The sequence below is a fragment of the Candidatus Brocadia sapporoensis genome (genome assembly GCF_001753675.2).
Taxonomy (GTDB): Bacteria; Planctomycetota; Brocadiia; order Brocadiales; family Brocadiaceae; genus Brocadia; species Brocadia sapporoensis.
In genome coordinates, this window is the sequence record NZ_MJUW02000086.1 from 1 (window position 1) to 57671 (window position 57671).

At 40.4% G+C, this 57671-nt stretch carries 44 protein-coding genes; 28 read left to right on the forward strand and 16 right to left on the reverse strand.

Annotated elements, in window-relative coordinates; genetic code table 11:
• The first annotated feature begins 326 nt into the window (after nt 1-326).
• Nucleotides 327-1397 carry an integron integrase gene (locus BIY37_RS07935; protein WP_201789413.1) on the forward strand — a complete coding sequence of 357 codons (1071 nt, stop codon included), beginning with the start codon at nt 327-329 and terminating at the stop codon, nt 1395-1397.
• 142 nt (nt 1398-1539) lie between these two features.
• A complete protein-coding gene (locus tag BIY37_RS07940) occupies nt 1540-2343 on the forward strand; it encodes an MBL fold metallo-hydrolase (protein ID WP_070067303.1) in 804 nt (267 codons plus the stop codon).
• A 145-nt stretch (nt 2344-2488) separates the two neighbouring features.
• Here BIY37_RS07940 and BIY37_RS07945 read toward each other — a convergent pair whose 3' ends face one another.
• Together BIY37_RS07945 and waaF are read right to left on the reverse strand one after the other, a co-directional pair.
• Nucleotides 2489-3460 carry a polyprenyl synthetase family protein gene (locus tag BIY37_RS07945; protein ID WP_080324948.1) on the reverse strand — a complete coding sequence of 324 codons (972 nt, stop codon included), beginning with the start codon at nt 3458-3460 and terminating at the stop codon, nt 2489-2491.
• A gap of 169 nt (nt 3461-3629) precedes the next feature.
• Nucleotides 3630-4724 (reverse strand): lipopolysaccharide heptosyltransferase II, encoded by a 1095-nt coding sequence (waaF, locus tag BIY37_RS07950; protein ID WP_143299216.1) that lies wholly within the window; start codon nt 4722-4724, stop codon nt 3630-3632.
• A gap of 276 nt (nt 4725-5000) precedes the next feature.
• Here waaF and BIY37_RS07955 point away from each other — a divergent pair, with 276 nt between their 5' ends.
• The gene (locus BIY37_RS07955) at nt 5001-5801 is read left to right on the forward strand and encodes a lipopolysaccharide kinase InaA family protein (RefSeq protein WP_080324957.1); all 801 of its coding nucleotides are present in this window, start codon (nt 5001-5003) and stop codon (nt 5799-5801) included.
• Nucleotides 5802-5820: 19 nt separating this feature from the next.
• Nucleotides 5821-6456, forward strand: a complete 636-nt coding sequence (plsY, locus tag BIY37_RS07960) for a glycerol-3-phosphate 1-O-acyltransferase PlsY (protein ID WP_070067307.1) — start codon at nt 5821-5823, stop codon at nt 6454-6456.
• A gap of 97 nt (nt 6457-6553) precedes the next feature.
• Here the strand turns inward: plsY and BIY37_RS07965 are convergent, their stop codons facing one another.
• The 5 genes from BIY37_RS07965 to BIY37_RS07985 are packed head-to-tail and all read right to left on the reverse strand — an operon-like array spanning nt 6554 to nt 10065.
• Nucleotides 6554-7378 carry an MlaA family lipoprotein gene (locus BIY37_RS07965; RefSeq protein ID WP_080324950.1) on the reverse strand — a complete coding sequence of 275 codons (825 nt, stop codon included), beginning with the start codon at nt 7376-7378 and terminating at the stop codon, nt 6554-6556.
• Nucleotides 7379-7429: 51 nt separating this feature from the next.
• Nucleotides 7430-8047 (reverse strand): MlaC/ttg2D family ABC transporter substrate-binding protein, encoded by a 618-nt coding sequence (locus BIY37_RS07970; RefSeq protein WP_070067309.1) that lies wholly within the window; start codon nt 8045-8047, stop codon nt 7430-7432.
• 4 nt (nt 8048-8051) lie between these two features.
• Nucleotides 8052-8498, reverse strand: a complete 447-nt coding sequence (gene mlaD / locus BIY37_RS07975; RefSeq protein WP_070067310.1) for an outer membrane lipid asymmetry maintenance protein MlaD — start codon at nt 8496-8498, stop codon at nt 8052-8054.
• A gap of 29 nt (nt 8499-8527) precedes the next feature.
• Nucleotides 8528-9274, reverse strand: coding sequence for an ABC transporter ATP-binding protein (locus tag BIY37_RS07980; protein ID WP_070067311.1), 747 nt, complete (start codon nt 9272-9274; stop codon nt 8528-8530).
• Nucleotides 9275-9276: 2 nt separating this feature from the next.
• A complete protein-coding gene (locus tag BIY37_RS07985) occupies nt 9277-10065 on the reverse strand; it encodes an MlaE family ABC transporter permease (RefSeq protein ID WP_070067312.1) in 789 nt (262 codons plus the stop codon).
• Between the two features lie 1772 nt (nt 10066-11837).
• On the opposite strand from BIY37_RS07985, the gene mazG reads away from it, so the two are divergent.
• The 3 genes from mazG to hflX all read left to right on the forward strand — a co-directional run bounded on the left by mazG (nt 11838) and on the right by hflX (nt 15557).
• On the forward strand, nt 11838-12641 hold the full coding sequence (gene mazG / locus BIY37_RS07995) for a nucleoside triphosphate pyrophosphohydrolase (protein ID WP_070067314.1): 804 nt from the start codon (nt 11838-11840) through the stop codon (nt 12639-12641).
• A gap of 492 nt (nt 12642-13133) precedes the next feature.
• Complete coding sequence (locus BIY37_RS08000; protein ID WP_070067357.1) at nt 13134-13847, forward strand: acetate--CoA ligase family protein; 714 nt, start codon at nt 13134-13136, stop codon at nt 13845-13847.
• A 411-nt stretch (nt 13848-14258) separates the two neighbouring features.
• On the forward strand, nt 14259-15557 hold the full coding sequence (hflX, locus tag BIY37_RS08005) for a GTPase HflX (protein ID WP_070067315.1): 1299 nt from the start codon (nt 14259-14261) through the stop codon (nt 15555-15557).
• A 186-nt stretch (nt 15558-15743) separates the two neighbouring features.
• On the opposite strand, the gene BIY37_RS08010 is transcribed toward hflX, so the two are convergent.
• The 6 genes from BIY37_RS08010 to BIY37_RS08035 all read right to left on the reverse strand — a co-directional run bounded on the left by BIY37_RS08010 (nt 15744) and on the right by BIY37_RS08035 (nt 23836).
• A complete protein-coding gene (locus BIY37_RS08010) occupies nt 15744-17357 on the reverse strand; it encodes a hypothetical protein (protein WP_143299218.1) in 1614 nt (537 codons plus the stop codon).
• Nucleotides 17358-17910: 553 nt separating this feature from the next.
• Nucleotides 17911-20631 carry a peptidase U32 family protein gene (locus tag BIY37_RS08015; protein ID WP_080324951.1) on the reverse strand — a complete coding sequence of 907 codons (2721 nt, stop codon included), beginning with the start codon at nt 20629-20631 and terminating at the stop codon, nt 17911-17913.
• A 339-nt stretch (nt 20632-20970) separates the two neighbouring features.
• Nucleotides 20971-21534, reverse strand: a complete 564-nt coding sequence (locus BIY37_RS08020) for a LemA family protein (RefSeq protein WP_070067318.1) — start codon at nt 21532-21534, stop codon at nt 20971-20973.
• Nucleotides 21535-21703: 169 nt separating this feature from the next.
• Nucleotides 21704-22375: a TPM domain-containing protein gene (locus tag BIY37_RS08025; RefSeq protein WP_179129339.1), complete on the reverse strand. Its 672-nt coding sequence runs from the start codon at nt 22373-22375 to the stop codon at nt 21704-21706.
• 94 nt (nt 22376-22469) lie between these two features.
• On the reverse strand, nt 22470-23225 hold the full coding sequence (locus BIY37_RS08030; RefSeq protein WP_070067320.1) for a hypothetical protein: 756 nt from the start codon (nt 23223-23225) through the stop codon (nt 22470-22472).
• 344 nt (nt 23226-23569) lie between these two features.
• Nucleotides 23570-23836 carry a hypothetical protein gene (locus BIY37_RS08035; protein WP_070067321.1) on the reverse strand — a complete coding sequence of 89 codons (267 nt, stop codon included), beginning with the start codon at nt 23834-23836 and terminating at the stop codon, nt 23570-23572.
• Between the two features lie 301 nt (nt 23837-24137).
• Here BIY37_RS08035 and BIY37_RS08040 point away from each other — a divergent pair, with 301 nt between their 5' ends.
• The 20 genes from BIY37_RS08040 to BIY37_RS08135 all read left to right on the forward strand — a co-directional run bounded on the left by BIY37_RS08040 (nt 24138) and on the right by BIY37_RS08135 (nt 50340).
• On the forward strand, nt 24138-25022 hold the full coding sequence (locus BIY37_RS08040) for a 4Fe-4S binding protein (protein ID WP_070067322.1): 885 nt from the start codon (nt 24138-24140) through the stop codon (nt 25020-25022).
• Nucleotides 25019-25486: a siroheme decarboxylase subunit alpha gene (gene ahbA, locus BIY37_RS08045; protein WP_070067323.1), complete on the forward strand. Its 468-nt coding sequence runs from the start codon at nt 25019-25021 to the stop codon at nt 25484-25486. Before BIY37_RS08040 ends, ahbA begins: the two co-directional genes overlap by 4 nt.
• A gap of 89 nt (nt 25487-25575) precedes the next feature.
• The gene (ahbB, locus tag BIY37_RS08050) at nt 25576-26046 is read left to right on the forward strand and encodes a siroheme decarboxylase subunit beta (RefSeq protein ID WP_070067324.1); all 471 of its coding nucleotides are present in this window, start codon (nt 25576-25578) and stop codon (nt 26044-26046) included.
• Nucleotides 26047-26084: 38 nt separating this feature from the next.
• Nucleotides 26085-27830, forward strand: coding sequence for an ABC transporter ATP-binding protein (locus BIY37_RS08055; protein WP_070067325.1), 1746 nt, complete (start codon nt 26085-26087; stop codon nt 27828-27830).
• Between the two features lie 756 nt (nt 27831-28586).
• Nucleotides 28587-31910, forward strand: a complete 3324-nt coding sequence (treS, locus tag BIY37_RS08060) for a maltose alpha-D-glucosyltransferase (RefSeq protein WP_070067326.1) — start codon at nt 28587-28589, stop codon at nt 31908-31910.
• A gap of 26 nt (nt 31911-31936) precedes the next feature.
• Nucleotides 31937-33850, forward strand: coding sequence for a 1,4-alpha-glucan branching protein GlgB (gene glgB / locus BIY37_RS08065; protein ID WP_070067327.1), 1914 nt, complete (start codon nt 31937-31939; stop codon nt 33848-33850).
• Nucleotides 33850-36291, forward strand: coding sequence for a DUF3536 domain-containing protein (locus tag BIY37_RS08070; RefSeq protein WP_070067328.1), 2442 nt, complete (start codon nt 33850-33852; stop codon nt 36289-36291). Before glgB ends, BIY37_RS08070 begins: the two co-directional genes overlap by 1 nt.
• A gap of 28 nt (nt 36292-36319) precedes the next feature.
• Nucleotides 36320-37816 (forward strand): 4-alpha-glucanotransferase, encoded by a 1497-nt coding sequence (gene malQ, locus BIY37_RS08075; RefSeq protein ID WP_070067329.1) that lies wholly within the window; start codon nt 36320-36322, stop codon nt 37814-37816.
• 448 nt (nt 37817-38264) lie between these two features.
• On the forward strand, nt 38265-38726 hold the full coding sequence (locus tag BIY37_RS08080; RefSeq protein WP_070067330.1) for a CBS domain-containing protein: 462 nt from the start codon (nt 38265-38267) through the stop codon (nt 38724-38726).
• Nucleotides 38727-38758: 32 nt separating this feature from the next.
• On the forward strand, nt 38759-40090 hold the full coding sequence (locus BIY37_RS08085) for an ArsB/NhaD family transporter (RefSeq protein ID WP_070067331.1): 1332 nt from the start codon (nt 38759-38761) through the stop codon (nt 40088-40090).
• Between the two features lie 233 nt (nt 40091-40323).
• Nucleotides 40324-41082 carry a hypothetical protein gene (locus BIY37_RS08090; RefSeq protein WP_179129341.1) on the forward strand — a complete coding sequence of 253 codons (759 nt, stop codon included), beginning with the start codon at nt 40324-40326 and terminating at the stop codon, nt 41080-41082.
• Between the two features lie 381 nt (nt 41083-41463).
• Complete coding sequence (locus BIY37_RS08095) at nt 41464-42195, forward strand: tetratricopeptide repeat protein (RefSeq protein WP_070067333.1); 732 nt, start codon at nt 41464-41466, stop codon at nt 42193-42195.
• Nucleotides 42196-42285: 90 nt separating this feature from the next.
• Nucleotides 42286-43710: an HDOD domain-containing protein gene (locus tag BIY37_RS08100; RefSeq protein WP_070067334.1), complete on the forward strand. Its 1425-nt coding sequence runs from the start codon at nt 42286-42288 to the stop codon at nt 43708-43710.
• Nucleotides 43711-44049: 339 nt separating this feature from the next.
• Entirely contained in the window at nt 44050-44313 is a 264-nt protein-coding gene (gene rpsO, locus BIY37_RS08105; RefSeq protein WP_070067358.1) for a 30S ribosomal protein S15, read from the forward strand.
• A 117-nt stretch (nt 44314-44430) separates the two neighbouring features.
• The gene (gene pnp, locus BIY37_RS08110; protein ID WP_070067335.1) at nt 44431-46518 is read left to right on the forward strand and encodes a polyribonucleotide nucleotidyltransferase; all 2088 of its coding nucleotides are present in this window, start codon (nt 44431-44433) and stop codon (nt 46516-46518) included.
• A 242-nt stretch (nt 46519-46760) separates the two neighbouring features.
• Complete coding sequence (locus BIY37_RS08115; RefSeq protein ID WP_070067336.1) at nt 46761-46967, forward strand: cold-shock protein; 207 nt, start codon at nt 46761-46763, stop codon at nt 46965-46967.
• A gap of 67 nt (nt 46968-47034) precedes the next feature.
• On the forward strand, nt 47035-47856 hold the full coding sequence (locus BIY37_RS08120) for a two-component system sensor histidine kinase NtrB (RefSeq protein ID WP_080324954.1): 822 nt from the start codon (nt 47035-47037) through the stop codon (nt 47854-47856).
• A gap of 9 nt (nt 47857-47865) precedes the next feature.
• Nucleotides 47866-49224: a sigma-54-dependent transcriptional regulator gene (locus BIY37_RS08125; protein ID WP_070067337.1), complete on the forward strand. Its 1359-nt coding sequence runs from the start codon at nt 47866-47868 to the stop codon at nt 49222-49224.
• 169 nt (nt 49225-49393) lie between these two features.
• Nucleotides 49394-49717, forward strand: coding sequence for a hypothetical protein (locus tag BIY37_RS08130; protein WP_070067338.1), 324 nt, complete (start codon nt 49394-49396; stop codon nt 49715-49717).
• Between the two features lie 101 nt (nt 49718-49818).
• Nucleotides 49819-50340, forward strand: a complete 522-nt coding sequence (locus tag BIY37_RS08135) for a peroxiredoxin (RefSeq protein ID WP_070067339.1) — start codon at nt 49819-49821, stop codon at nt 50338-50340.
• A gap of 258 nt (nt 50341-50598) precedes the next feature.
• On the opposite strand, the gene BIY37_RS08140 is transcribed toward BIY37_RS08135, so the two are convergent.
• Nucleotides 50599-52803: a sensor domain-containing diguanylate cyclase gene (locus tag BIY37_RS08140; RefSeq protein ID WP_080324955.1), complete on the reverse strand. Its 2205-nt coding sequence runs from the start codon at nt 52801-52803 to the stop codon at nt 50599-50601.
• Between the two features lie 545 nt (nt 52804-53348).
• Here BIY37_RS08140 and BIY37_RS08145 point away from each other — a divergent pair.
• Nucleotides 53349-54794 carry a B12-binding domain-containing radical SAM protein gene (locus BIY37_RS08145; RefSeq protein ID WP_230402471.1) on the forward strand — a complete coding sequence of 482 codons (1446 nt, stop codon included), beginning with the start codon at nt 53349-53351 and terminating at the stop codon, nt 54792-54794.
• 281 nt (nt 54795-55075) lie between these two features.
• On the opposite strand, the gene BIY37_RS08150 is transcribed toward BIY37_RS08145, so the two are convergent.
• Both BIY37_RS08150 and BIY37_RS08155 read right to left on the reverse strand, forming a co-directional pair.
• Entirely contained in the window at nt 55076-55798 is a 723-nt protein-coding gene (locus BIY37_RS08150; protein WP_070067342.1) for a phospholipase D family protein, read from the reverse strand.
• A gap of 147 nt (nt 55799-55945) precedes the next feature.
• Nucleotides 55946-56749 carry a restriction endonuclease gene (locus BIY37_RS08155; RefSeq protein ID WP_070067343.1) on the reverse strand — a complete coding sequence of 268 codons (804 nt, stop codon included), beginning with the start codon at nt 56747-56749 and terminating at the stop codon, nt 55946-55948.
• Nucleotides 56750-57671 lie beyond the last annotated feature (922 nt).

Sequence of the window (57671 nt, forward strand, 5' to 3'; positions counted from 1 at the left end):
TCATATCTGCTCCTCCTCTTTACTGGTTTAAGAGTTTATTTCACGATGCCTCTATAATACAACTTCGCATCGCTTTGTGAAGGAGCCTTCTATATGATTATCACATCTTGAATATTAAATCAAAGAGGGTTGTACTATTATTTAACTTTTAAGATGTGACCCTACTTGCCTCCTCTACTTGCCTCCATGGTCAAATTGCATGAGAAACATCAATCTCCTGTAAAGCAAGAGGAGGCAGCACGAGCAGTGTCCCTTTATTACGTGAGCTGCAATCTGCCCCTCACCTTCCCGTAAACCATTCAGGGGCAGGCGCTGCCTCGCTCCCTGTGAGGGGTGAGGGGAATGTTAAACCGGAGGACCGTTCCGATTCTATAACTTCTCCCGCCCCATTCTTCAGCAAAGAAGGGGTATCGAAATCGGGACCGTTGTCAGGGAAAGAGTGGATCAAGGTTTACTCAGACCTGTTTGCAGAGATTAAGGTAAGGCATTATTCCCCAAAGACATTGAGATCATATTCTACATGGGTGCGGAAGTTTCAAGCCTTTACAAAAACCAAGAAACCTTCTGAATTGAATCCATCCGATGTGAAGGATTTCATACGCTTTCTGGCTGTGCAATGCCGCGTCTCGGCTTCTTCCCAGAACCAGGCGTTTAATGCCCTTTTGTTTTTATACAGGCGAGTACTAAAAACCGATTTTGGAGACCAGAGCGATAATGTGAGGGCCAGGCGGACCAGATATATACCTGTTGTGCTGTCCCGGGAGGGAGTAGATTTGATAATAGGCAACCTTAATTATCCTTACGACCTTGTGGTTAGGCTTTTGTACGGTTGCGGCCTCCGGCTGTTTGAATGCATGAAGCTCAGGCTGCACAATTTCAATTTAGATGCAGGGATATTGACGGTGCATGACGGGAAGGGGAAGAAAGACAGGACAGTACCGCTTCCAAGATCTATCCTTCTGCAGATTAAAAACCATATTACCTATGTGACGGAACTGCATCAAAAAGACCTCGATGCCGGTTATGCAGGAGCATTTGTTGACGGACTTCTTGAAAAGAAGTATAAAAACATCGGAAAGGATCTGATCTGGCAGTGGTTCTTTCCGGCCAAGACATTGACGCTTGTCCCCGATGAGGGCAAATACAGAAGGTACCATCTCCATGAAACGCATGTGAATAAGGCGATACGGCGGGCTGTGAGAAAAGCAAAGATGTTTAAGAGGGTGTCGTCCCACACCTTTCGGCATAGTTTTGCCACCCATATCTTGCAGGCCAATTACGATATCCGCACTATTCAGGAGATGCTGGGACACAGCGCTGTAAAGACGACCATGATATACACTCATACGATCAAAAGGCAGACCGTCAAAGAGGTAAAAAGCCTGCTTGATTTCTGATGCGAAACAGGTTCGGGAATCAAAAGAGCCATTCTTTCGATTTTATCGAAAACGATGTAGTCTGCGTCAATCAGCAGCAACGACATGATTACTATTATTTTGTGTTCCTATTTCAAGTATAATTTTAGTATTATTGTCTAATATGGAAAATACTCCTGAAACCGATTATGTCAAATTTCTTGGCACGGCTGGCGCCAGGATTGTCGTGTCCAAACAGTTGCGCGCATCGGGTGGAATGTGGTATTCCCTTCAGGGTTTTAATGTATTGGTTGATCCCGGACCGGGATGTTTGGTGCGATGCATTTCAAGCAGACCCAAGATGGATCCCATGAAATTGGATGCTATTATTCTTACTCATCGACACCTTGACCATGCCGCTGACGTGAATGTCATGATTGAAGCGATGACTGAGGGTGGATTCAAGAAGCGCGGTACTCTTTATACGCCAGAAGATGCATTGACAGAAGATCCGATAGTTTTACAATATGTAAGAAGTTATATTCCTAAGATAGAAATTATCAGAGAAGGTGGCAGATACAAACTCTCCGATACGGTATCTTTTGAAACACCTCTAAAACACCATCATCCAAGCGAGACATACGGTATAAATTTTTTTACTCCGAACTATACTATTTCATTGATTGTAGACACCCGTTATTTCCCGGAATTATTGAAACATTATAAGGGAGAGATTTTGATTATCAATGTGGTTCGTTATACTGTGGATAAAGACATGAAAACGTGGCTTTACCATCTCAGCATTGCAGATGTGAAAGAAATTGTCACAACGCTGAAACCGAAAGTGACGATATTAACTCATTTTGGGATGACAATGATTAAGGCGCAACCCGGCAAGGTTGCTGAACGATTATCGCAAGAGACGGGATCAAAAATTATTGCTGCTGGTGATGGAATGAAATTTAGCTTCGCAGATATGGAAAAATGAAAAATAAAAATTTACCATAAATTTACAAAACTTTATTTATGGTTTTATGATATTCGTAAGCCTCTTGCCAGATGCCGCAAATACAAGGATGCCCATATTATTTGCTCTCAACTGCAGAGCAAGCTAATTATATATTCTGAGCTTTTTACGTCCTTCTTGTAACTATGTAATCTGCCAGGTCCATGAGCGTCGTTTTATATGGAGATTCAGGAAGTGGAGCAATTTCTTCCTGCGCTTGTTTCACCATATTTTTTGCTGTAGCAAAGGCATATTCGACAGCATCATGTTCGGTTAACAATTCCATAATGGCGTTTTTTGTTTCTTTTGCGTCATGTTGAAATATCAGTTCTCTGGCCGATTCGAGTTTATTCTTGGGGAGTTGGTTCACTAAACGAATGAGAGGTAAGGTGAGTTTGCCTTTTTGAATGTCCGTGTTTAATGACTTTCCAATTTCTTCTTCCGAGCCCATCACGTCGAGACAATCATCCACGATTTGAAATGCAATACCAATTTTTAAACCATATGTGGACAACATATCAGAAACTTTGTGATTGGATCCAGCAAACGCAGCACCTAAGCGGCAACTGGCGGCACATAAAGAAGCCGTTTTTCGTTCGATAATGTCAAAATAATCATTTTCGCTTAGTCCAATATCATACCGTCTTTGAAGCTGGATGAGCTCTCCTTCAGACATAATGTTAACCGTCTTGGAAAGCAAGAGGGTTGCAATCTGAGAATCAAGGGAGGAAAGGATAGTAAATCCTCTGGAAAATAGATAATCACCAAAAAGAATGGATATTTCTCTTCCCCATTTGGAATTAACACTTTCAACGTGCCTTCTCATTGATGCCTCATCGATAATATCGTCATGAACAAGTGTCGCAGTGTGAACCATTTCCACTACAACCGCAATGTCAATATGTTGAGGCCCAACATCTCCAACACATTTACCTGACAATAATACCAAGGCTGGCCGTAATCTTTTTCCTTTATATTTGCTAATGTGGATAATAAGATCCGTCAAGGAATTGTTGCTCGGTTTTAATTCTTTATGGAATCGTGTTTCAACCTCATCCATGAGGGTTTTAATAGAATCGAAAATACCCGCAGGTTCCACCGTTAACAAGCTCCTTTTTGAATTTTGCGAATAGTTAAAGAAAGGTAATAATATCAAGCAATATGAAAAAAGTCAAACTTCTTTTCTTCGTGTTCTTTCTCAATAAATATTTTTGATAATATCCATTTATTCCCTGGATTTTACCTTCAGAATAACAGCAGACACAGAGTCATTTCGCACCTGCTGTCATAGGTAATTTTGCCAGATCAAGAACTGCCTTAAAAACATCTTCCGGGGTAATGGAAAAAATACAGGTAACGTGGTCACATGTTCGTTTCTCACACGGGCTACAGGGGATATCTTTTTTTACCACTAGTGCGTTTCCATCGTAAGGGGCATAAATCGAAGGATCCTTAGGTCCAAAGATTGCTACGGTAGGAATTCCCATGCATGAAGCAAGATGAGTGGGTCCTGTGTCACCGCCAATATAAAGGTGTGCGCGTTGTAATAAAGCTATCAGTTGTTTTATCGATGTAGTCCTGCATGCCATCGTGGCATGATGCTGCATCAACGAGAGAATATGTTTTACAAGATCGTATTCCGGCATACTCCAGGTAAATATAACGGAGTAATTCATTTCTCTTATTAATCTATCAGCAAGAAAAGCGTAGTTTTCAGGAGGCCAGCGCTTGAATTTACCAAACATGCTTGTTCCCGGATGGAGTACCGCAATGGGCTTTTCATGAAGATGATTCCGGAAAATAAAATCATCAATATAAAGGCGGTCGTTGTCTGAAATCGAAAATACCGGTCTTTGGTAACATGTTCTTATCCCAATGCCCTGCAAAAGACTAAAATATTTGTCAATTCTGTGCATCCTCTTCTGTTGAGGTTTAATCCGAAAATTCGTAAAAATAAAATTAAATTCCTTGCAAACTCCTTTCGCAAAACCAACCCGTGTCTTTGCATTACTCAGAAAGGTCAATAAACCGCTTTTAAAATTACCATGAAAATCTAAAGCAACATCGTATTCCCTTTCCCTTAGCTTCCGTAAAAAAATACGCAATTCAGAAACTATTTTTAAATATTTATATGGATGCCTAAGGGCAGTTTGCCATTTTTTTCTGGGGAAGACAAGGACTTCGTCTATTTCCGGAAGTTCTTCAATCAGATCTTTTACTTTGTCTTCCACTAACCATACAATATAAGAAGTAGGGAACGCTCTTCTTAGGTTTTTTACAGCAGGTATAACATGAACAATATCCCCCATGGCACCCAACCGTATAACCAGAATATTCCTGAGATTATCAAATGGTTTTCTCATCTTTGAAATCACAATGTCTCTTTCATACCTGAATGACACATCCGGTTTTCAATAAGAATTCAATTTACGTTTGTATTCATTCTCGTGCTGATATATAATTAAATTCAAATGAATTTTTCAAAAAAAGCATGCTTAAGAATAATACGTTCCTAAATCATAACGTATATGTTACTGAAATCAATAATATTACACACTTTTTCTACTGTGAAGAAAGGAAATACGACTTTATTGGTAAAAGACCAATATAAAGAGACACTGTCCGCTGTGATTTTTAATATGAAAACTTTAGATGATAGAAGGACGGATACCGATGCCGTAAAAATTGGAAGAGGAACGTATCAGACCATTCCCGTAGCCGGAAACAACGGGGAAAGACTTGTTATCCGAAATTACCGGCACGGCGGTTTATTCGGAAAACTTTCTGGCGGTGTCTTTTACAATAAAAAGAGGCCGGTACATGAAGTGGCGGTCAACGAAATTGCCTTTAAAAATAATGTACCGTCCGCTGAAGTAGTTGCTATAATTAAAAGAAGGTTCTGTGGTTTGTTTTATAAGGCAGACTTTGTCACCAGGGAGATAACTGATGCTGTTGACCTTGTCCAATTGATAACAGAATCTTCCCTGATATTCATACAAAGATTTAAGAGACCCATAATCCGTGCGCTTGCAAAGCTTGTACGAAACATGCACGACGCAGGCATATTTCACGCAGATTTACACTTGAAAAATATACTTGTCAAACACGATGCAGACGGAGAGTTCCATTCCTATATCATTGACCTGGACAAATCGGTGGTTGCAGAAACTCTCAATATCAACCAAAGAATAAAAAATCTCCGGCGCCTTGATCGGTCAATCGAAAAACTCCGATGGGTGTCAAGTAAAACCAATACGTCTCTGTATCAAAAAATGAGTGTAATTTCTCAGGTTGACAAGATCCGGTTTTTTAGATTGTACATGCTCTGCGGTAATGCACTCGATAAAGATTGGAAAAGATACATCCTCAAGCGCCATTCCCGGCATGTTGCACACAAACTCTGGTGGCATATATTGCGTTATTTTCACGCAATCCCATAAAAACGAGAAAGGTTTTTCCGTGTTCGCGCAAGATATATTTGGTCCGATTATTTCATATTTCATTGGCAGCATTCCTTTTGGATTTCTCATTGTCAGGATGGTTAAGGGTATCGATATCCGGCAGGTTGGCAGTGGTAATCCGGGAGCAACAAACGTAACCAGGGTTATGGGCAAACCCTATGGTATATTGGTATTTATTTTAGACATGCTGAAAGGATTTTTTCCAGTGTTTATCTTTGATCACTATCTGGCAGGTCAAGAACACCCTCTCTCGTTGATATTATGCGGAGTTGGTGTGGTATGTGGCCACGCATATCCTGTTTTTCTTGGTTTTAAGGGAGGAAAGGCCGTAGCAACAGGCTTTGGTGTATTTTTGTGGTTGGCACCCTTACCACTCATGATTTCTAGCGCAGTATGGTTGTTAACTGTCGCTATTTCCCGTTACATATCTTTAGGTTCTATTCTAAGTCCTGTGGTATTGGTAATATGCTTGCTGGTACTTGGGAATGCCCCTTTTGGAAAAGGGCTTTATTTAACAATGTTTTCCGTATTTATTTCTGTACTGTTAATCATACGTCATAAATCCAACATTAAAAGAATTTTAAACGGCACAGAAAATAAAATTGGAAAAAAATCAAAGCCAACATTTCAATGAATTCCAATTTGTGGCCATATTTATATTTTAAAAAAAAATCCGAACTATCACGTAATAATGCATTTCTTATGTAACTGCAAAATATGGTATCTCAGTCTTACTCTTTAATCTTTTTTATCCGATTTTGCAAATAAGCATCCTGAAGTGCAATATAAGGGTCAATAGCTGGTTTTGTTACACTCTCATACGTATCTCCCTTATCTATTGAAAGGTTGTTGACAGATTCGTAGGTATAACTTCCTATGCTTTCAAAAGATTGGAGAAAAAGAAAGGAAACCCATGTTAATGGATCCAACGCAGCATCGCCCAAAAGCCCCAGGGTATCACGAGTATTTGATGGGCCAATAATAGGCCATACGATATAAGTGCCGGATTGCATATTGTATTTGCCAAGAGTCTGTCCAAAATCTCTCTCTTGTTTCTCAAAATGAAACTTCGATTTGGCAGGATCGAGAAATCCAGCCACTCCTACAGTGCTATTAATAACAAAACGCAACATTTCTGTACCTGCACCTTTAAAATTGGACTGAAAAAGACAATTGAAAAAGCGTACGGGCATCCTTATATTGGAGTAAAAATTTTTAACACTTACCCGTGCCTGTACCGGTATCATAGAATTATACCCGGTATATATTGGTTTAAAGAAATAATGAAAAACTTTATCATTGAAGACAAACATAGCTCTATTAAAAGGCCGAAGGGTATCTTTTACCGGCGGAATCTCCGCTTCCACCTCGGATTGCCCTGACTCAGATGACTCTCCATCATCGTCACTATTTCCAGAAACACGGTCTTCGCTTAACTTCCCACCAGATTGCTCTTCAGAAACAGAAATTGGTAAATCTTCCGCAGGCAATGCCTTCGCTGAAAAAAATGCTGTCAAAACGAAAATTAACATTACAACTATACATTTTTTCATCATTTGACCCCTCTTATAGAATAATAAACTTTATCCTCAACAATTTCATTTCATTTAGGTTTTTTCTTTATCGTTTTTCCCTTTTATTTTTTGAACAAGCTCTTCATACGATGATTTCATGAGGATGTTGTTAAACTGGCTACGGTAATTATTGACCAAACTTACTCCTTCAATAACTACATCATAAATCTTCCACTTCCCAGAATTACTTTGCATACGATATTCCACCAATACTACAGATCCGGTATTTGTGATAATCTTGGTTTGTACACTGGCATAGTCTTTCTCATCTTGCTTCTCCTTGACAAAGACAATCTTTTCGCCAGAATAAGTATCGGTTTTACCGATATAGGCATCCTTCAGAATGATGGTAAAGAGTTCCACGAATTCTTTTTTTTCTTCTGGAGAACGTTTTTTCCAGTACTGACCAAGTGCCCTTTTCGACATTTCTTCAAAATTAAAGATAGGAGAAATTTCTTCCCACAATTGTTGCCTGCGAGTATGCGCTTTCTCCGTTCCTTTCAGGGAAGGATCTTTCAGTACTGCTAAACCCCTGTCTATTGTTTCCATAACAAGGGTTCCCGGATCTTCCGCAGCCCACAGGAAAGGAGATATAAATATTAACAAAATTACGCCACAACAAATCGAAGATATCATTTTTCTCTTGTTCATTTCTTTATTCCTTCACTTTTCCAAAAACAAAATTTCCTATTAACTTTTCTAAATCAATTGGTGGCTCTGTTTCATGCAAGGTATCTCCAGGATGCAACAATTTTTCCGATCCACCGGGTGTTATTTCTACATACTTTTCCCCCAGCAGTCCTTTAGTACGTATAGAGGCGATAGAATCATCCTGGAGTTTTATATCATCCCGAATCCTTAAGTTAACAACGGCCTCGTAATTAACGAGTTTAATACTATCTACCGTACCCACGGCAACTCCTGATATTTCTACCTCGGTATTTTTCTTGAGTCCTTTGACGGTGCTAAAAACGGCCTTTATCGGATAATAATGCCCCCCGATCAGATCAATTTTCCCCAGATTTACCGAAATAAAAATCAGACAAAGCATCCCAATAAAAACAAAGATACCAACGACAATTTCCACATCAAATTTCTTCATTTAATCACCTTTTTGAATATTGGAACATGTTATTTTAAAGAGATAGGGCCTTCCAATTCTCCGTGAATGAATTGATGAACCACAGGATCCAAGGAGGTCTTTATTTCTTCCGGAGTTCCTGTAAAAATAATTTTTCCGTTGTACAGCATAGCAACATAATCCACAATAGAGAAAATAGCAGGAATCTCATGGGTTACAATAATTGCGGTAAATTTGAGGCTCTTCTGGCACTCCCTGATCAATCTATGGATAGCTTTACTTATCAAGGGATCAAGTCCGGTGGTTGGTTCATCAAAAAGAATTATCTCAGGATTCATAATAAGACAACGGGCAAGGGCTGTCCGTTTTTTCATACCACCACTGATTTCAGCCGGATATTTTTTCTTTGCGTCTGAGAGTCCTACCCGGGATAACTCCTGTAGCACTTTATCCCTGATTATCGAATCGTTCAGCCTGGTCTTTTCCCTAAGCGGAAAGGCAACATTATCAAAAACGGTAAGCGAATCGAAAAGGGCTCCCCCCTGAAAAACAATGCCAAATCGCTCTTTTAATTGCTTCAGCGGCCTTCCTCTAACTTTACCGATATCCTGATTGTCTATCAATACCCTGCCTTGATCGGGTCTGATGAGACCAATAATATGTTTTAATAATATCGATTTTCCTTGACCACTGCCGCCAATCAAAGCCATGGAACATCCTTCTTCGATTGTTAAGTTAACACCACGGAGCACCGCCTGATCTTTAAAACTTTTGTATAAGTCTACAACCTTAATCATCTCTAATTATTAAGTACCATCACAGAAGTCATAAAATAATCCCAAATCAAAATCATAACCGATGAAAGCACCACCGATCGAATGGTTGATTTACTCACACCTTCCGCCCCGTATCCTGTAAAATAACCCTTATAACAGCTTATCCATGTTATTAAAAATCCAAAGCTTATTGACTTGTACAAACCTTCAAGAATATCACGGGTTTTTATGAAATCTCTAATACCCTGGAAATAGGTCCCGCTGGATAAGTCCATGAGTCCTACGCTTATAGTATATCCCCCAAAAACACCCAGAACGACAAAGATAGCATTTAAAAGGGGAAGTGACAGGATACCTGCGATTATATTGGGAACGATCAAATACTTGTGAGGGTTTAAAGCCATGGCATCGAGGGCGTCTATTTGTTCAGTTATCCTCATGATACCAATTTCAGCCGTTAATGCAGAACCAGCGCATCCCGTAACCATTAAGGCCGAAATGACCGGCCCCAGCTCCCGTATTAAAGACAACGCTACCACCGGACCTACACTTGATTCAGCGCCAAACTTGGCTAAGGCGTAATACGTCTGTAATGCCAGAACCATTCCCGTAAATGAACCCGTCAGCACGATAACAGGAGTAGTTTTAACACCAATAAAATTGATTTGCTTAATAATTCGTTGTATCAAATATGGAGGGAACATCATCCAAAAAAAGGATGTGGCAATAAAACAAACCATTTTCCCTAATTCACGTATGAATCTATGAGTATAACTTCCGATTAATTTAAATGGGGTAAGTATCCAAATCATGAATGAATTTTTACAAAAAATGTCTCCTAAAACCTCTCTTAAAATCCGTGATCTCAAACAACATTTGAAATTAATGAAATACGTTGCTCAAAAAACCCAACAAAAATTACACCAATAGCCATGAATGGTTTACAAACTTTAATCTATGTTCTTAATTTTACATGGCTTATTGATTATTTATTTTTTGTGTAAAGGCTGACGTGAAAATACGATCAAAATATTTTTACGAAAAAATTGCATAAAACAAAAAAATAGACATTAAAAGGTTCGAAATAATTTCGTTTCAAGTCAGCGTTGGCCGGTTAGAAATTTGCGCGTCTTGTTTTATTGCTCTCGAGAGGTCATTCCCGCATGTTTTTAGCAGGAATCCAGGAGGTTCAGAGTTCACTGGATACTCGATAAAAGCGTTCGGGTATGACCAAACCGTACCTGCAAATTTTTAACCGGACAACGTTGGTTTCAAGTCATTCTTTTTTAAATGGTGTCAATTTTTTCTCAATTTTTGGCACATGTGTATTTTTTTGAAAATACCATGAGTAATTCTTTGCATAAATTTTTAAACGGCAACATCATACAACGTCATCAATTAATAATCAAGAATTATTCCAGTAAAAAAAGAAAAAAGATTATTTAACTTCATTCGAAATATTTTTTTAGTTGTCTTGGGCAACCGAACACTCACTAAGCACGCGGCGCAATACTATTTTCGGAGAAACTCCAATAACCTTTAATAAAATTATGAGTACTGCGCCGTTAGTATTCCATAAAAAAAATATGGGTCGAGTAGACGGCGGAATTACTCCTGCCATCCCTCACAGAACCGTGCATGCAGAATTACTGCACACGGCCCTTCAAACAGATTCACTGAGTAGAAGAGCATATCCAACTGTAACCTTTCACAATGCTGGGTTTTTTGGTAAGGGACGCCTTTTCAGCAGCACATGGAAATCATTTCAATTAAAAACCTTCCTTTGGCTGCGCCTATTCAGCCATTTGTACCATAAGCCTTCTGACGGCATAGCTAAATTTGGACAACGTCAGACTGTTTCTTGCAAAGCCGCAGCAGTTGTAATATCCCTTCAAGGCTAGACATAGGCGTTTATGCAATTCATAAAACGGTAGCATATTTCTTAGTTTTCTGAGCCTGTCGTTCAGTACGATGAGCGTTTATCGCATTCTCTTTTCTATCATTTCATCCTAACTTCGCTGCGCTCCTCCTTCTTTTCCCCATGCAGTGCGTAGTGCGCCTCTCCTGGTTAGCAATCATAACTCAAAAGGTAACTCTTGCGTTTGTTCTAATTCCCTCGTAATAACCTGTCTGTGCCTGCCGTTATTTGCTCTCCCTTAAATTGCGATATCACCTCCATTCCGTTTAACTCCTGACACTCTATTGCGTCTTTACACCTTGTTCTCATTTCTGTCCCTCCTCTTGTTGTGTATAATCTGTTATTTGCATACATCTTATGCCATAAAAATTGTGGAACAACTAACATATCGGTAAGAAATCCGGGTTAACCAAACAATGCTAATTTTGAGTAAGCGTGCAGGGAATTGCTTTGATAGGCAGCATTGGAACGGACAATTGTTATCATCTCCTCGTTTGACTTCAATAATGATAATTGCTAAAATTTATGGTGCTGGAATGTAAAAAGATTATCGTTGTCGGTTGAAGAATACAAGATAGAAACACAAATCAACACCTCACAATGTTCTGCACCGAACCGACAACTTTTACTTATTTTTAAATTACTTGTGAAATAAAGAAATTTCCAATGAACACACATGAAAATAAATCCATTTCATCATTTCAGGACTTGATAGAATTAATGCGAAAATTACGGAGCAAGGACGGGTGTCCCTGGGATAAGGAACAGAATCACGTTTCTTTGAAATCACATCTGATAGAGGAAACTTATGAGGTGATTGATGCTATAGACTCAGGAAACCCCGATAAATTAAAAGAAGAGCTGGCAGACCTTTTTTTTCATATCATATTTCACTGTCAGATTGCCCGGGAAATGGGAGAATTTGATATTGACTGCGTAATGGCGCTCTGTATTGATAAAATGACACGCCGTCATCCTCATGTCTTCGGTGATGCCACAGCAACCACCCCCGAAGAGGTAATTCACCAATGGGAGCAGATTAAAAAAACAGAAAAAGGGTTTGAGGAGAGAAAATTTATTGTGGATGGTCTCCCCAGGCATCTCCCAGCTCTTCAAAAGGCTCAAAAATTACAAAAAAAGGTTGCCAAGGTTGGTTTTGACTGGACGAACATACATGACGTAATTGCTAAGGTGGATGAAGAGTTGAGAGAGGTCAAAGAGGCAATCCGGGAAAAGAAACCGGAGCATATCGAAGAGGAGGTTGGAGATCTCTTGTTTTCCATTGTCAATCTCGCCCGATTTTTGAAGCTCGATACGGAAAATGTGCTTCACAAGACTATTTATAAGTTTGTCGATCGTTTTAAGAAGGTTGAGACAGAACTCACATCCATGGGGAAGGACATCGAGAAATGCACTTTAGAGGAAATGGATGCCGTTTGGAATAAGGTAAAGAGTAACATTTCAAAGTAAATTGTTTGTACTATAAGTAAACGTAACAAATAGGTATGCATGCAAGTGTCCTTGCGAGGGCGACAGCCCGAAGCAACCTCCAGTGCATGGATTGCCTCACTCGCAATAACAACGTTTTTTTGTGTTTGCTTATATCATTCTCGTGTGCAATCGACACGCTTTTCCTTCTGGATTTCCGTTTATACGAGAATGACAGTGTTGTTTGAATATATCTCCCTTGGACACTGCATATTGCCCGATATGATAGTCTGTAATTGAAAGTATTTGCGCTATAATTTGCTCAATCCTAAACCAAATGCTGCGGCATCTGTTTGGGGGGGTATAACAAGCATGAGATACTGTTTCCTACCGGTATGGCGTACAAAATTCCGGTGTCAATATGGTTTTTTAGTTTAACGGTTCGATTAAGGACGATTAGACCAGACTCGAAAGTTCGACAGTTTAATGTGTTTCGGGCAGGCTTGTATTGCTGCGCCAAATGTGGATGAATTAATGGCAAACCTTGAAAAGACGGTTTACAGTGTCATACAAAAAGCACTGCTTCAGAAACGATACGAATTACTTGAACCAGAAGCTAAGGATCTCGTTGAGGCATTTGGAATAAAAACCACTAAACACAGAATTGCTTCTTCCCATGCCGAAGCAATTCAAGTGGCGAGATCCCTTGGTTACCCTGTTGCCCTCAAGATCGTTTCACCTGATGTCAGCCATAAAACGGATGTGGGTGGTGTAAGGCTTGGAATCGGGGATGATAACGGTGTTAGGGATGCCTATGACGAGATTCTAAGAAACGTAATAAGGAGGGTGCCTGATGCACGGATTCATGGAGTCCTTGTTCAGGAAATGGCAACGCCTTCCACAGAAGTCATTGTAGGAGGGTTGAGAGACCCGCAATTTGGCCCGGCGGTGATGTTTGGACTGGGTGGTATCTTTGTTGAAGTATTTCAGGATGTTTCCTTCCGCATTGCTCCGGTAGAGGAATACGAGGCGCTTGACATGATTCAATGCCTGAAGGGAGTTCGTATTCTCAAGGGTTTTAGAAATAGAGAGGCTGCGGATATTACCGTACTGGCTCAGGCTATTGTAAAAGTATCGAACATTATGGTTACCGTAGAGGAAATTAGGGAAATAGATCTGAATCCCATCCTGGTTTATCCAAAAGGTGCGAAGGCTGTAGATGCGAGGGTCATTTTATGTCAACCTTAGCGCAGCAGGTCTGCAAACAAAAATATTCTGTAACAATTCAGGTTTTTTAAAAAATCCCAGCAACATTAGGGTTGCAGCCCTTTATAAAAGATAAGGCGTTTGTTCGTATCAAACACACCCCTAAATCCCCTCTTTCCAGAGGGGACTCTTGCTCTCCCCTCTAAAAAGAGGGGCCGGGGGGTGTGTTACAAGGCAGCAAATGTTTCGTCTCTTACAGTACACACAAAATACATTGGAAATTCCTTTCAAAAAAATAAACTGTTACAATATTCTGATCACGAGATACAGGAACTCTACCCCATCCTTCACCGTAAACGGAGAGGGTGATAGGTCCTTCCCCGTTTATTATAGGAAGGATAAAAACCTCCCATTCAAAAGGGTTTTAAAAGCTAATATTATAATGAGGTGTACGTGAAACTAAAAGACACTGCATTTACCGTAAAGGCTGAACGTGCCATTCTTTTTCGGGTTATGCTGACAGGAAATCATTGTGAGGATGAAGCACCACTGGAAGAACTTCAGCAATTGGCAAAAACTGCTGGTGCAAATGTTATCCATACGGTAGTTCAAAAAAGGCCACATATCGATCCTGTATATTATATTGGGAAAGGAAAAGCAGCCGAATTATCCCTGATTGCAAAGGATTTCAGCGCCGATGTGCTGATTTGCGACGATGATCTTACTCCGGCACAGGTCAGGAATCTTGAAAAAGTTATTGAAAAAAAAGTAATCGACAGGAGTGAATTAATCCTTGATATATTCGCTACCCGTGCAAAGACGTTTCAGGCAAAACTTCAGGTAGAACTAGCCCAATTGGAGTACACACGACCCAGGTTAAAGAGGATGTGGACTCATCTTTCCAGGATCGAGGGCGGCATTGGAACAAGAGGCCCTGGCGAAAAACAACTGGAAGTTGATAAACGCATTGTGTTAAGAAAGATCCACGACCTGAGAAAGAAATTACATGAAATTGAAAAGAGGCAGGAACGAATCGTTGCCTCACGGAAGGAATTTTTCACGGTATCTATTGTGGGATACACGAATGCAGGAAAATCGACTTTAATGAATGCCCTGACGACGATTGATACCTTCGTGGAAGACAAACTCTTTGCAACGCTTGATACAAAGACAAGTATCTGCAAATTAGAAAATGGAAAAAAGATATTAGTTAGTGACACCGTTGGTTTTATCCAAAAGCTGCCCCATCATCTTGTCTCATCGTTTAAAGCAACCCTTGAAGAGTCCCGTCACGCCGATCTCCTGCTCCATGTTGTGGATATTAGTTCTCCTCTGGCTTATAAACAGATCGAGTCCGTGGATACCGTATTGAAAGAGCTGGGATGCGATAAAAAACCAACAATCATGGTATTCAATAAAATAGACGCGATAAAGAACGAGTCAATGATCCCCCTGCTTCAGAATCGTTATAAGGATTGCATCCCGATCTCTGCAAAGACACATCAGGGAATAGGAAGACTGAAACGAGAGATTGAGGAAAAATTGGAAAAATATTATCTGGACGTGGAACTTACCTGCAGTACAGGCAATGGAAAATTAATTGCCTATCTTCACGAACATACGCACGTTTTAAGTAGCTGTTTTGACGAACAGCGAGTAACATTCCGGCTGCTCATGAAAGATAAACTCCTCCACAAACTGCGCATGATGGATAATACCATTCAAATAAGAGAAACGACCGGAGCAAATTAAACACCTTGCCGGCTTGATCATCTATCCTGCTGGCCTTGATGGTTCAATCTGCATGGATGAACCAACCAAAAAATACAAAAATACGGAAAATTTTAAATTGACAGCATTTATTGCATGCCTGTTATGTAAAATGAAATCCATTTCTCCTGTATTTCCCTATTTCTCCTCAACATTGATATCCAAATTCTATTGTGATGCTATTTGTGCGTGAGACTGCTTCCATATCGCCGTCTCCTTCCCTTTGGATGCCTTGACAATTAAGGCAAGTCCGCTATCCGGGTTCCAAGCCGTGATTGCAGGGGATGCAATCTTCACAACCCCGGGCGTGGATCTCACCACCTTTCCATCTTTTATGAGGCTCGCATCTCTTACATCGTACCATTTATAGGAATACGCGCCAGCAGGCAGTCTAATACGAACAGCATTCGCGGACTGGCTACCCCAGAAGTAGGCTACATACTCGGAACCAGGGTTTGCCAAGAGTTGATGTCCTGCACCCGTTGGTCCTTTTTTGATCAGGCGGTCGTACTCTACCCCTTTTTTATTCACCGGAGAGAGCTTCCAGAAACTCACCTTCTCGGCAATCTCGCGTAGCGCTTTGAGCCTTTGTGCGCCGTTAACCCACCCTTGGCTCCCGATCCGGCTTGAGTTGTCCTCATAAAACCCCACGTGCCCACCAGCCATGAATATGGCCCATGCAAACCGGGTATGTCTATCAAGGTCGTTGTGAAAGTCTTCTTTATTTTCCGGGAATCCAGGTGTTTCATTCACACTCAGGATCTTACCCTTTAGCTGGCTATAATGCAGGGCATCCGATACTTCCTGCGGCGACCCTCTTAAACGGAAGTTCATGATATCAACAAATTTGCTATCCCAGTAGTGTTTTGGTCTGAACGGTCCTTCTTTATCCCAGCCAGCGTGGACTGCGACCATATTCGATGCTGTTTCATTGATGCGCCGTGCCCATTCAAGCTGCCATGGATGCCAGGTATCGACATCGAGATCGTATGTTCCGAATTCATTGCAGACCTCTATGTACACGTTCTCAAAAGCACCAAATTCGGAGATGACCTTGTCTACGAGATCCTGTTGGTAATCCCGAAGCCTTCTTCCGCTGTGCGAGACCTCCGGATGATTGAGATTGAAAAACTCCGACTGAAACAACCCCCGTGCATTACTGGAGAAAACACCGTTGACGTTGTTTTTCTTGTTCCATGCGATTTTGAATAGATCCGTATCGGGAACACCATCGTCCCTCCACCAGGCCGCCCAGCCAGGATACGGCGCGAATACTGTAATCTCTACCGTAATCTTCCGATCTCTGGCACTTATCAAAAAATCCTTTGTCCTTTCCCAAAATTCCGGATTCCACTGGTCAAGGTTAAAAAGACCCGTCTGTTCTCTCACCCAGGGTGTGAGCGCCTTAAAGGATGTCGTGCCAAACCAGCAGTACGTCCAGATCCTGACCTTATTGATCCGGTATTTGACGAACTGGTCCAGCGCTGCAACGTAATCAATGGTCGGATCGCACGCCAGTTCCTGAGAATCAAACCCCACGAGGTAGGTCGGCTGACCGTCGTAAGTAAACCATCGTCCCTGTCGCCCGATCCCTTTTGCCGTGTTGCTGTTAAACTTGTCCCGTCCATCTGGTTGGATAGAATCCAACGGTAACGATTCGTCGTTAGATTTTTTGTCGCTCAGACCACAACCATTTATCTCCTTTAAATCCATGAAGCTCGTACAAACAGCGATAAACAGTGTTAGTACAAACCCATGTCCAAATATCAGCTTCTTTTTCATTTCAATATCTCCCAAAAAACAGAATATTCTTTGTCTATTCCATGCAGGAAACCACAATCACAAAGGATTAACATTCTTGTATGAAACAAAACCCCGAATTTTAATAAGTTCAAACAGCCTATCAGCTTTCTGCTTGAATTCGCCGCTACAATCATCCTCTCAAAGAACAACAATCTTGCGTGTGACTATTTTAAAAATAAATCAAAACAATGGAAGAAATATTCACCGCTCAATTCTTAATGATATATTGTTTTCCACAGGTGTTAAAAAAGAGCCTTACTGCAAAAATATTTTCAGAAAACATCTTCAGCAGTAAGGCTGTCTTTTTATCAGATATAGGGGCGTATGCAATACGCCCATACAAAAACCCTTGTACTTTGCTTCCTCTGATAACTCAGGGTTTTCCTTTATCGTAAGGTTTTTTTAACCATCGGTTATTTAGAAAATGGCACAATAGTATGAAGCTGTCAACAAAAAGCCGTTGTAAGGTGATTTTGCTGTTGTTTAATTCCTGCAATTTTTATTTTTCGTGTTATTTCCATACAATTAAAAATTATCTTAATCCACGATTATAATTTCCTAGGCTTGAATATTTCATTCTCGTCCTGTTTTGAATTCCGGAGAATATGTCCTCTATCATTTCAGGCGTATAATCCCGCCAACACAAATCGATTCTGAAATCCCGCTGTCCGGCCTCCAGAAGTTTTGGGATACCGGGAAAAAGGGAAAGGGGCCTTTCGCTAATAACTAACGTCTTACATCGTTCATTGATAGCAACAAACTGGTCGCCATATTCATTTTTAACGGTGACCTTTTTGAAACCACATTCCTTCATGCCGGGACATCTTCTTTTCATATTCGCCCACACACAGGTCTCGGATGTAAAGAGCGGGGTATCCTGATAAATAATGAGATCGGCATCCGCGGAAAACAGTGTCTGGAGATTTTCTTTATCATCCTCAGGAGACAAGGTATGCCGGCAAAACCCTAATTCTCTGAGTTTTGCGGCAGAAAGCGGATTCAGACAATACAGGGGGTAATCGGCATACCATTGAACGTTCTCCCCCTCAAACAAGCCCATGGCACCCAGATTACAAAGCTGAAACTGCCGGAAACCCTGTGCTATCAGCTTCTGCACGATTATTTTTATATCTTCATACGTATCCAGCCCATCTCTTCTATCTCTCAGAATAACCGGCAATGAAAACACCATCTTATCTTTTATTTGTGACAAGGTATTCATGGCATCTCTTTCTTTCGTGAAAGAGATTTCATCTGACACCGCAAGATAAATTTTATATATTCGTTCCAAAGGTATGTGTTGTATGTAATTCAGTTTGTCAATCTTAACGGACAACCGCATAGCATCTTCTGAAAACGTGTCGACAGAACATTCATTCCCGCCCTGAGCATCCTTGTATTCTTCTTCATACCCCTTCATAGGGGTGCGCATGTGTGAGATTGTTTGGTTGCGGTTATGCTGTGCTAAGGTATCCTGAAAAACGCATTCCCTTATCCACTTCTTTATCTCCCGGGATCTTCGCTCCCTCTCCTCCTGCCATGCGATGGACAGGTTATGGAAATAATCTCTCCGAACATCATTCAATATACTTAACGGGATAAACAACCCTTCAGAAATGTCAGCACGGATACTTGCTAACACAAATGATGTCTCTCCTAAACGGGAAAAACAATCCCGGATATGCCCTTCTTCCGTTATCCGGTTAATTCCACTCTCTAATTTCATGGAGTAATCTTTACTCCATGAAAATTGTCTTATGATGCCTTTTATCATCATTCTATCGTGTCTTATGCTAGCGGTAATATCCACCGGCATCTTTGCCGGCACTAGTTTTTTTGGAATTTTCGGGGTAACGCTTTCGTTGACTTTTTGAGAAGAAACCAGATAGAGTTTTGCGCCCCGTTTGAACTGCTGCTGCGTATTAAGAGCGGCAACATTACCTGCCTTTATGCTATATACCCGTTTCCCGTCCATCGTAATCGTCTTAACATGCAACAAGACAGGTTTTGCTGAATCATGTTCAAATACCTGAAGCAAATCCCTCACTCCTATATCCGCATCGGCCTTTATTACTATCTGCCCTTTCTCTGACTTTACTACTACTCCTGCGTATAACCCCAAATTTGCCGGATATGAAGAATTAATAGCATTTGCGGCCTTGATGTCATTACTCTCCGACAATTGCCCAGTCTTGTTTGTATCCGTCGAGGATTTTGCAACCACTCCTCTTTCTCCTCTCTCGTAAGAAGGGGACGGACAGTTGCTTCCCGCCCGATCATGAGATAGCTTGTGCTTTTCACCTCTTTTCGTTTTATCATTCATCCCGTAAAACAAGTACGCATGCGTGGTTTCCCTGCTGAATACGGTCATTACCCTGCGAATCGCCTCATCTTCTTCGAGCAGTCTACCGTCAATCGCCTGTCGGTAGGCATCGGTTACGACAGCTACATATGCTGGTGATTTCATGCGGCCTTCGATCTTAAAAGAATGAACACCCGCGGCCATAATATCGTTTATCCGTGGAATGGTGAGGAGGTCTTTCATGGAAAAAAGATAACCCCCTTCATCCGTTGAAGTTGTATATCGCATCCTGCAGGGCTGGGCACACCGACCGCGATTTCCACTCCTCCCGCCGGTCATACTGCTTAAAAGACAAAGCCCGGAATAAGAATAACACAAGGCTCCGTGGACAAAAACCTCTATCTCCGTCGTAGCATTTCTGGCAATGTTACCTATTTCATCAATCGACAATTCGCGGGCTAACACAACGCGCCGAAACCCCATTTGTTTCAATTGCTTTACTCCTGCAAGATTATGAATGGTCATTTGTGTGCTGGCGTGAAGATTGATCTGCGGAAATCGGGATCGTAGTAAAAAAAGTAGCCCTAGATCCTGCAGAATCAGGGCGTCTGGCTGCATTTCTTCCAGGGCAAGTAAAAGGTCTGTCACCCTGTCTATCTCGTTTGTCTTAATCAGGGTATTTAAAGCGATGTAAACTTTGACAGCCTTCTTACGGGCATAGGCAATGGCCTTGCTGGCATCGGCAAGGGTAAAGTTTTGCGCGCTTGCACGGGCGCTGAACTCTTGTAAGCCAAAATAGACGGCATCGGCTCCGTTTTCAAGAGCGGCAAAAAAGCACTCCATATTACCGGCGGGGGAAAGCAATTCCGGTTTTTTTTGTTGGGTATTGGGGGGGACATACATACTCAAAGCAGACGTGAAGCATTTGCCGTCAAAGATGTACGACTGCATTCAGATTTAATATCAGCATACGCTTCGCCCTTACGTGTGACCTTAGACAAAGTCGTCGAAGGTTTAATTAAGTCGTGTTACCCTAAGAATATTTCTTTTTTAAGGATGTTTTTACAACCTTATCATTCTCTTTTTCCAAATGAGGTTCAGTCGAGAATGATCTTCCTTACTTACTCAGCGTATCCTTATTTAATGCCTCATACATGGCAATCTGTTCCTCCACGCTTAATTGTCTTGTTTTATGCTTGCTGCACAAACACATAGCGCAGCGTTCATCACTGCAAAACTGGCAACTAAAACAGTCCTCACAGGGATATTTTTTATCCTGACATTTACCCATTAGAATTTTACTTTTGGCACTTCTTTCTCAGCATCGGCTACCTCAAAATATCGCGCCTCAGCAACACCGGTGCGTGCAGCAAAGAAACGGCCATAAAAGCTTTTAATATAGGTATTGAGTTCCCGTACAGCATCGTTATAGCGTTTCCGCTCCACGGAAATACGGTTCTCAGACCCCTCTAAGGTGTCCTGCATCTTGAGAAACGATTCATTTGCCTTTAATTCCGGATACGTCTCTCTGAACATCAAGAGTCGTGACAAAAAGCCCTCTATCTGTGTTGCTGATCTGGCCTTATCTTCTATCGTTCCGGCACTGAAATAACCCTTTCTTGCCTCAGCAAGATTTTCAAAGATCTCTTTTTCGTGAGAAGCATAACCTTTCACTGTTTCCACAAGGTTGGGAATAAGGTCGTAACGTCTCTTGAGTTGTGTGTCTACCTGAGACCACGCATTCTTCACATTTTCGTTGAGCGCAATAACCTTATTATATCCCTTAACATACCAAATACCGAGGATGATGCCCACAAATGCGATAAGAGCGATCACCGGTAATATCTTCTTCATAGTCTACCTTTCTTATTACTTTGTCGGAACGAATTGAAAAGATTATCATAGTCCATGACACATTCATCATCTTTCAACAACGAAACGTTTATCACAATGCTCTATAATATTTTTATTTATTTTAGTCCGGGTCAGTTCCATGAAAATACAAACGTAAAGTGCCTTACTCTTACCACCTTCCTGACGCTCCACCACCACCAAATGAGCCCCCTCCTCCTCCACCAAATCCCCCAAATCCTCCTGAGCCGCCGGAACCAAAATCTCTCGGCCTACCATAAATAATCGGGGGACCGCCCCACCAATAGGAAGAACGCCGTCTTCGATTGAACAGATAGCTTATGAAAACTGGCAATATAACAAGCAGGAATAAGAGCGAATGTAATGGATTCTGTCGCTCTGCCGATTTTTTTCTCACCTTCGAAATATCTGGCATACCGGTAATTTTAATACCGCTTTCTTCCGCAATCTTATGAACCATAATTACCATGCCCTGAAATATGCCTTCGCTGAAATGTCCCTTCTGAAAATTGGGGACAAAGTATGTTCTTCCAATCGTACCACAAAAACTGTCAGGTAAAACTCCTTCAAGCCCATACCCAACCTCAATCCGGTAAGCACGGTCATTCCTGGCGATAACGACAAGAACTCCGTTGTCTTTCCCCTTTTGACCCAGTTTCCACTTCGTGGCAAGTTCTATCGCATAGGTCTCAATAGGAATATCCCCGGTTGTATCGACAGTAAAGACAACCATTTGCACACCAGTCTTCTGTTCCAGTTCCTGGAAGTAACCGTTAAGACCATTCTCAACAGCATCGTCAATAATATTGGCTCTGTCTTCCACAAACCTTTTGGGAACAGGTATCTCCTGTGCCTCCGAAATGAAACAAAGACAGAAAATTACTGTAAAAAGTCCCATGGAATAGGATAAGTTTTTTCTAAACTGGTTTGATCTCAAATTCATCTACCTTTTTAATAACCGTTTCTAAAAGATGATACAGTTTTTCAAATATCTCGCGCAGGACATCAGAGGATGGACGGGTATTGTTTGCTCTTATCTCCATTAATTTTCTATACACACTCATATCGATATTAAAACACTTTTCCAAGGCGAAGATAACATCCCCTTTCCCTTGAGGAATTTTTTGATCATACAAAAAAAGCAGACCGCGAAGCACCGGGAAATATCTGGAATGCAACCCCGCAAACAATTTTGTCAAAACTGTCCTGTTTCCCATTGCCTTGATGTAACTCTGACAAATATGCTGAAGTTTCCCCTTCAATTCCCGTTCGCACTGGAGTCTGACATCGGCTTTATTTACCTGTATATTCTTGAAAACATCGTTTCCGTAAACCAACTGGTGAATTAACTTCATCTCCAGGAATTCCAATGGAAATACATCCAATGATCCTTTAATGTAAGCGTTGGTCATGATCAGGGGGGCACACACCTTTTTTTTCCCATAACGCTTGCCCAAAATTGCGATAAAATCAAATAATGAAACCTTGATTTCCTTCACAATCATTAATGTGTTAATATCCGAATATTTTGGATGGAAGTCTTTTGTTACAGCACTGCCAATAACAGATATTGAAAGAATATCTTCCTTGCAATAGGCAAGGACGTCCTGGAGAAATGGCTTTAGAATCTTTTGCGTCTGGTCTGATAGGTTAGTTACTTGATAATCTTCCATGTGAATATACTCGTGATGCTCACCAGATGCAGTTTTTGAACAGGATGGCTGTTCTGTAATAAATTATGGCAACTCACAGATTGAGAGCCTTTCGAGTGCACTATCACCAATGTTTCAAAGGCAGGCGCATTGTCTTAAAACTAAAATACCTCACACCTTTATCCTCCCGTTTAATAATGGAGATTCCTGAAGTCCTCTTTAACGGCTGAAAAACAGGAGGTGTTATCGTTATGAACGTTTGGATATAGCAGAGCTCCGGACGATTTTACCAAAATTTGTTATATCGAGATTTGCCATCGCAATACATAATTATGGTAATGTGCAGCAAAAAGAACACGATTTGGCTACTTATTATTCCCCTGTTCCTCCAGCTTTTTCCTCAATGCAGCATTTTCCTTTTTGGTTACCTCCAAATCAAAAAGTAAATACGTCACATTTAATCGTAATGAATCCAGGGTATCCTGCAATACTACCAAACCCTTTCGAAGATCTTCGTACTTTTTACCAATCTCACCTGAAAGCATCTCCAGGAGTTCTCTCTTTGCTATAGGGAACTGTTTGATCTCTTCAATTAAATCCAGCAACTTTCTTTGAAATAGTTCTTCACTCATAAAAAAATCTCCAGAATCATAATTGTTTCAATCTCCGCAGGAAACGATCGTCTCTTAAAGGCACATAGCCCACAAACGTTTTGCATGATTATTAACGACCACAAGGAACATGAAAATATAAGTGACACCCCATAAAATGTCAAGATTTAAATACCGTGGGCTTCCATGAAAATAAGATCTCAAAATTTGAAATTGACAATCTTCTTTTTTACACATATAATTTGCAAAAGTTGGCTGTTTTATTTATTAATAACATTTGCCACAATTATGTTGTGGCAATTTTGTTTTAAGGAGATTGCGCTTGGAGTGGGATAAGTCCGCATCATTACTGCTGGAAAAAGTTCCTCCCTTTGTCCAAAAGACGGTCCGTGAAAAGGTAGAAACTCTTGCCCGTGAGCGTGGAAAAACTCATGTAACTGAAGAGGAGGTCATTGCAGCACGCGAATCGTTTATGGGGAAGCAACAAAACGCTACATCACAGACTGCAATTGCACACAAACCTATAGACAACAAGAAACTCTCCATCCTCAAAAAATATTCTAAATATTTTGATAAAGACGGCAATCCCGTACTCTATCAAATAAAAACCTGCAGGGGCGCTGAGGCTCATTGTCCATTTCTTATTATCAATTCCAATACCCTCGCTGATTCTATCAAGAAGCGGATGGAAGATCTGGAATTTACTGAAAAACTCATGGATAAAACGGAAGGACAAATTCTTCCCCATCACACGATGAAACTTGCCGTAGCAGGGTGTCCAAATAGTTGTTCCATGCCGCAAATCAAGGATTTTGGCGTTCATGCCATCGAACCTGTTTGCGTCGACTCCGAATCCAAATGTATTGAGTGTATGAAGTGTGTGGAGACATGCAGGGAGGAAGCCATAACCATAAAGGACGCGCAGGTATCCATTAACATGGAAAAATGCGTGCACTGCGGACTGTGCGCTAAGGTATGTCCAAGTGGATCGATACGTGCTGAAGAAAAAAAATATCGGGTAATGATCGGCGGAAAAGTTGGACGCCATCCCAAATTTGCCATAGAGATATTGCCTCAGTCGGATGAATCCACGACACTGAAGGCATTAGAGGTCTGCGTGGATATGATACTTTCGGGTAAAACCGGACAACGTTTTCGTACCCTGATAGAGCAACAGGGGGTTGAGGAAATTAAGAAAAGAATATGATACTCACAGAGACTGACAGAAAAATATTGCACCGATTGCAATCCAATATACCTCTTCTGTCGAGACCATTTCTTGAACTTGGCAAAGAGCTTGATATCGATGAAGATACTATCATCGAACGCATCAAGTTTATGGTTGAAAAGGGGTATATAAGGAGGCTTGCACCCATTATTAATACCCAGGCCATGGGCAGAGAGGCAACTCTGGCTGCGGTAAAGGTTCCGGAAGAACGCATCGATGAGGTGAGCGCTATTATCAATGAATACAGTGGCGTTTCCCACAATTACCTGCGAAAAGGGAAAAACAAACATATCCCTTACAATGTGTGGTTTACCATGTCGGCAAAAGACGATGAAGAACTCCACAGCAGATTAAAAGAGATTGAGACCCGAACTGGCTTAACGGTCCGAACGTTACCCACGGCTAAAAAATTTAAGATTGGCGTTCGTTTTAAAATTTACTAGAAATCACAATACCAAAAGATGATGCGGACAAACCCCGCTATTGTACGTCGTAAGCCGGTGTTTGTTTGTCTGCATTTAACGAGATCATTATGACAAATAAAAAAGAAGACACTGATGTTAAACTCATTAAACACATTCAGGAAGGACTGCCGCTTACGAAGACCCCATATAAAGATATTGGGCAGGCACTTGGAATGCCTGAAGAAGAGGTTATTCAAAGACTCAAAAAACTTCTTGAAGCCGGGAAAATCAGGCGTCTAGCCGCCTCTATTGCCCATCGCAAGATCGGTATTAATGCCAATGCCATGTGTGTATGGAAGGTACCGAAAGAACGGGTTGATGAAGTAGGCAAGATCATGTCAGGTTTTGAAGAAGTAACTCATTGTTACGAACGCCCCATCTATCCCGACTGGGAATACAACGTCTTTACCATGATTCATGGTTACACCGATGACGAGTGTGAGGCGGTAATTCAAGCCATTAAAGAAAAGACAGGGTTAAATGACTACGTCATTCTTTATAGCGAAAAGGAATTTAAAAAGGTCGGTGTAAGAATATAACAACATCGGTAATGAAGCGATTATTCAAGCAGCTAAGGATGCTTTGGGAAAAAAGCATCATTTACCGTGTTTTTGTAAAGAAGTATAAACGCTACTTTATTTTCGGTACAATATCTCTGATCGTCGTAGATATTGTCAATATCTTTCCACCCCTCATCATCAAGAAGACCATTGACATCCTTCCAAAAGAGACACATCTTACCAGAATTGTAACCTTTGCCGGACTCTTTATTCTGGTGAGTTTTTGCCAGGGGGTATGCCGGTACCTTTGGCGGATGAACTTTATTGGAACGTCATTCCGGTGCGATTACGACCTCCGCATGGCCTTCTTTAAGCATATTGAAACACTTTCTCAGAGATTTTACCAAAAATACAGGACGGGCGACCTCATGTCAAGGGCTACTAATGATATTGGCGCTGTTCGCATGGCCGTGGGACCAGGATTACTGATCGGACTTGATGCAATATTTTATTTTTTTGTGATACCTCCGATTATTATCTATTTATCTCCGAAGTTGTCTTTCTATACCTTCCTGCTGATGCCGCTTACACCCATCATTGCTTACAAAATCAAGAACATCATCGACCGTCGATTCCGTGACGTACAGGAACACTTTTCAAGGCTCAGCGAAAAGGTACAGGAAAATATATCGAGCATTCGTGTGGTAAAGTCGTTCAATATGTCCCAACAGGAAGAAAGGAGATTTTTGTGGCTAAGCAGAGATTTTGTAAAAAAGAACCTTAAGCTTGCCATTCCTCAATCCCTCTTGGGACCTACGTTCGAGTATATTACCTATATGGGTATTATTATCTTGCTCTTCATTGGTGGAAAAATGGTCATCGGGGGGGTGATTACCCTTGGCACCCTTGTAGCATTCCAACGATATATCTCAATGATGGTCTGGCCTATGACTGCCATTGGGTGGTGTTTGTCTCTTTTGCAGCGCGGAAAAGCCTCTATGAAGCGTATTGACGAGATAATGGAAGAAACACCTGTAATCGTTACGAACGATAAAGGCAAAGAGCAATTTATCTTTACCGGCAATATCGAATTCCGAGATGTAAACTTCCGTTACGACCCCGAAAAAGAATGGGTATTAAAGGGTATTAACCTTAAAATCTCTTCGGGACAGCGTATCGCCATTGTGGGTCCTATAGGAAGTGGGAAATCAACCTTAGTAAATATGCTTCCCCGCATCATTCCGACAAACAAACAGAGTATCTTTCTCGACGGCGTTGATATTAATACGATAAATATTAAGGTATTACGGGAGCGTGTTGGTTTTGTGCCGCAGGACACCTTTTTGTTTTCTGAAAAGATTGCAGACAATATATTATTCGGAGCAAAAACAGAAGGTAGCGATAACACCTCTCTGCGATTTGCACGCATTGTGGGAATTGAAGAAGAGATTCAGGAGCTTCCTCATAAATTTGAAAGTTATCTGGGTGAGCGGGGAATTAATTTATCAGGAGGACAAAAGCAAAGGATTTCTATAGCGCGTGCACTGGCTATTAACCCCTCGATTATCATTCTGGATGATTGTCTTTCCGCCGTAGATGCAAGGGTAGAGGATGCTATTATGAAAAATATCCTCATAAACTTTCCTGGCAAAACCTTAATCGTCGTTACCCATAGATTACCAGCAATCAGGGGTTTTGACATAATTGTAGTCATGAAAGACGGAATGATCGTTGAAAAGGGCACACACAAACAGCTCATCGTCGCCAATGGACTGTACACTTCCTTATATACGAAAGAGGTGCTGGAAGAAAGATTTCGTTAATCCGGTATGCGCAATTCGCACAAAAAAAGCTATACCCGTTTTTTTATACTTCAAACAATCTTGATGTTTACCGTACCGCACACTGACGAGGATCTTTCTTTACCCCGATTTCAAATTTACGCGGGATTGGGTCGGTTATTACCGTTACCGTTGTGATTTTCCTGGTTCGCTTTCTGACAGACATCTTATCAAAAGAATTGCTCTCTAAACACACAACAGAGAATGCAAGAAATTTTTAAAAGAGAAATAAATTCTTCTTTGTCTCTCTTTCAACTTAAGGATATAATACTTTCCTTACTTTGCCAGGATCTTATAATTATCCTTTTTCAAGTTACGCCTTCGATTACAGGGCGGCATGGACAGGTTTGTTCATCCATGTTGTTTGAATATACACACGGATTTGGAATATATCACACAGACAAACAAAGTTTGTCTGTGCCACTCTGTAACCCACTTAAATAAAATGAAAATTGCTGTACAATTAAAATACTACTGTGCCATAATATAATGTAACATACAAGTGTCATTGCGAGGACGACAGACCAAAACAATCTCCAGTGCAGGGATTCCTTCGCGGAGTTTACACGGAACCATGCGAATATACTCATAATGACAAATTTCTTTTTGCGTTTACTATATTTGAGCGGAGCTATCGATACATATCGTGCAGCGTATACAGTATAATCTGTATTGTGTTTTCCTGATATAGTCGCACCACACGGCTTTGGGGAGTAGTATAGATAAGGAGAATTATGAATGTCTGCTGATGGAGTTTACCTCGCAGATGATCCGCTCTGGTATAAAGACGTCATCATATATGAACTTCATGTACGGGCATTCTTCGATAGCAATGCTGATGGGGTTGGCGATTTTGAAGGGCTTATAGAAAAACTGGATTATCTGGAGAATCTTGGCGTAACCGCAATATGGCTTCTCCCTTTTTACCCATCTCCTCTTAAAGATGATGGATACGATATTGCAAATTATTTTGGCGTCCACCCTGATTATGGTTTATTGCGTGACTTCAAGGAGCTTATCAGGAAAGCTCACAAAAAGGGCATACGGGTTATTACCGAACTTGTTTTGAATCATACATCAGAACGGCATCCCTGGTTTCAAATGGCAAGGAGGGCAAAACCAGGTTCGGCATTACGGAATTTTTATGTGTGGAGTGACACCTCTGAAAGATATAAAGAGGCAAGGATCATTTTTAAGGACTTCGAATTATCCAACTGGACGTGGGATCCCATGGCAAAAGCCTATTACTGGCACCGTTTTTTTGCTCACCAGCCTGACTTGAATTATGATAATCCACTGGTGCAAAAGAAAATCCTGAGAGTTATTAATTATTGGCTGGATATTGGTGTTGATGGGTTTCGTCTGGATGCCGTTCCTTACCTCTTTGAAAGAGAGGGCACGGCTTGTGAAGGCTTACCGGAAACCCATGCATTCTTAAAGAAACTCAGGGCATACATTGACAGTAAGTTTAAGAACAAAATGCTACTTGCAGAGGCAAATCAATGGCCAGAGGATGCGGTAACCTACTTTGGGAGTGGGGACGAATGTCATATGGCATTCCATTTTCCACTGATGCCCAGGTTGTTTATGGCAATTTGGACCGAGGACAGATTTCCCATCATTGATATCCTTGAACAAACCCCCTCTATCCCTGATGCGTGCCAGTGGGCATTTTTCTTGAGAAACCATGATGAGCTTACCCTTGAGACAGTAAGTGATGAAGAAAAAGATTATCTGTGCCGGGTCTACGCGAGAGACCCGGTGGCAAGGATAAATCTCGGCATACGGAGACGGCTTGCTCCTCTCCTTGGAAATAACCGGAGAAAGATTGAAATCATGAATATTCTGCTTTTTTCTCTCCCCGGCACCCCCATCGTTTATTACGGAGATGAAATTGGCATGGGAGACAATTACCACCTTGGCGACAGGAACGGCGTAAGAACACCCATGCAATGGAACGTAGACAGAAACGGGGGGTTTTCCCGTGCAAATCCCCAAAAACTCTATCTCCCCATTATTATAGACCCAGAATATCATTACGAGGCCGTTAATGTAGAAAATCAGGAAAAGAATCAGGCATCGCTGCTCTGGTGGATGCGAAGGGTCATTGCCATGAGGAAGCGCTTTAAAGCGTTTGGGAGGGGAACTATTGAATTTTTATTTCCTGACAACCCAAAAATACTCGCATTTATTCGTCAGTATCACGACGAGGTTATTCTTACGGTAATTAATCTTTCGCGTTTTTCACAAGTAGTTGAACTCGATCTTTCAAAATTCTCCGGATATCAGCCCGAAGATATTTTTAGCGGAAATAAATTTCCCTGCATAAAAAGTGCTCCTTATCTCCTTACTCTCGGCCATTATGACTATTTCTGGTTTGTCCTAAAGAAAGAAGATGAATCCGTATCGTTTCGTAAAACACGACAAATCCCCCATATCGGCAGTAGCTGGGAAACTATTTTTAAGGGAAAAACAAAGGAAGTAATGGAAAGGGAAATTTTGCTTCCTTACTTAAAAATGTCCGGATGCTTTGGTGGTAAAATGAAGGGACTGCGGGAGGTCAAAATTTTCGAGAATATTAATATTAAGGAAAAAGCATGCGATGTACAACTTCTTTTCCTGGAAATAAAATATATAACAGGTTTATCCGATACCTACTTTCTTCCCCTTTCTTTCTCATCCGGTAACGCTGCTGATGGCATTGTCTCAGAAAACCCACATGCGGTCATTGCGCAGTTCGGATCTAAAAATACCGAAGGAATTGTCTATGATAGTATCTACGATGAAGAATTCAGGAAACATCTTCTATGGATGTTTGCCGGAAGACATACCCAACATGGTCTTCACGGGGAGCTTCTTATCTTTGCAGTAAAGGCGATAAAAAAACGTAAACGGGAGGAACTCTTTTCGTTACAATCCCATGTCAGTAAGGAATCGCAGAATAACTCGTCCATCTTTTACGGCAAAGAATTTATTTGTAAACTTTACCGGCGCCTTGACGAAGGGGTAAACCCAGAGTTAGAGATTTGCAAGTTCCTCACCGGGAAGACCTTTTTTCAACACGTTCCCGCATTTCTGGGAGCACTAGAATACAGGAGACGCGGATGTGAATCCGTAACTCTAGGCATGCTCCAGACTTTTATTCCGAACGAAGGAGATGCGTGGACATATACCCTTGATTGGGCAGGAAGATACTTAGACACAATCCTTGCGAGAAAAAATGAGATTCAGGGAATATCTCCTATTCCACATTCTTTTTTTGATACAACACTTAACGGGATACCGATACTTTTTCAGGAATTAATAGGTGGTGTTTATCCTGAGATGATAACCCTTCTTGGGAAAAGAACGGCAGAACTTCATTTAGCGCTTGCATCTGAAACAGAAGATATCCATTTCGTGCCGGAATCCTTTACCGCATCCTATCAACGATCACTGTATCAATCCATGCATGCTCTTACAAAAAGGGTTTTTGTGCTCCTCAGAAAAAACATGAATACTGTTCCTGACGGCCAAAAAGGATTAGCAAACGAGATCCTGAACCTTGAAAAGGAGATCCTCGGACGTTTCAGAGCAATTTTCATGAAGAAGATATCAGCAGTGAAAATAAGAATCCATGGAGACTACCACCTTGGGCAGGTTCTCTTTACGGGAAATGATTTTGTTATTATTAACCTTGAGGGAGAACTGGTAAAAAATATAAGTGAAAGAAGATTAAAGATGTCTCCTTTAAAAGATGTGGCGAGTATGATACGATCATTTCATTACGCTACCCATGCTGCCCTTTCAAAGTATGTACATACAAGACCGGAAGACATTCCATTCTTGGAACCCTGGATAAATTTATGGTGTCGATACATTAGTGGCGTTTTCTTACGGTCATATCTGGATACGGCAGGAAATGCACCTTTTATCCCAAAGGGCAGAGAGGAGCTTGATATTATGCTACGGGTATATCTTTTGAAAAAAGCCATTTATGAAGTTGGACACGAATTAAACAATCGTCCGGAATACCTTGTTATTCCATTCAAGGGGATAAAACAACTGCTCGAGATAATATAATCATTTCATATGAAACGGATAATTTTATGAGTAAGACGAGCCTTTTCACCGATCATGATGTCTATCTCTTCAAGGAAGGAAGCCATTTTCAGCTTTATGACAAACTTGGCTCTCATCTGATGGCAGTACATGAAAACAAAGGAGTATATTTTGCCGTATGGGCACCAAATGCTGCAAGGGTGTCGGTCATAGGTGATTTTAATCAATGGGATAGAGAATCCCATCCGTTAACAATGCGAAAAGACGATTCTGGCATATGGGAAGGATTTATTGAGGGCGTTGGAAACGGAACGGTTTATAAATATCATATCATTTCCCGATACAAAAACTATAGCGTAGACAAAGGTGACCCATTCGCCATGCGCTGGGAGACTCCCCCCAAAACTGCATCTTTGGTCTGGGATCTGAATTATAAATGGCAGGACGATGCATGGATGAATACCCGTCACAAAGTTAACTCGTTGAAAGAGCCATTTGCTATTTACGAAATTCATCTTGGTTCGTGGAGACGTGTTCCTGAAGAGGGTAACAGATACCTTACCTATAAAGAAATAGCGCACTATCTTGCAGATTACGTAAAAGAGATGGGCTTTACTCATGTTGAACTATTACCTATTACAGAGCATCCCTTTTATGGCTCGTGGGGATACCAGACTGTTGGGTACTTTGCGCCTACCAGCAGATACGGAACTCCTCAGGATTTTATGTATCTCGTTGATTATCTGCACCAACAGGGAATCGGAGTAATTCTTGACTGGGTTCCTTCCCACTTTCCTACTGATGAGCATGGACTTGTCTATTTTGACGGGACGCATCTCTATGAACACGCGGATCCAAAGAAGGGTTTTCATCCGGACTGGAAGAGTTACATTTTTAATTATGGCAGAAATGAAGTGAGGAATTTCCTTATCAGCAGCGCCTTCTTTTGGCTTGACAAATACCATATAGACGGTCTCAGAGTCGATGCCGTAGCATCTATGCTCTATCTTGATTATTCAAGAAAAGACGGGGAATGGACGCCAAACAAATACGGGGGTAGAGAAAATTTGGAGGCAATCGCTTTCATCAAAAGATTTAACGAAGCTGTTTATAAGTCTTACCCAAGTGTTCAAACGATAGCCGAAGAGTCCACTGCGTGGCCTATGGTGTCTAAGCCAATATATGTTGGCGGTCTCGGGTTTGGTATGAAATGGAATATGGGATGGATGAACGATACTCTGGCATATCTTTCAAAAGACCCGGTTTATCGAAAGTTTCATATTAACCAACTTACCTTTAGTATTATGTATGCATTTTTTGAAAACTTTATCCTACCATTTTCTCACGATGAAGTTGTTCATGGAAAAGGCTCTTTACTTGGAAAGATGCCGGGTGATGAGTGGCAGCGATACGCTAATCTCAGACTTCTCTTTGGATATATGTATGGACACCCCGGGAAAAAACTTCTTTTCATGGGAGATGAGTTCGCACAAGTCAAAGAATGGCACCATGAGGAGAGTCTGGAATGGCATGTACTACAATATCCTTTTCATCAGGGAATGCAACGGTGGGTCAGGGATTTAAATCATCTTTACAGAAACGAGCCAGCACTGCATGAACAGGATTTTCACATTGATAGTTTTGAGTGGATAGACTTTCATGACTGGGAATCTAGCATTGTCAGTTTCATAAGGAAGGGAAAATTAACCGACGATATCATCCTCGTAGTATGCAATTTTACTCCTATACCACGGAATAATTACAGCATCGGCGTCCCCCGCGGCAGCTTCTGGAAAGAATTATTGAACAGTGATGCAAATATTTATGAGGGTAGCGGACTGGGAAATTCCGGCGGTGTGGAAGCTGCGCCGGTACCTAAGCACGGAAGAGCTTATTCTCTTTCTATAACCTTACCGCCCTTAGGAGTGCTTATCTTTAAACATGAAGGCGGAATCCGATAATGGATAGATATATCTGCATTCATGGACATTTCTATCAACCGCCAAGGGAAAACCCATGGCTGGAAGCCATTGAACTGCAGGATTCTGCCTCTCCATATCATGACTGGAACGAAAGAATCACCGCTGAATGTTACTCCTGCAATTCTGCATCCCGAATCCTGGATACAGAAGGCCGTATTCTGGATATCGTCAGTAATTATGCGGGGATGAGCTTTAATTTTGGCCCTACCCTTCTTTCATGGATGGAGAAATATGCTCCTGATGTATATCGGGCTATACTTGATGCAGATAAAAAAAGTATGGAATGGCGATCCGGTCATGGAAATGCCATTGCGCAGGTTTATAACCACATGATCATGCCCCTTGCTAATACCCGTGATAAACGTACTCAGATTGTATGGGGAATAAAGGATTTTGAGTATCGTTTTCAACGTTTTCCCGAAGGCATGTGGCTCTCAGAAACGGCAGTTGACCGTGAGACCCTGGAAATTATGGCAGCACATGGTATACAATTTACCCTGCTCTCACCACACCAGGCATTTAGGGTAAGAAAGATAGGAGCGGAAAAGTGGAAAGATGTGAGTGGAGGACGAATCGATCCCACGAGAGGCTATGTATACAAACTACCGTCAGGCAGGATAATCAATATCTTTTTTTACGATGGTCCCATATCCCGGGCAGTAGCATTCGAGAAATTATTAAATCGGGGAGAGGATTTTGCCAATCGACTGCTAAGCGGTTTCTCTGATGCACGGAAACAACCTCAAATTCTTCATATTGCTACCGATGGAGAATCGTATGGACATCATCACCGGCATGGTGATATGTCTCTTGCCTTTGCTCTTAATTATATAGAATCCCATAGGCTGGCACAGCTAACAAATTACGGCGAGTATCTCGAAAAACATCCTCCAACACATGAGGTTGAAATATTTGATAACACATCCTGGAGTTGTATGCACGGCATAGAACGATGGAAGAGCAACTGTGGGTGTAATTTTAACGTACATCCCGGATGGAATCAGGAATGGCGGACTCCTCTCCGGAATGCTTTTGACTGGTTGAGAGACCAGATCGTGATTAAATACGAACGAAAGGCAAAAGAATATCTGAAAGATCCCTGGGAAGCACGGGATGAATATATAACCCTTCTTCTGAAGCGTTCAGAAGAGAATATAAACAATTTTTTTGAGAGATACGCGATAAAAACCCTCAACACCGATGAAATAGTTTCCGCACTGGCATTACTCGAAATTCAAAGAAACGCCTTACTGATGTATACAAGCTGCGGATGGTTTTTTGACGAGCTTTCAGGTATTGAAACCATACAGATCATTCAATACGCTGGAAGGGCAATTCAACTGTCAAAAAAAGTATTTGGTGACAGCTTGGAAAACGCATTCTTAGACAAACTTTCTCAGGCAAAAAGTAATATACCGGAACATAAAGACGGGGCACATCTTTATATGAAATTCGTTAAGCCGGCTATAATCAATACCAAAAAAGTTGGAGTACACTATGCTGTAAGTTCCATCTTTGAGGATTACCCTGAAAGCACCGGAATTTATAGCTATTCGGTTACCAGAGAAGACTGTCATCAAGCAGAGACCGGCAAAATGAAAATCTCCGTGGGACGAATTTCCATCAGGTCTGAAATAATTAAAGAAACAGAACGTTTAAGCTTCTGTGTATTATACCTTGGTAATCATGATTTCAACGGTGGCGTGCGCACTTTTTTTGGAAACGATGAGTATGAATCGATGAAAGACGAAATTCTGACGACATTTGAAAAAGGCGCATTTTCAGATATTGTAAGGTTGATGGAAAAACATTTCGGTATGCATAACTATTCACTAAAACATCTTTTCAAAGACGAACAACGAAAAATTGTGAATCAGGTCATTAACGCAACGATTGAGGAATTCGAGGAAACCTGTTGCGGATTATATGAGAACAATCGCAGTTTAATGGGCTTTTTACAGCAGACGGGTATGTCAATACCAAGAACACTTTATACCGCTGCGGAGTTCACTCTTAACCGTAATTTAAAAAAGGCACTTGAAAATGACAAGAATATAGGCAGGATACAAAATATTCTTTATGATGTAAAAAGATGGAATATCTCTGTGAATACGATGGATCTTGAATTCCTGGTTCGCCGCAAGATCGAAAAAGCAATAAATGAAATGCACAAGAATCCTTCAGACTTTAATATGCTTCAGACAATAGAGAAAGATCTGAATATCTTTTTACTGTTGCCTTTTAAAATTAATCTTTGGCAGGTACAAAATGTTTATTATGATATGGCAAAAATAATATATAAAGAATTTCTGTTAAAGGCGAAATCGGGTAACGCTGATGCCATTCGTTGGGTAGAAATGTTCAGACAGATTGGACACAAGCTATCTTTCAATCTGACGATAGTGCTGTCTGAAACTTAAGATTACCATTTTCATGCATGAGGACTGAATGAACAGAAGAAGCGGTATATTACTTCATGTCACTTCCCTTCCGGCTTCTCATGGGATAGGCGACTTTGGTGAAACGGCTTACCAATTTGTCGATTTTCTTACTGAAACCAGACAGTCTTTGTGGCAAATTCTCCCCTTAAATCCCACCTCCACCGTATACGGGAATAGCCCTTATAGCAGCAATTCAGCGTTCGCGGGGAACAAGAATATGATAAGCCTTGATCTCCTTATACGAGACGGTATCCTCTTAAAGTCCGATATGAAGAGCCACTCAGTCTTTCCTAACGATATAATTGAGTATGACCGTGTTTCTGCCTTTAAGCAGGATATGCTTTGTTCAGGATATAAAAATATCCGTCACACGCTGGAAAAAAATGTGGAATTTAAAACATTTTGCAACGAAAATGCACATTGGCTTGATGATTATACCCTGTATGTTACACTGAAGGATAGCTTTCATGGAGCTGCCTGGTATGATTGGCCTGAAGACTTGCGACACAGAAAAGAAGCAGCCATGAGTGAATGGAGAAATACCTTAAATGACAAGATACTGATGGAGAAATTCTTTCAATTTCTTTTTTTCAAGCAGTGGTTTTCTCTGAAAAAATATTGTAATTCAAAAAATATTCATATAATCGGCGATCTTCCTATCTATGTAACAGATGACAGCGTTGACGTCTGGGCAGAACCTGAAATATTTAAGCTGGATAATTCAAAAAAACCAACCTTTGTAGCAGGAGTTCCACCCGATTATTTCAGCACAACCGGGCAGCGGTGGGGAAACCCAGTTTATAACTGGGACATCCTTAAAGGCAGCGGATACTCATGGTGGCTAAAACGCATAGAACATAATCTTAAATTGTATGATATTGTCAGACTCGATCACTTCAGAGGTTTTGTTTCATACTGGGAAATTCCGGTCAATGAAATGACGGCAATCCATGGGAAATGGGTGGATGCGCCGGTAAAAGATTTCTTTAACATCCTGTACCGGCATTTTCCAAGCCTTCCCATTATTGCCGAAGATCTGGGAACGATAACTCCGGACGTAAGAGAAATTATGCATATGTTTGGAATTCCCGGTATGAAAGTACTTCTCTTTGCATTTGGGGATGATTTGCCCAAAAATCCCTACATACCACATAACTATACACACCAGTGCATTGTCTATACGGGGACGCATGATAACAACACGGTGAAAGGCTGGTTTAAAAAGGAGGCGAACACGGAGGACAAAAAAAGAATTCACAGATACTTAGGTAAGGAAATTACGGAAGACACTATTCATCAGGAAATGATTCGTCTTGCGATGATGTCCGTTGCAAATACGGTGATAATACCCATGCAGGATGTGCTTGGTCTGGGCGAAGAATCGAGGATGAATCTGCCGTCGTCTTCCAAAAATAATTGGAAATGGAGGCTCTTGCCGGATCAAATTACCTCCGCTCTCAGACAAGAATTAACGGAAACAACGATTATCTTCGGCAGAGGATAATGAAAAATGAGATGCTCGCTGGGGCAATACACAGTGGACAATTCCGCTGTATCTTGACCAAGACCAGAATGGAATGTCAAACAAGAATCACGATGATTATTCCGGCGTTGTGTCAGGTGCAAAAATTACCATAAACGATAACCACAATGGGAGAAGAACTCCTACGAAACCAAAACAGAATAATATCATAACGCAGCATATCCGCAACCAAATCTTCCTGTCGTTCGACTGATCCTTCGGCAGGCTCAGCATATTGCGCCGCGCATGGTGAGCTTGTCGAACCATCACGACAAAGTCAAGGGGGGGCGAAAGGGGGCAAAAATACATGCGAAAAAAGAAAGATTTTACGCGAGAATACTATAAATGCGCTTATATAGGAGTTTTTTTTGTCTCAGAAAATTGGGTAACAGGTGGGATAAAATAAATTCTAACTGAAGGAATAAAATTTATGAAAGTAAAAGAAATTTTGGACCCGTCACCAAATCTTATCCGTACTTCGGATACCTTTGAACATCTTATAAAAATACTCGATGCCGTTAAATATCACGTAATCTTTGTCGTCGACAAAGAGGACAAGCTGGTAGGAATCGTAACTGAAGGTGACATCATAAAAGTTCTCATCCCTAAGTACATAAACATGGACGAATCGCTTATCTCGGTAATGGATGTGAATTATTTTGAGAGGAAATGTATAGAAAATAGAAATTTGACTATCGACAAAATAATGTCCACAACAACTATTGCCGTAAATGAAGAAGATACCATAATTAAAGCTGCTGCACTCATGGTTGTAAATAAGATACACACTCTTCCTGTAGTAAGAAAAGGGAAGGTTGTTGGAATTGTGCCACGATTAACGCTGTTAAAGCACATCACAAAAGTCCTTTCCAAATATGAACAGGAAAGATAATTCAAATATTTTGTAAAAAGGAAGATAAGCTCATGAACTTCTGGATCGCCACCGCCATCTTTATTATATCCTATGGTTTAATTGTCTCTGAAAAAATAGACAAAACAAAGGTTGCATTAATTGGTGCGGGCTTAATGATGATACTCAAAATAGTAAGCCAATACGAGGCGTTCTATAATGTCGAGTATGCCATAGATTATAATGTGATCTTTTTACTAATCGGTATGATGATCATCGTTAACCTCCTCAGCAAAACAGGTGTATTTCAGTTCCTGGCTATAAAATCGGTAAAACTGGCGAAGGGAAACCCCCTCCAAATTCTTATCCTCTTCGTCTGTATTACGGCAATTTTTTCTGCCTTTCTTGACAATGTAACCACGGTTTTGCTTCTCGTGCCAGTTACACTCTTTGTTGCTGATGAACTGGAGCTTGATCCGTTTCCGTTCCTGATATCAGAAGTCATGGCTTCCAACATTGGTGGTACAGCGACACTTATAGGTGATCCACCCAATATTATGATCGCCAGCAAGGTACAACTCACATTTCTGAATTTTATCTGTCATATGGCCCCAGCGATCTTCTTTGTTTTTTCGTTCTTCATCCTAACCATAAAACTTCTCTTTGGCAGAAAGCTTCACGTCAAAGAAGAGATACGACAAAAGATACTTTCTATAGACGAATATAATCTCATTAAAAACCCTACTCTGTTAATAAAGTCACTTGGTGTATTAGGAATAGTCATTTTAGGATTTATTCTGCATGGAACACTTCACTACGAACCCGCAACAATCGCTATTTTAGGGGCTGCCATTCTTCTTGTTATCTCAAAGGAAGACCCACATCATGTCTTAAAAGAATTAGAATGGCCAACCCTTTTCTTTTTTATTGGACTATTTATTATCGTGGGTGGAGTCGTTAAGGTAGGTTTGATTTCAAAACTCTCTGAAGGTATGATTTCGCTGACAAAACCGAGTGCAGAAAACATGTTTGTTACAGCGATTGCAACCTTATGGTTTTCAGCCATCAGTTCAGCAATTATTGACAACATCCCCTTTGTGGCGAGCATGATTCCCTTGATCACAAATACAGCCCATGCGGTATTACCAACAACTGCAGATGTCAAACCGGTTATTCAACATTCAACCCTTATGCCAGTATGGTGGTCTTTAGCTCTGGGGTCTTGTCTTGGCGGAAATGGTTCACCGGTTGGTGCATCTGCCAATGTTATCACCATAAGCCTTGCGGAAAAGGCGGGATATCCAATGTCGTTTAAAAAATTTATTATCTATGCAATACCCATTACCATTGAAACAATTATCATATCTACGATTTATATCTGGCTAAGATATTATGTTATCTGTTGAAACGACAATAAATCTGTATTATAATTTTCTCGACAAAATTTAAGAAATGGTTTAATCTATGCCGAGATACGGATTGTTTTCCCTCGATCGTGTTTCTGCGAAGGATTTTCCGGACGATTGCAAATATTCATGTTTCTAATGGAATCAATGTACCGATGACAGAAAAGAACCTCCCTGTAGACAGACATATTAAATTCAACGAGGCAGAGAAGGTACCGGCAAAGGTTAAGCCAATGAATACCTGGAAGCACATGGTTGCTCATGTATGTATATGGTTCTTGGTCATTGTGCTAGTCATGGTTTATTTTACCTCAACAGGTTCACCACAGGCCGGGCTCCTCGAGGTTGGAATGTCTGCGTTAATTTTTGTCGTTCTGTTCCATCTTGTCATGAAGTATTTTCCTCTTGTTTCTAAGATCATTACTTCGGTAATTGCAATTGGCTTTGGGATTGCGTTAATCTTTGTGAATTATCATTATTTGAAAGTCGTAAAAACGGATGCTTCATTAAAACAACTCTTAGTGGGTGACCTGCTCGTTCATAAGATTTTAAAGACTATAAAAAAAGAGCCAATTGCTTTAGTAATAAAGAAAGAAAATCCTCAGGCAGTTATGGAACCAAAATCCAAAACACCAGCACCTGCAGCATCTCTTGATCAACTAAAAACTTCAATTGCAGAACCCATAGCATCCGATACGAACGTTGAATTATTACATGTCACATCATTAGAACCGGCAATCACAAGCGAAGCATTATCTATAGATGAAAGATACAAAATTGAGCCTTTTACAGGTAAGATGGTGAAAGAAATCTCGCATTTCCCATTTAGTGTAAAAGAATGTGAACCGACAATCAGATGCATTACAGAAAAAAACGATATGAGCTATGCTATGCTTCTTGGAGTCATACAAGACACGCCAATTACTGGATTAAAAGAACAAAAGATTCAAACGCCTCTATTGGGGAAGATTGAATCAATTCCTGTAAGATAATGGCTCGAATCAGAAAAAGATAATTATAACGCTGGTCAATTTCCCTGACTGTAAAAAAATATCGTTTTATTTAAACAGATTCCAGGTTGATATAAATTCCCAATAGAAAAATGGCAGGCCGGGCTATAAAACGAATATGAAAAAAGAAAATTCTGTTTTTTCCCTTTTGCAAAACAGACTAATTTAATTGTATAGGAATTTCTATTTTATTTATGCGGGTCACAGGCGGCACGGACAAACAAGTTTGTCGTTCGACGGATCTTTCGGCAGGCTCAGGATGTAGCGCTGTGCATAGTGTGAGTCTGTCGAACCATCACGACGAAGCCCATTGCCACCCTGTAACCGAAGACATAACTTGATAGTATTTGAAGGAGCCATATTATGAGAATGTATATCAGTATCGTTTTTATCCTGTTAATTCTAATAAATGTATGTTACGGCCAGGAGCAGGATAAAGACGAATCTTTAGATGCTGCAATTAAATCATTTCAGCAGGCGATAGAAAAAAATCCAAAACTCGCTGAGGCACATTATAACCTTGGAATTCTATACAACGAAAAAGGAATGGTGGAAGAAGCTGTCACCGAATACAAAAAAACGTTAGAGATTGAACCCAATTTTATAAAAGCACAGAACAATCTCGGAATAATTTATTACGAGACAGGTCGACTAGACGAGGCTATCGAAAGTTTAGAGAAGGCGGTTACCGCATCTCCACAGTATATCGAGGCACAGTATAATTTAGGAATTGTTTATTATGGAAAGAAGCAATATGCTGATGCTGTGGCGGTATTCAAAAAGGTTGTGGAGCTTAACCCAAAGTTTGAAAAGGGATATTATAATTTAGGAGTTACCTATGCCTCAATGGATTCCCTTGATGATGCTCTTGTTGCATTTAAAAAAGCTGTGTCAGTTAACCCGCAATTTTCGGATGCTTACTATAATATGGGCGTAGTTTATGCAAAGAAAGAGCAACTTGATGAGGCTATTAAATCCTTGCAAAAAGCCTTGGAACTTAATCCAAACGATGATAAATCACATTTCGCCTTAGGGGTGATCTATCAAGCAAAACGGAAGAGAAAACTGCCCAGCGGGAAGTCTGAAAAACTCTGATATCCCGCTACTTCAAAAAATCTAATATCGCCAAATTAATTAATCCTAATGACAAAAGAGGATAAATATTAAAAAGTATGGAGACTGTATATGGCTTTTCTTATCGAAAAAAAGAATGATATTTCTACAAACCGATTTCTGAAGGACCTTACCGATACAGAATTGTTTGAAGTGTGTAATATCGGAAGAATAAAACATTTTAACACGGGGGATATCATTATCAAGGAAGGCGATGCTGATAAATCTTTATGCTTTATATTACAAGGATCGATAAAAGTAACGAGGAAATTTGATGGTCAGGAAAGAGATATTGTAACAATCTTCAAGGGTGACGGACTGGGCGATATTGATTTTACAAAAAGCACTGTAAGAACCATTTCCGCAGTGGTTTTACAGCCCTCGACCATTATGGTTTTAGACAGTTTAGATATGCAAAAGCTGAAGCCGGGAACGCAGATATGTATTTATAAAAATATCAACAAGGCATTCTCAGAAAGAATGGATCATTTTATTTCCCAGCAAGCAAAGTTAGCAGACCAAAATAACTCCTTTAAGGTAAAAATAAAAAAATTTCTTCATTCCAATAAAAGCAGTTATGCCCAATCAGAAATAATTCAGGACATCCTAAAAAATATTCCCCGATTGCCAATGTATACCAACAAGTTATTTACGTTGCTTCATGACGAAAAGGCGCAAATAAAAGAAATCGTTGATCAAGCAAAATTAGACCCCTCGCTGGTGGGTGCTATATTAAAAACAATCAATTCTGCTTTTTACAGTGTGAAAAATAAGATATCGGACGTTCAACATGCGATTATGCTTTTAGGATTCAATCAAGTTTATCAGTTAGTACTCGATAATGGCATCAAAAGCACCATGCCAAACACGCCGCAGTTTCAGGAATTGCAATGTCATTCTGTTATTACGTCTACAATAGCTTTCGAAATCGCAAAATTAAGCGAAGCAAGCAATGCCGTAATTATGAGCACGATTGGATTATTGCATGATATAGGAAAAAGTGTTATTCTTTTGCTAAAACTCCAGCATCAAAAACTCAATCTGCTTATTGATTCGTTAGACCCTGCTGCCATTGGTTCTCTCTTATTAAAGGAATGGAACGTTCCTGATATTGTTTGCAAGAGCCTTGAGTATCAATCCTTTCCCGAATTCTTTCCGCCTTCCGAAATTCCTGCTGAATATACGAATAATGTAGCAATTCTTTATATTGCCCATCTCTGTTATGAATATATGAATGGCGAGAAGGAAAAGGAGTTGCCAATGGCCTTTCTTGAAGAATATTTTAGAGTATTGAAATTTACTGAAGGCTCTCTCTCTGAATTGATAAAGAAACAAATAATACCGGCGCTGCACAAAAAAATAAAAACATATCCCGACGATGTTCGACTGTTTATTATGAAAAATAAGGACAGTAGCATGTCAGAGGGACTCGGTGATGATTATAAAACTAAAATAGATGATGTATTTAAGCTGAAAGAAAAAGATGTATTGAAATAAGCAGTGGACTAGAGAATACAAAGACAATCTTATTGTTCAAGTATGATAATTTACAAAGGGGATCTTGTTGCGGGAGCTAGTGATAATTTGGGAAATATTTTTGTTGCAAATGATGGATAAGTTCTGATATACTCTTTCAGATTTTCCTGCATGCTTTACGTGTTTTGTTAGTTACATAACAAAGGTATAGAATCATACCGTGGAAAATATACAAACAAATCCTCCTTAAAATGAGCACGAAGATAGTTAAAAAACTTATCAAAAAGTTTTTATGGATAATGTGATAATGATTAAGGAGTGTTTCTTAAAGTAGATTTTATGTAAGGAATATAAGTAATGATGGATAAAGAAGTAAAAAAAAGGATTATTAACGATCTCAGGGTTCATGAAAGCGACACCGGTTCCCCTGAGGTCCAGGTTGCGTTGTTAACAGAACGAATTAATCATTTGAGTGATCATTTAAAGAAACACAAAAAAGATCATACATCTCGCAGAGGGTTATTTTTGATGGTTGGGCACAGGTCGGCACTATTGAAATATTTATCAAACACAGATAACGAAAGATATAAAAAACTCATTGCGAAGCTTGGTATTAGAAAATAGCAGAAAATCTTTAGGAGGAACCTAATAGACTTATTTAAAAATGTTTAAAAAATTTGAATTGTTCATATCTTTTGCTGGTCAAAAACAAGATATAGATACAAAAGCAGGAGGGATTAAATGACGTATTGTAGGGTCGAGAAATTGATCGGCAAAGAGATGCTTATTATAGAAACAGGAAAAATTGCAAAGCAGGCTAATGGCGCAGCGGTAGTAAGGTATGGCGATACGATAGTATTGACTACGGCAGTATCATCAGCAGAAGAAAATGACGAAGCGGATTTTTTCCCACTCACCGTTGATTATCGGGAAAAGACATATTCAGCAGGAAAATTCCCCGGCGGCTTCTTTAAAAGAGAAGGCAGGCCAACCTCAAAAGAAATATTAACCATGAGGTTAATAGATCGCCCCATAAGACCACTCTTTCCGGAAACATATCTTCGTGAAGTTCAGATCATGTCCATGGTGCTTTCTGCAGACAAAGAGAACGATCCTGACATTCTTGCTATGATAGGGGCATCTGCAGCCCTATCGGTGTCATGTATTCCTTTCGGAGGGCCTACAGGTTCTGTTAGGGTTGGTCAAGTCGACGGAGAGTTTATTGTAAATCCTACGCATTCCGAGCTTGAAAAAAGTATGATAGATCTTGTTGTTTCCGGAACTGAAGATGCGGTTACCATGGTTGAGGCATCAGGTAAGGAGGTTTCTGAAGAACAGATGGTGGATGCAATTATGTTCGGACATGCCTATATAAAAGAAATAGTTCAAGTACAGAAAGAACTGTTGGCCAAATGTGGAAAAGTAAAGCAACCCATTCCACTTTTGAAACTTGATATGAATCTCCTGGATGAAATTAAACAGAAATATTACACAGAAATATTAGAGAAAAACCAAACGCCGGGTAAAGATTCTAGAAAACGAGCATTGCATGAAATACTGAATCAGATTATACAGGAGTATTGTACTGAAAAAGAAGGTGCTCCTACAAGAAAAGCAATTAAGGCTATTTTTGAAAGACTTGAGACTATCATAGTGCGTGACCAAATTGTGCAGGAAAAGAAAAGGCCGGATGGCAGAGGGCTAAAAGATATTCGCCCCATTACCTGTGAAGTGGGGATTTTGCCAAGAACCCATGGCTCCGCGTTGTTCACACGAGGTGAGACCCAGGCTATTGTGGTTACGACACTGGGCACGACAATGGATGAACAGCGGGTAGATACCCTTGAGGAAGAATATTCAAAGAAGTTTATGTTGGATTATAATTTCCCGCCTTTTTGCGTTGGTGAGGTGAAACCATTGCGTGGGCCAGGTAGACGTGAAATTGGTCATGGGGCTTTGGCAGAACGGGCATTAGAAGCAGTGCTTCCCCCGTTAACGACTTTTCCCTACACGATACGAATTGTTTCTGATATTACCGAATCCAATGGATCCTCTTCAATGGCTACGGTTTGTGGTGGAACTCTTTCCATGATGGATGCTGGTATTCCTATTGCTACGCAGGTGGCTGGTATCGCAATGGGCCTGGTGAAAGAGGATGAAGATGTATGTATTCTGTCTGATATTTTAGGGACAGAAGATCACCTGGGTGATATGGATTTTAAAGTTGCCGGAACATTGAAAGGTGTTACCGCACTCCAGATGGATATAAAGATTTCAGGAATTACTGAAAAAATTATGCGGGATGCATTGGCGCAGGCTAAAGAAGGAAGGATTTACATTCTCCAGGAACTGGCAAAGGTTATCGATAAACCAAGGGAAGAAATTTCCGTGTATGCGCCGAAATTAGTGCATATTAAAATCAATCCGGAAAAAATCGGGATGGTCATCGGTCCAGGTGGAAAAAATATTAAAAAAATACAGGAAGAAACCGGCGCAAAGGTAGAGATACAGGATGACGGTACGGTTATTATTTCGTCGATTCTTGCCGAGTCCTCACAAAAGGCAAAAATATGGATTGAGCGCATGACAGAAGATGTCCAGGTAGGGAAAACTTATATGGGAAAAGTTCTTTCTTTAAAAGAGTATGGTGCTTTTGTGGAAATTATCCCGGGGCACGATGGACTGGTACATATTTCTGAATTGTCTGATGGCTACGTTGAAAAGGTCGAAGATGTTGTAAAGGTCGGTCAAGAAATTAAAATAAAAGTTATCGGAATAGATGATCAAAAAAGGGTTAAGCTAAGCCGAAAAGCTGCATTGAAAGAATAGGAGTAATCCAAATTTCTAGTGTAAAGTAAAAGGATCTTTTAATCTGTAAAACGGGATTTACTGGGATTAAGCCGGTTTTAAAATATTTGCTATGAAAGATGTATTGAAAATAAATTTAAAAATTTTATCGTTTATCTTTCGGTTTTTTTGGGGAGGATAGAGAAGGCATAAAGGATAAAAAAATAGGTGCAAAAAGATTTTTCTTTGTAGACGTTGTGTTTATTCAATAGGAGAACAAGAGAATGGCAATTGGTAAAGTGAAATGGTTTGATGCAAAAAAAGGGTTTGGTTTTATTGAACAAGAAGGCGGAGGGGATGTTTTCGTTCACTATTCAAATATTTCGAGTGAAGGATTTAAGACGCTGGAAGATGGAGAAAAGGTGGAGTTCGATATCGTAGACGGGGCAAAAGGTTTGCAAGCCCAAAAAGTAATGCGTCTTAATTCTTAATTTACCTATAGACTGTATCTTTGAGCCAGGGAGATAGTGATCCAAAACATCTTCCTGGCTTATTTTTTTGTTTTCTTTAAAAAATGTGATTCAATATTTAGTTGGTGCAGCAATAGCCGGCATGATCTTTATTCCATTGGCGTTTTTCTCCATTCGGAGGGCTATCGATAAGACCAGAGAGCTAGAGAAAAGGGCAATGCATTCTGAAAGACTCGCTTTTGTGGGAACACTGGCTGGCGGGCTTGCTCACGAGATAAAAAATCCGTTGAGTACGTTCAGTATCAATCTGCAACTTCTTATGGAAGATGTACAAAACCTGAAAGGGGAAAACAACAAAAAGGTGTATACACGGATACAGGCTTTGCAAAGAGAGGTACAACGCCTGGAGGAAATCCTGAATGATTTTCTCAGATATGCAAAGGGACAAAAACTAACATTGGAAGATTGCAATATTAATGAAGTTGTAGATGAAGTTGTAGACTTTATCACCCCGGAGATAAAACAAAAGAAGATATTGATACTCAAAAGTTACGATGCTCATCTGCCTCCCTGTCGTTTAGACATCAACCTTGTTAAACAGGCAATTTTAAATGTGGTTATCAATGCAGAACAGGCAATGGAACATGGTGGGGAACTTATGATTCGTACATCCGGGAATAAAAAATATATACAAATCGATGTTACTGATACGGGGACGGGTATTTCAAAAGATATTCTTGATAAAATATTCCAAGTCTATTATTCAACGAAAAAAACTGGGACAGGTCTTGGACTTCCGACTGCAAAGCGCATTATTGAGGAACATAAAGGGACAATTTCTGTTCAAAGTGAAGAGAATAAAGGAAGTAACTTTTCTATAAAGTTACCGGTAGATGTAAATATTTATTAAAACACATATATGGCTGACCATACAGTAATTCTGGTTATTGATGATAAAAAAGAGCATGCATCTGCGACGGCAGAAGCGCTTCAGAAGGTTGGATATACATGCCTTATTGCTACCAGTGGTAAGGAAGGATTGCAACGTATAGAAACTGGAGAGGTGGATATTGTAATAACGGATTTAATTATGCATGATATAGACGGCCTGCAAATACTCAAAATAACAAAGGAGAGACTGCCTGAGGCCGAAGTTATTCTGATTACTGGTTATGGTACCGTAGAAACTGCGGTTGATGCAATGCGAAAAGGGGCCGCTACCTATCTCCTAAAACCTATTAATATTAACCATCTTCGTGCGGAGATTGCAAAACTCGTTGAAAAACAGACGCTGGTAAGGAGTAATAAAGAACTTCACAAACAACTTGACGAAAGATTTGGTCTGACTGGAATTATTGGCAATAGCCCAAAGATACAGAAAGTACTGAATATCGTTAAACAGATTTCTAGCACTACAGCCACGGTTCTGATAACTGGTGAAAGCGGGACGGGGAAGGAGCTCATTGCAAAAACTATTCATAACAACAGCCCAAGAAAGAATAGATCAATGGTCGTTTTAAATTCCGCAGCAATTCCGGAAAACCTCCTTGAGAGTGAACTTTTTGGACATGAAAAGGGAGCCTTCACGGGAGCGCTCTATCAGCGAAAAGGAAAATTCGAGTGTGCTCATCACAGCACATTGTTTTTAGATGAGGTTGGTGATATGCCACTTTCTACTCAGGTTAAACTATTGCGAGTTATAGAGGATGGCATGATTACACGTATCGGAAGTAATGAGCCTATTGAGGTTGATGTCCGTTTGATCGCAGCTACAAATCAGGACATAGAAAAACTCATAAAAGAAGGAAGGTTCCGGAACGATTTATACTTCAGACTAAATGTTGTTTCTCTTAAATTGCCGCCTCTTCGTGAGAGGCTTGAGGACACGACCTTGCTCATCGATGCCTTTCTGCGGGAATATTCACAGTTACACGCTAAGAATGTCTCACAGATATCTCCCGATGCCAGAAAAATTTTATATAAATATTCATGGCCGGGAAATATACGGGAATTAAAAAATTGTATAGAGAGTATGATTGTTGTAAGTACAAAAGATACCTTAGGTGTTGAGGATATTCCTGACCATATATTACAACGAAGTAATGAAGTATCGTATTCTCCTGGTTTTGTGGCTGGTATGACTGTTGAAGAGGCGGAGAGGGAACTCATCAAAAGTACCTTAATCACGGTAGGTGGAAATAGAGAAGAAGCAGCAAGGATGCTTGGCATTGGAGAGCGGACCCTTTATCGGAAGCTGGACAGATATGGTCTTAAATGAAGATACGGAGCAGATAGTGAGTATCACGCGTATACCGCCGCAAGGCCTAACCAAATCTCTTTTATTAAAGTAAACATTGTTATAAAATAGATATTTGGAAAAGATAAAGAAAGATATGATGGAAATTAAACTTTGTTCTAATTGCAAAAGGAGTCTGTCGAAGCATGATATGGACTCTGGGCGGGTCGTGTACCAGGAAGATGGAAGTTTGTTTTGCGGAGAATGTTTCACCATAAAAATCAGAAAGGAAAAGGGATATGAGGAGAAAGATTTTATCATGGAATCTCTGTTAAACGAAGTAAAAAATATAAACCGGACTTTAGTTTATGCATCCGCATCATGGTTGAATATTCTGGCTGCTGTTATTCAATGTTTCGTTTTTGGCTCACTTATTTTTGCTTACCTCAACCGCAGTGGCGATGTTCATGCGTATCTCTTGCTTGCATTGGTTTTTCAGGTAATGGCACTGACTTTTTTTGTCATTAAAAAATAAATCGAGAATCCTAGAAAATCTCTTGACAAAAAATATCTAATCTTTACAATACAAATTTATATCTATTTAACAATAATTTCATTTTGAAAATGGAGGATCCTATGAGTGTAAGAGTTGGGCAAAATGCGCCTGAATTTACGTTGCAAGGGCTTGTAGATGAAAAGTTCAAAGAGGTAAGTTTGGATGATTATAAAGGTAAATGGATTGTACTTTTCTTTTACCCCCTTGATTTTACTTTTATCTGTCCTACGGAAATTACTGAATTTTCAAAACGAGACGGTGAATTTAAAGAGTTAAATGCACAAGTATTAGGAGTAAGTGTTGACAGTGTGTTTTCTCATAAGGCGTGGTTAAAAGAACTTGGAAAAATAAATTTTCCATGGCTGAGTGATATGACAAAAGAAGTTTCGAGAAAATATTGCGTACTCATTGAAGACAAAGGTATTGCCTTAAGAGGGACATTTATTATAGACCCTGAGGGTAAAGTAAAATATCAATTAGTTCATGATTTGGGTGTTGGTAGAAGTGTTGAAGAGGTTCTTAGGGTTTTAAGGGCATTACAGACGGGAGAACTTTGTCCCGTTGAATGGAAGCCTGGTAAAAAGACCTTAGGAAAGGCGTGATTCAGCTTAGATTCTGCCTGACGGGTCCGCCGATGCTAATAAATTTTTGTTCAAATAATATGTTATAACAAACATAGATTTTAACAAAAACCATAGGCTCACAGAAATTGTGAAACAGTGAATCTCTTTGTAGTCTGTGGTTCTGATCTTATGAAAGATCTGGGTTCTGCAAGATATTTTTCTTGTGTTCCATTTAAATTGAAATTTTGGATATATCTCTTGGGGCGTGGATATGTACAATACTCCAGCGAGATAGTTTCAGACATGGGTATTCATATCTGACTTGTAGAATCGGTAGGTATTTTTACCATGTTCTTTTGAGAGATACATAGCAATATCTGCCTTTTTGATCAGATCATCTCTGTCGCTGGTATCAACAGGATAAAGGCTAATGCCTATGCTAACGGTGATATTGAGTTCGTGCCCTTCCACTAAAAAAGGATTTGATAAAGTATCAAGGATTTTATTGGCGACAATGGCAGCATTTATAGGATAAACAATTTCTGGAAGGATGAGGATAAATTCATCCCCTCCGGTGCGGGAAATCGTATCACTTTCCCGCACGCATTTTGTCAGTCGCTCGGCAACTGCCAGAAGTAGCAAATCACCTGCATGATGCCCTAATGAATCATTAATGGTTTTAAAATTATCCAAGTCAATGACCATAAGTGCCATAATCTTACCCGTGCGCTTTGCATGGACTATTGCTCCCTGAAGACGGTCTTGAAATAAATTACGATTGGGTAAGTTGGTAAGAGGATCATGGTAAGCCATATGTGTGATAAGCGCCTCGGACTTCTTCCGCGCTATTGCATTTCCTATGATTTCTGCCATAATGCGTAACCGTGCAATATCTTCTTCGTGCCATGGGCCGATACTAACGACGTTTTCAAAACCAACATATCCTGCCAACTCGTTTTCAGCATAAACGGGCAGAATTAAAAGTGATTTAATACCCTCCTTTTCAAATTCGTTTTTTTCAGCGGCAGCTTCAGAAGACATTTTAGAAACATCGGCAATGTGAATTATGTTGCCGGCGTGGAGATTTTCCATCAACCATGGGTACGTAGCAGAGGACAGATTTTGACGAAGCTGAATTCTCGGATTAACCCCTTCATTACACCATTCATGCGTGTTGTTTACGATATTGCCGTTATCATGAATCTGGAAGAGGTATGTCCGGCTGGCCTTGCTCAGCTGACCTGCATCAGCCAGTGATTTGAAAACAGCGTTGTTAAAGTCTGAAATTACAAGAAATTTTGTGGATATGCTGGCAACGGTTTTTTCGAAGTCAATTCTGCGTCTGAGAGCATTTTCAGTTTGCTTGTGGGCGGTAATATCGGTAAGAGAAACAAAGATTTTTTCCCACGTGTGTTCGTATCCTGGAGCTATAGATAATCTCAGGTACACATAGTTCTTTGTACCACGAAGCGTGCGGGTAGTAGCTTCCGCTTCAAACAATGTTTGGCCTTCCGACAAAGCAACCAATGCCTGCCGGTATACGAGGAATGATTCTTTGTCAAAGGTATGGGCCAAACCAGTTAATAGCTGCTCTTTACTGGTGGCTTCGTACATCTTTAACGTAGCCTTATTTACATCAAGAACCTTCATCATCGCGACACATTTATAGATCTCTTCTGGATAATTATCAAAGTAGGTATTGAGATCATTGATTCCTGCTGCTCGCAAATGATTAATGTAAGTTTTCACTGCGGAGGAATCCTCTTCCCAAAGAGAAACAGGCGAATTTTCAAAGAGTCCGCGGTATCGGGCTTCGCTTGCGTTCAGTGCATCCTCAGCTAGTTTACGTTCGATAATTTTTACTTGTAGTTTTTTGTTGGCTTGTACCAGGGCAGATGTTCGTTTTTTAATCTTCATTTCTAAGTTGTTGTATGCCTGACGCAAAGCATTTCCTGCTCGTATCCTTTTTATAAACTGGCCAACCATGCTGCCAGTAGAGGCTAATATCATGAGGAGATCTTTGTTGTGCGGTTGTATCTTATGGCTAAAAAATATGAAAACACCTAGAATTTCGTTTTCGTATGTAATGGGAATACCTATTGCGCCATGAAAATCCTCTTTCGTAGCAATTTTTGCATGATGGAGATAGGTGGTTTGAGCGATGTCAGGGATCCAGACAGGCTTTTTGCTATGATAAACTATGCCAGGCAATCCCACTCCAGGTGAAAAGAGGATTTGCCTGGTTAGTGTATGGTATTCCGAAATATTTACTGACGGTTTGTGCCATATTTCTGTACAGCGCAGCACGTTATTTTTACTGTCAGCAGTCCAGAATTCACCAAGTGTCCACTCCAGGCTTTCGCTAATAGTTTGAAGGATTTTTGAAATAGCTTCATCCGGTGTGGACGACTCTGCTAATACTCGCATTGCAGCGTGTATTCCGCAGCATCGTTCATGCTGCTTATTCTCTGCAGAGTTATTTTCTGGGAAGAATGACTTCATAATTCATTTTGATATGCCTTGGTAGTTTTTTTGAAAAACTCCTCTTGGGGACTGAAGTACGTAGATATGACGTCCCGCAATCAACGCCATAATCATCTTTCCATTAATGCTATCTGTTAATAACATCAATAAACAATAATACTTATATATCGACATGATTTAAAATAAATTTACATGAATCTTGTTAAATTGCATATATGCTTACACCAGGATTTTGCAGCAAGCCTGACGATACATAGGTAAAAGCTCATCTTTGTATCAATCACAAGATTGATCATGATAATCGTTCTGTCGGTAATTTTATCCATCAATTATAGCTTTCAAAATGGTATATTGTTTGTCTTGAATCGAAAAAGATTTAAAAAATGCATTTTTGTTTGTAATCTTGACAATGTGTTTTAACAAAGTAAAATATTCGTGTATTAGATTTTACCATTGTTGGTGCTTAACATCCAATCAACACTGAGAACCTTCTTTGTAGAAGGTTTTTTTCACAAATACTTTGTAATGTGAGGTTTTTTAAGATGAGGATTTTATTGTGTTCCATGCCCGACACGGTTCCCCAGTTTTCTGCTAAGACATGGAGGGCTCCCAACCTTGCTATCTCTTCTCTCGCGGGAAATATTCAGCCACACCATGATGTGGCACTTGCTGATCTGGTACTCAAAAGAAACAACTTATTACCTTCTCTAAAAAAAGCTATTGAGGATTATCAACCGGACATAATAGGATTAAGTGCCATGACGTTCCAATTTGATACAGCGAGAAGGATCGCAATGTTTATAAAAAGTTTGTGGAAAGATATAAAAATAGCCATTGGCGGGTATCATGCTACTCTTATGTATGAAGAAATTGCTTCTGCTGACGATGATAATCCTTTTGATTATATCGTACGCGGAGAGGGTGAAGAAACCTTTCGTGATTTATTGGAAGCAATGGATGGCGGGCGCGAATGGAAGGATATTCCTGGTCTGTCCTATCGTCATAATGGAAGATTTTTGCATAACCCACCAAGACCGTTAGAGAACTTGGATACCCTGAAGCTCCCGCGGAGGGATGTCCGCATTTGGAATGATTACCTCTTTTCCGGGAAAGTACTGGATATGGTCGAAACATCGCGTGGTTGTACAATGACCTGTAATTTTTGCAGCATGAACCGTATGTATGGACGTACGTTCAGGGCATACAGCTTTGATAGAATTATGCAAGACCTTGCAAACGCCAAAAAATTCGGGGCGAAATATATAGCTTTTTCAGATGATAATATCACTTTAAACGTAAGGAGGTTTGAATCCTTATGTGACGCCATTGTCGAAGCAGGGCACAATGATCTCCGTTATATTGTGCAGGCAAGTACATCAGGTATTGCATCATCTCCAACATTAGCTCTAAAAATGGCACGTGCGGGGATACAAATTGTATTCCTGGGGATTGAGAATGTATCTGAAAGAAATTTAAAAATCATGAATAAGGGAGGTATGCTGGAAAAGACAAAGAAGGCCATCGATTACCTGCACTGCAACAACATTCTTATCGTCGGTGGGATGATTCTTGGTCATGCAGAGGACAAGGAAGAAGATATTGCCCAAAACTTTGAATTTTTTGACAAGGCCGATATCGATTTTTATGGTGAACAGATTATTACTCCTTACCCGAAAACAGGCATGCGTGATATTTTAATCAAAGAAGGACTTGTCACCAATGTAAATAATTATAAAAAATACAATGGTTTTTGGGCGAATGTGAAGACAAAGTACCTTTCATCGGATGATTTACAATTTTTACGATGGAAATATAAACGGAAATACTCCACATTTTTTAAAACAACACCAGCGTTTAAGGCTAATTTCTTAATAGTTAACCTCTTGCGGGTAATCGTCTTAAGGCCGTTTTACCGAATTAAAAATTTCTTTGCCTCAATAGGTAAAACAGAACGAGACATGTTTGAAAAAGATATGAAGAGGTTTGCCGAGATGAACAAATTTTTTTGAATAATTCTCAGTGCTGTTCGGATAAAAATTTGCAAATCGTATTTTATTCTTCGCGGGAGGTCATTCTCTCATATTTCTAGCGGGCATCCTTGAAGTTTAGGGTTCGCTGGAACCCTATAAAGGCTCCCTCTGTGTCAATAATAGTTGGACACTTTAACCCATAGAGTTTTGTGTAGGGTATAAAGTAGGAAAAATCCGAAGACAAAAAAAACTTGAAAATATAGCAGAATCTCCTACGTGCCGCACACGCTTTGCCAGGTTGTTCTTGCTTCACAATACTCCTAACTTTTTATCGCAAATAATTCTTTATGTTGTTTGTAGCAATCCCAGCAAGCAGGCTTATTGATTGTTGAAGCGTTATCTTTGCCACAAACATGACAACTTTTTTCCTGATGCGAAAGGTTCTCATACTTTTTCCAACTCTTATAACATTCGGCGCAATAAGGAGCAGAAGGATCCAGTGCAATTTCTTTCTTGCAACGGATACAAAACCCCTTTTTGCCGTTCGTAGCTTTTTTGTCGCCTTTTTTTTCTGTCGGCTTGCCCTTAGATTCTACAATCTTTTCAACAGACAGGCGAACTTCGTCGCTGATACGGATTAGTCGCCGTGCTTCATTGTAAATATCATCATACAACTGTGAGTCATCGGCTTTCGTGACATAAATTCCCATCTCTTGATTATTGACCTGCGAAAACTCATACAAATTCATCGAAGTAACTACTGCTTCGCTCTCATTCAAATAACACTTTGCATGTAAGTTTTCGCAAAAACTCGTCCGCACGGACTTAAGCGACTTGAGCCAGATAATTTGGTCGGGCTGTAACTCGTTTTTGCCATATACTACCCGAACATCGATTTTCATGCGATCTTTATCATCTAAAGATTGGCGCAAACGTTCATTGATTTTCAAATAGGGACTAATCAAAATAAGTGTATCATTAGATTGGTTTATCAATTGCTGAAGATGATAAGAAACACCAGTTGTATCAAGAAACTTAGCCACAGTTATTCTCCTATATACAAAAAAGTCTATTGCTATTTTACTTTACGTTCATTGCACCAAGAACAGTCCAACGCTTCAGTACTTCAGCAGTGAACAAGCGGCCGCATTCCAAGCCTAACGCATGTGTGAGTCGATTGGAAACACTTGTTAGCCAGACGCCACTTCGGTGTAGCGGCAGTTCGGAAAGTTCTGGCAGCCCCAAAACTTGCCCCCCGTATTCGCGCCGCGTCTTGCGGTCCTGAGCACCAGGTCTTTACCGCATCTTGGGCACGTGCGAGCGGAGACAGTTAGTGCGGATGATACCGCCGTAATTGCTGGCGTCGCTTGCAACGTACTAATCATGCGGACGAGGCCATCGCCGTCGATGAGTTCGATGTGCTGCGCGGTCGCGAAGTCAATAGACTCTTTGGTGAAAACACCGGAGGTTACAACGATCGCGCCTGTTGCGCCGTGCGCTGCCATGAGCCCAAGCATCTCTCGTACGACCTTCACCCCGACCTTGTGGGTCTTCCAGTGCTTGCACTGGACGAGATAGGTATTGCTCCCACGCTTGATTGTCAGGTCGATACCGCCGTCTGTGCCCTTATCGGGGTTCTCGAAAACCGTGAAACCCTGCCGACGGTAAGCTTCCCCGACTAGCTCCTCAAACCGCTTCCATGGGAGTGAACGGATAGATCCAATCCCATTCTGCCGATCTAGCATGCGCCGTTTACCGGCTGACTGAAACATCGAGACCATAGCAGGAAATGCGAATATTACTGATATCCACGCAAACTGCGAGGTCGCGCCCGCTAATATACCCAACATAGTCTTCGGGTTAGACCAGATTATTGGAAATGCAAAGCGCAAGGCCGCGTATGAAATACCTCCAACAAGCAAGCTTGTCCACCAAGGCGCATCCGTTAGAATATCAAATAACGCCTCGAGCGCACTCAGATTCCGACGTGCCATGCATGACCTCCTGTGTTTAAACGAAGGATTGTCATTATTCCGTTTCTAACCATTTGCCTACCTCCTTTATGTTTAGACACTTTTGAAAAAATTGACAAACTAAGACAAATAACGATCGAGCTAAGCAGTGCAATGTTTTATTGGCATCTGCTCGAGCGATTTGTTTGTCCTTGCCTTTATTCATGTTTTCCATGTGGTCCTTTATTTAGCTGTTTATTTTATGCAGATCAAATGCACGTATAAAAATCCTTCATCCCTTTATCGCCATTAGTAACAGCCTGTTTATTGATTTTAATAAAATACCTTTTCCGTGCCTCTGTTTGTGATTAATTTTTCTTTAGAAGGTTATGTTTCATGCATAAGGTTCGTCCGTTATCAACAAAATTGCCGCCGCTGAGGTCTTTCGGATTTATGGTCTGCAAAAATTTTAATGCTATTATCGGATGTTACCGAGTAAATCTTAGAAAGTCATCCAGCTTAATATGGTTTGCACAGATCCCAACGCCTTCTTTTCGTACTCATCCACATACGATGCTTTTATAAATATCTCTTTTAAATGTTTCCTCTTTAATTTCTGAAGATAATCAAATAGTTCAACTTCTTTAATTATGGTCAGGATTATAACGATAAATGCCTTTGCTAACCTTGATTAATTTTCCTTCTTGCTGCAAGTCTGCGGATTGCACTTCAAGTGTTCCTTGACGGTACAGGGTTATCTTTAAGATATTATTCTGTAACCCGATCTACAACAGATCCATGTTTGAGGTCTTTTTTAGGTGTTTTTTGAAAGAAATCCATGATTAAGTCGCTAATGCTTTTTTGTCATTATCAGCCTCCCGTTGCGATATCAAAATGGAGATGATTTATTTGTTCTTTTATCAAAAGGCGGCTTTTTGCTAATTCTCAGTATTTCCTTTCTATG

Bases quoted from the DNA above. Each gene is read 5' to 3' on its own strand.
- BIY37_RS08020 (WP_070067318.1), bottom strand. From the start codon at position 21,534: ATGAAGAAGATATTACCGGTGATCGCTCTTATCGCATTTGTGGGCATC.
- BIY37_RS08080 (WP_070067330.1), top strand. From the start codon at position 38,265: ATGAAAGTAAAAGAAATTTTGGACCCGTCACCAAATCTTATCCGTACT.
- rpsO (WP_070067358.1), top strand. From the start codon at position 44,050: ATGGATAAAGAAGTAAAAAAAAGGATTATTAACGATCTCAGGGTTCAT.
- waaF (WP_143299216.1), bottom strand. From the start codon at position 4,724: ATGAGAAAACCATTTGATAATCTCAGGAATATTCTGGTTATACGGTTG.
- BIY37_RS08115 (WP_070067336.1), top strand. From the start codon at position 46,761: ATGGCAATTGGTAAAGTGAAATGGTTTGATGCAAAAAAAGGGTTTGGT.
- BIY37_RS08010 (WP_143299218.1), bottom strand. From the start codon at position 17,357: ATGAAAAAGAAGCTGATATTTGGACATGGGTTTGTACTAACACTGTTT.
- BIY37_RS08035 (WP_070067321.1), bottom strand. From the start codon at position 23,836: ATGAGTGAAGAACTATTTCAAAGAAAGTTGCTGGATTTAATTGAAGAG.
- mlaD (WP_070067310.1), bottom strand. From the start codon at position 8,498: ATGAAGAAATTTGATGTGGAAATTGTCGTTGGTATCTTTGTTTTTATT.
- BIY37_RS08145 (WP_230402471.1), top strand. From the start codon at position 53,349: ATGCCCGACACGGTTCCCCAGTTTTCTGCTAAGACATGGAGGGCTCCC.
- treS (WP_070067326.1), top strand. From the start codon at position 28,587: ATGTCTGCTGATGGAGTTTACCTCGCAGATGATCCGCTCTGGTATAAA.
- BIY37_RS07940 (WP_070067303.1), top strand. From the start codon at position 1,540: ATGGAAAATACTCCTGAAACCGATTATGTCAAATTTCTTGGCACGGCT.
- BIY37_RS07965 (WP_080324950.1), bottom strand. From the start codon at position 7,378: ATGATGAAAAAATGTATAGTTGTAATGTTAATTTTCGTTTTGACAGCA.
- BIY37_RS08055 (WP_070067325.1), top strand. From the start codon at position 26,085: ATGCTTTGGGAAAAAAGCATCATTTACCGTGTTTTTGTAAAGAAGTAT.
- ahbB (WP_070067324.1), top strand. From the start codon at position 25,576: ATGACAAATAAAAAAGAAGACACTGATGTTAAACTCATTAAACACATT.
- BIY37_RS08135 (WP_070067339.1), top strand. From the start codon at position 49,819: ATGAGTGTAAGAGTTGGGCAAAATGCGCCTGAATTTACGTTGCAAGGG.
- ahbA (WP_070067323.1), top strand. From the start codon at position 25,019: ATGATACTCACAGAGACTGACAGAAAAATATTGCACCGATTGCAATCC.
- BIY37_RS08090 (WP_179129341.1), top strand. From the start codon at position 40,324: ATGAATACCTGGAAGCACATGGTTGCTCATGTATGTATATGGTTCTTG.
- BIY37_RS07985 (WP_070067312.1), bottom strand. From the start codon at position 10,065: ATGATTTGGATACTTACCCCATTTAAATTAATCGGAAGTTATACTCAT.
- BIY37_RS08070 (WP_070067328.1), top strand. From the start codon at position 33,850: ATGGATAGATATATCTGCATTCATGGACATTTCTATCAACCGCCAAGG.
- BIY37_RS07970 (WP_070067309.1), bottom strand. From the start codon at position 8,047: ATGAACAAGAGAAAAATGATATCTTCGATTTGTTGTGGCGTAATTTTG.
- BIY37_RS08000 (WP_070067357.1), top strand. From the start codon at position 13,134: ATGGCAAACCTTGAAAAGACGGTTTACAGTGTCATACAAAAAGCACTG.
- BIY37_RS08030 (WP_070067320.1), bottom strand. From the start codon at position 23,225: ATGGAAGATTATCAAGTAACTAACCTATCAGACCAGACGCAAAAGATT.
- glgB (WP_070067327.1), top strand. From the start codon at position 31,937: ATGAGTAAGACGAGCCTTTTCACCGATCATGATGTCTATCTCTTCAAG.
- BIY37_RS08085 (WP_070067331.1), top strand. From the start codon at position 38,759: ATGAACTTCTGGATCGCCACCGCCATCTTTATTATATCCTATGGTTTA.
- BIY37_RS08130 (WP_070067338.1), top strand. From the start codon at position 49,394: ATGGACTCTGGGCGGGTCGTGTACCAGGAAGATGGAAGTTTGTTTTGC.
- malQ (WP_070067329.1), top strand. From the start codon at position 36,320: ATGAACAGAAGAAGCGGTATATTACTTCATGTCACTTCCCTTCCGGCT.
- BIY37_RS08095 (WP_070067333.1), top strand. From the start codon at position 41,464: ATGAGAATGTATATCAGTATCGTTTTTATCCTGTTAATTCTAATAAAT.
- BIY37_RS08100 (WP_070067334.1), top strand. From the start codon at position 42,286: ATGGCTTTTCTTATCGAAAAAAAGAATGATATTTCTACAAACCGATTT.
- BIY37_RS07955 (WP_080324957.1), top strand. From the start codon at position 5,001: ATGAAAACTTTAGATGATAGAAGGACGGATACCGATGCCGTAAAAATT.
- BIY37_RS08015 (WP_080324951.1), bottom strand. From the start codon at position 20,631: ATGCAGTCGTACATCTTTGACGGCAAATGCTTCACGTCTGCTTTGAGT.
- pnp (WP_070067335.1), top strand. From the start codon at position 44,431: ATGACGTATTGTAGGGTCGAGAAATTGATCGGCAAAGAGATGCTTATT.
- BIY37_RS07980 (WP_070067311.1), bottom strand. From the start codon at position 9,274: ATGATTAAGGTTGTAGACTTATACAAAAGTTTTAAAGATCAGGCGGTG.
- BIY37_RS08140 (WP_080324955.1), bottom strand. From the start codon at position 52,803: ATGAAGTCATTCTTCCCAGAAAATAACTCTGCAGAGAATAAGCAGCAT.
- BIY37_RS08125 (WP_070067337.1), top strand. From the start codon at position 47,866: ATGGCTGACCATACAGTAATTCTGGTTATTGATGATAAAAAAGAGCAT.
- BIY37_RS08155 (WP_070067343.1), bottom strand. From the start codon at position 56,749: ATGGCACGTCGGAATCTGAGTGCGCTCGAGGCGTTATTTGATATTCTA.
- mazG (WP_070067314.1), top strand. From the start codon at position 11,838: ATGAACACACATGAAAATAAATCCATTTCATCATTTCAGGACTTGATA.